General features: G+C 72.8%; 49 protein-coding genes, 3 tRNA genes and 1 riboswitch (1 of these 53 only partly in view). Of the genes, 18 read left to right on the top strand and 34 right to left on the bottom strand.

The genetic code is table 11. The features are described 5' to 3' along the window. A protein-coding gene (locus ABD296_RS22300) for an NADH-quinone oxidoreductase subunit A (protein WP_344270185.1) crosses the window boundary here: on the bottom strand, positions 1-275 show its 5' portion. It extends 67 nt beyond the left edge of the window; 275 of the gene's 342 nt are visible here — the first part of the coding sequence; it begins with the start codon at positions 273-275; its stop codon lies off the left edge, out of view. A 937-nt stretch (positions 276-1,212) separates the two neighbouring features. Between ABD296_RS22300 and ABD296_RS22295 the strand changes: the two genes are divergently transcribed. Continuing rightward, positions 1,213-3,387 carry a WD40/YVTN/BNR-like repeat-containing protein gene (locus tag ABD296_RS22295; RefSeq protein ID WP_344270183.1) on the top strand — a complete coding sequence of 725 codons (2,175 nt, stop codon included), beginning with the start codon at positions 1,213-1,215 and terminating at the stop codon, positions 3,385-3,387. A gap of 24 nt (positions 3,388-3,411) precedes the next feature. On the opposite strand, the gene ABD296_RS22290 is transcribed toward ABD296_RS22295, so the two are convergent. Beyond that, positions 3,412-3,864 (bottom strand): hypothetical protein, encoded by a 453-nt coding sequence (locus ABD296_RS22290; protein ID WP_344270181.1) that lies wholly within the window; start codon positions 3,862-3,864, stop codon positions 3,412-3,414. 293 nt (positions 3,865-4,157) lie between these two features. Here ABD296_RS22290 and ABD296_RS22285 point away from each other — a divergent pair, with 293 nt between their 5' ends. The 5 genes from ABD296_RS22285 (at position 4,158) to ABD296_RS22265 (ending at position 10,155) form a co-directional block, all read left to right on the top strand. Further along, the gene (locus ABD296_RS22285; protein WP_344270246.1) at positions 4,158-4,901 is read left to right on the top strand and encodes an SAM-dependent methyltransferase; all 744 of its coding nucleotides are present in this window, start codon (positions 4,158-4,160) and stop codon (positions 4,899-4,901) included. Between the two features lie 234 nt (positions 4,902-5,135). After that, complete coding sequence (locus ABD296_RS22280; protein WP_344270180.1) at positions 5,136-5,468, top strand: hypothetical protein; 333 nt, start codon at positions 5,136-5,138, stop codon at positions 5,466-5,468. Next, the gene (locus tag ABD296_RS22275) at positions 5,465-6,982 is read left to right on the top strand and encodes a PrsW family glutamic-type intramembrane protease (protein WP_344270178.1); all 1,518 of its coding nucleotides are present in this window, start codon (positions 5,465-5,467) and stop codon (positions 6,980-6,982) included. Before ABD296_RS22280 ends, ABD296_RS22275 begins: the two co-directional genes overlap by 4 nt. Next, a complete protein-coding gene (locus ABD296_RS22270; RefSeq protein ID WP_344270176.1) occupies positions 6,979-7,557 on the top strand; it encodes a hypothetical protein in 579 nt (192 codons plus the stop codon). The genes ABD296_RS22275 and ABD296_RS22270 overlap by 4 nt, the downstream gene beginning before the upstream one ends. A gap of 60 nt (positions 7,558-7,617) precedes the next feature. Further along, entirely contained in the window at positions 7,618-10,155 is a 2,538-nt protein-coding gene (locus ABD296_RS22265; protein WP_344270174.1) for a hypothetical protein, read from the top strand. A 44-nt stretch (positions 10,156-10,199) separates the two neighbouring features. Here the strand turns inward: ABD296_RS22265 and ABD296_RS22260 are convergent. From ABD296_RS22260 to ABD296_RS22230, 7 genes are all read right to left on the bottom strand, one after another. Beyond that, positions 10,200-10,272: transfer RNA gene (locus ABD296_RS22260), tRNA-Glu, on the bottom strand. Between the two features lie 198 nt (positions 10,273-10,470). Beyond that, positions 10,471-10,543 (bottom strand) — tRNA-Glu (locus ABD296_RS22255). Positions 10,544-10,565: 22 nt separating this feature from the next. Further along, positions 10,566-10,637 (bottom strand) — tRNA-Gln (locus ABD296_RS22250). Positions 10,638-10,740: 103 nt separating this feature from the next. Beyond that, positions 10,741-11,373: a DUF2461 domain-containing protein gene (locus tag ABD296_RS22245; protein WP_344270172.1), complete on the bottom strand. Its 633-nt coding sequence runs from the start codon at positions 11,371-11,373 to the stop codon at positions 10,741-10,743. Between the two features lie 55 nt (positions 11,374-11,428). Further along, a complete protein-coding gene (locus ABD296_RS22240; protein ID WP_344270170.1) occupies positions 11,429-12,193 on the bottom strand; it encodes a fumarylacetoacetate hydrolase family protein in 765 nt (254 codons plus the stop codon). Positions 12,194-12,215: 22 nt separating this feature from the next. Next, positions 12,216-13,157: a cellulose binding domain-containing protein gene (locus ABD296_RS22235; RefSeq protein WP_344270168.1), complete on the bottom strand. Its 942-nt coding sequence runs from the start codon at positions 13,155-13,157 to the stop codon at positions 12,216-12,218. A gap of 57 nt (positions 13,158-13,214) precedes the next feature. After that, positions 13,215-13,583 carry a hypothetical protein gene (locus ABD296_RS22230; protein ID WP_344270165.1) on the bottom strand — a complete coding sequence of 123 codons (369 nt, stop codon included), beginning with the start codon at positions 13,581-13,583 and terminating at the stop codon, positions 13,215-13,217. Positions 13,584-13,851: 268 nt separating this feature from the next. Between ABD296_RS22230 and ABD296_RS22225 the strand changes: the two genes are divergently transcribed. Continuing rightward, the gene (locus ABD296_RS22225) at positions 13,852-14,205 is read left to right on the top strand and encodes an antibiotic biosynthesis monooxygenase family protein (RefSeq protein ID WP_344270163.1); all 354 of its coding nucleotides are present in this window, start codon (positions 13,852-13,854) and stop codon (positions 14,203-14,205) included. A gap of 50 nt (positions 14,206-14,255) precedes the next feature. On the opposite strand, the gene ABD296_RS22220 is transcribed toward ABD296_RS22225, so the two are convergent. Together ABD296_RS22220 and cimA are read right to left on the bottom strand one after the other, a co-directional pair. Beyond that, complete coding sequence (locus ABD296_RS22220) at positions 14,256-14,537, bottom strand: GNAT family N-acetyltransferase (RefSeq protein ID WP_344270160.1); 282 nt, start codon at positions 14,535-14,537, stop codon at positions 14,256-14,258. 28 nt (positions 14,538-14,565) lie between these two features. Further along, positions 14,566-16,143 (bottom strand): citramalate synthase, encoded by a 1,578-nt coding sequence (gene cimA / locus ABD296_RS22215; RefSeq protein ID WP_344270158.1) that lies wholly within the window; start codon positions 16,141-16,143, stop codon positions 14,566-14,568. A gap of 418 nt (positions 16,144-16,561) precedes the next feature. On the opposite strand from cimA, the gene ABD296_RS22210 reads away from it, so the two are divergent. Continuing rightward, complete coding sequence (locus tag ABD296_RS22210) at positions 16,562-16,801, top strand: cold-shock protein (protein ID WP_344270156.1); 240 nt, start codon at positions 16,562-16,564, stop codon at positions 16,799-16,801. A 77-nt stretch (positions 16,802-16,878) separates the two neighbouring features. Further along, a complete protein-coding gene (locus ABD296_RS22205; RefSeq protein ID WP_344270153.1) occupies positions 16,879-17,451 on the top strand; it encodes a hypothetical protein in 573 nt (190 codons plus the stop codon). Positions 17,452-17,520: 69 nt separating this feature from the next. Here ABD296_RS22205 and ABD296_RS22200 read toward each other — a convergent pair whose 3' ends face one another. Beyond that, the gene (locus ABD296_RS22200; protein ID WP_344270150.1) at positions 17,521-18,624 is read right to left on the bottom strand and encodes a branched-chain amino acid aminotransferase; all 1,104 of its coding nucleotides are present in this window, start codon (positions 18,622-18,624) and stop codon (positions 17,521-17,523) included. 175 nt (positions 18,625-18,799) lie between these two features. Continuing rightward, positions 18,800-19,855, bottom strand: coding sequence for a 3-isopropylmalate dehydrogenase (locus tag ABD296_RS22195; protein ID WP_344270148.1), 1,056 nt, complete (start codon positions 19,853-19,855; stop codon positions 18,800-18,802). A gap of 130 nt (positions 19,856-19,985) precedes the next feature. Then, positions 19,986-20,177, top strand: a riboswitch (cobalamin riboswitch). Between the two features lie 33 nt (positions 20,178-20,210). Between ABD296_RS22195 and ABD296_RS22190 the strand changes: the two genes are divergently transcribed. Further along, positions 20,211-20,444: a CbtB domain-containing protein gene (locus tag ABD296_RS22190; protein WP_344270146.1), complete on the top strand. Its 234-nt coding sequence runs from the start codon at positions 20,211-20,213 to the stop codon at positions 20,442-20,444. A gap of 9 nt (positions 20,445-20,453) precedes the next feature. Further along, on the top strand, positions 20,454-21,182 hold the full coding sequence (locus tag ABD296_RS22185) for a CbtA family protein (RefSeq protein ID WP_344270143.1): 729 nt from the start codon (positions 20,454-20,456) through the stop codon (positions 21,180-21,182). On the opposite strand, the gene ABD296_RS22180 is transcribed toward ABD296_RS22185, so the two are convergent. The 5 genes from ABD296_RS22180 to ABD296_RS22160 form a co-directional block, all read right to left on the bottom strand. Continuing rightward, entirely contained in the window at positions 21,179-21,889 is a 711-nt protein-coding gene (locus ABD296_RS22180) for a (2Fe-2S)-binding protein (RefSeq protein WP_344270141.1), read from the bottom strand. The two genes, ABD296_RS22185 and ABD296_RS22180, sit on opposite strands and share 4 nt — an antisense overlap. 537 nt (positions 21,890-22,426) lie before the next feature. Continuing rightward, complete coding sequence (serA, locus tag ABD296_RS22175) at positions 22,427-24,013, bottom strand: phosphoglycerate dehydrogenase (protein ID WP_344270139.1); 1,587 nt, start codon at positions 24,011-24,013, stop codon at positions 22,427-22,429. Between the two features lie 189 nt (positions 24,014-24,202). Continuing rightward, positions 24,203-24,838, bottom strand: coding sequence for a thymidylate synthase family protein (locus ABD296_RS22170; protein ID WP_344270137.1), 636 nt, complete (start codon positions 24,836-24,838; stop codon positions 24,203-24,205). 385 nt (positions 24,839-25,223) lie between these two features. Continuing rightward, positions 25,224-26,750 carry a DUF2079 domain-containing protein gene (locus ABD296_RS22165; protein ID WP_344270135.1) on the bottom strand — a complete coding sequence of 509 codons (1,527 nt, stop codon included), beginning with the start codon at positions 26,748-26,750 and terminating at the stop codon, positions 25,224-25,226. 107 nt (positions 26,751-26,857) lie between these two features. Further along, positions 26,858-27,409, bottom strand: coding sequence for a PadR family transcriptional regulator (locus ABD296_RS22160; RefSeq protein ID WP_344270133.1), 552 nt, complete (start codon positions 27,407-27,409; stop codon positions 26,858-26,860). Between the two features lie 138 nt (positions 27,410-27,547). On the opposite strand from ABD296_RS22160, the gene ABD296_RS22155 reads away from it, so the two are divergent. After that, entirely contained in the window at positions 27,548-28,360 is an 813-nt protein-coding gene (locus ABD296_RS22155; protein WP_344270131.1) for a hypothetical protein, read from the top strand. Between the two features lie 79 nt (positions 28,361-28,439). Here the strand turns inward: ABD296_RS22155 and ilvC are convergent, their stop codons facing one another. The 4 genes from ilvC to ABD296_RS22135 all read right to left on the bottom strand — a co-directional run bounded on the left by ilvC (position 28,440) and on the right by ABD296_RS22135 (position 34,892). Further along, on the bottom strand, positions 28,440-29,423 hold the full coding sequence (gene ilvC / locus ABD296_RS22150; RefSeq protein WP_344270129.1) for a ketol-acid reductoisomerase: 984 nt from the start codon (positions 29,421-29,423) through the stop codon (positions 28,440-28,442). Positions 29,424-29,466: 43 nt separating this feature from the next. Then, positions 29,467-29,991 (bottom strand): acetolactate synthase small subunit, encoded by a 525-nt coding sequence (gene ilvN, locus ABD296_RS22145; protein ID WP_344270127.1) that lies wholly within the window; start codon positions 29,989-29,991, stop codon positions 29,467-29,469. A 5-nt stretch (positions 29,992-29,996) separates the two neighbouring features. Next, positions 29,997-31,805 (bottom strand): acetolactate synthase large subunit, encoded by a 1,809-nt coding sequence (locus ABD296_RS22140; RefSeq protein WP_344270125.1) that lies wholly within the window; start codon positions 31,803-31,805, stop codon positions 29,997-29,999. A 195-nt stretch (positions 31,806-32,000) separates the two neighbouring features. Next, entirely contained in the window at positions 32,001-34,892 is a 2,892-nt protein-coding gene (locus ABD296_RS22135; RefSeq protein ID WP_344270123.1) for a putative bifunctional diguanylate cyclase/phosphodiesterase, read from the bottom strand. 476 nt (positions 34,893-35,368) lie between these two features. Here ABD296_RS22135 and ABD296_RS22130 point away from each other — a divergent pair, with 476 nt between their 5' ends. After that, positions 35,369-36,448 (top strand): PQQ-dependent sugar dehydrogenase, encoded by a 1,080-nt coding sequence (locus ABD296_RS22130; RefSeq protein WP_344270121.1) that lies wholly within the window; start codon positions 35,369-35,371, stop codon positions 36,446-36,448. Here ABD296_RS22130 and ABD296_RS22125 read toward each other — a convergent pair. The 4 genes from ABD296_RS22125 to gatC form a co-directional block, all read right to left on the bottom strand. After that, the gene (locus ABD296_RS22125) at positions 36,445-37,206 is read right to left on the bottom strand and encodes a DUF4253 domain-containing protein (protein WP_344270119.1); all 762 of its coding nucleotides are present in this window, start codon (positions 37,204-37,206) and stop codon (positions 36,445-36,447) included. The genes ABD296_RS22130 and ABD296_RS22125 overlap by 4 nt on opposite strands. 157 nt (positions 37,207-37,363) lie before the next feature. Next, complete coding sequence (gene gatB / locus ABD296_RS22120; protein ID WP_344270243.1) at positions 37,364-38,848, bottom strand: Asp-tRNA(Asn)/Glu-tRNA(Gln) amidotransferase subunit GatB; 1,485 nt, start codon at positions 38,846-38,848, stop codon at positions 37,364-37,366. Positions 38,849-38,862: 14 nt separating this feature from the next. Then, complete coding sequence (gene gatA, locus ABD296_RS22115; RefSeq protein WP_344270117.1) at positions 38,863-40,362, bottom strand: Asp-tRNA(Asn)/Glu-tRNA(Gln) amidotransferase subunit GatA; 1,500 nt, start codon at positions 40,360-40,362, stop codon at positions 38,863-38,865. Continuing rightward, positions 40,362-40,661 carry an Asp-tRNA(Asn)/Glu-tRNA(Gln) amidotransferase subunit GatC gene (gene gatC / locus ABD296_RS22110; protein ID WP_173099435.1) on the bottom strand — a complete coding sequence of 100 codons (300 nt, stop codon included), beginning with the start codon at positions 40,659-40,661 and terminating at the stop codon, positions 40,362-40,364. The genes gatA and gatC overlap by 1 nt, the downstream gene beginning before the upstream one ends. 163 nt (positions 40,662-40,824) lie before the next feature. On the opposite strand from gatC, the gene ABD296_RS22105 reads away from it, so the two are divergent. Continuing rightward, on the top strand, positions 40,825-41,076 hold the full coding sequence (locus ABD296_RS22105; RefSeq protein ID WP_344270113.1) for a DUF6458 family protein: 252 nt from the start codon (positions 40,825-40,827) through the stop codon (positions 41,074-41,076). A gap of 6 nt (positions 41,077-41,082) precedes the next feature. On the opposite strand, the gene ABD296_RS22100 is transcribed toward ABD296_RS22105, so the two are convergent. The 5 genes from ABD296_RS22100 to mnmA form a co-directional block, all read right to left on the bottom strand. Beyond that, positions 41,083-43,206 carry a putative bifunctional diguanylate cyclase/phosphodiesterase gene (locus ABD296_RS22100; protein ID WP_344270111.1) on the bottom strand — a complete coding sequence of 708 codons (2,124 nt, stop codon included), beginning with the start codon at positions 43,204-43,206 and terminating at the stop codon, positions 41,083-41,085. 254 nt (positions 43,207-43,460) lie between these two features. Continuing rightward, a complete protein-coding gene (gene ligA, locus ABD296_RS22095) occupies positions 43,461-45,629 on the bottom strand; it encodes an NAD-dependent DNA ligase LigA (RefSeq protein WP_344270109.1) in 2,169 nt (722 codons plus the stop codon). Between the two features lie 74 nt (positions 45,630-45,703). After that, complete coding sequence (locus ABD296_RS22090) at positions 45,704-46,708, bottom strand: methionine synthase (RefSeq protein WP_344270107.1); 1,005 nt, start codon at positions 46,706-46,708, stop codon at positions 45,704-45,706. Positions 46,709-46,733: 25 nt separating this feature from the next. After that, positions 46,734-47,552, bottom strand: coding sequence for an LLM class F420-dependent oxidoreductase (locus ABD296_RS22085; protein WP_344270105.1), 819 nt, complete (start codon positions 47,550-47,552; stop codon positions 46,734-46,736). Positions 47,553-47,673: 121 nt separating this feature from the next. After that, positions 47,674-48,750, bottom strand: coding sequence for a tRNA 2-thiouridine(34) synthase MnmA (gene mnmA / locus ABD296_RS22080; protein ID WP_344270103.1), 1,077 nt, complete (start codon positions 48,748-48,750; stop codon positions 47,674-47,676). Between the two features lie 68 nt (positions 48,751-48,818). Here mnmA and ABD296_RS22075 point away from each other — a divergent pair, with 68 nt between their 5' ends. Then, entirely contained in the window at positions 48,819-49,901 is a 1,083-nt protein-coding gene (locus tag ABD296_RS22075; RefSeq protein WP_344270101.1) for a DUF695 domain-containing protein, read from the top strand. A gap of 7 nt (positions 49,902-49,908) precedes the next feature. Here the strand turns inward: ABD296_RS22075 and ABD296_RS22070 are convergent, their stop codons facing one another. The 3 genes from ABD296_RS22070 to ABD296_RS22060 all read right to left on the bottom strand — a co-directional run bounded on the left by ABD296_RS22070 (position 49,909) and on the right by ABD296_RS22060 (position 53,018). Continuing rightward, positions 49,909-50,811 (bottom strand): DUF1206 domain-containing protein, encoded by a 903-nt coding sequence (locus ABD296_RS22070; protein ID WP_344270099.1) that lies wholly within the window; start codon positions 50,809-50,811, stop codon positions 49,909-49,911. Positions 50,812-50,886: 75 nt separating this feature from the next. Beyond that, a complete protein-coding gene (locus ABD296_RS22065) occupies positions 50,887-51,747 on the bottom strand; it encodes a DUF1206 domain-containing protein (RefSeq protein ID WP_344270097.1) in 861 nt (286 codons plus the stop codon). Positions 51,748-51,842: 95 nt separating this feature from the next. Then, the gene (locus tag ABD296_RS22060; protein WP_344270240.1) at positions 51,843-53,018 is read right to left on the bottom strand and encodes a cysteine desulfurase family protein; all 1,176 of its coding nucleotides are present in this window, start codon (positions 53,016-53,018) and stop codon (positions 51,843-51,845) included. A 163-nt stretch (positions 53,019-53,181) separates the two neighbouring features. Here ABD296_RS22060 and ABD296_RS22055 point away from each other — a divergent pair, with 163 nt between their 5' ends. The 3 genes from ABD296_RS22055 to ABD296_RS22045 all read left to right on the top strand — a co-directional run. After that, a complete protein-coding gene (locus tag ABD296_RS22055) occupies positions 53,182-53,700 on the top strand; it encodes a TetR/AcrR family transcriptional regulator (protein WP_344270095.1) in 519 nt (172 codons plus the stop codon). A gap of 182 nt (positions 53,701-53,882) precedes the next feature. Beyond that, positions 53,883-55,157 carry an MFS transporter gene (locus ABD296_RS22050; RefSeq protein WP_344270093.1) on the top strand — a complete coding sequence of 425 codons (1,275 nt, stop codon included), beginning with the start codon at positions 53,883-53,885 and terminating at the stop codon, positions 55,155-55,157. A 131-nt stretch (positions 55,158-55,288) separates the two neighbouring features. Continuing rightward, on the top strand, positions 55,289-56,238 hold a 950-nt coding region (locus ABD296_RS22045; RefSeq protein WP_344270091.1), incomplete at its 3' end, for a serine/threonine-protein kinase.

Raw genomic sequence — 56,238 nt, 5'->3', positions numbered from 1 at the left:
GCGAACATCTCCACGACGGCCTTGACGCCCACCGACGCCACCACGAGCGCCCACGGATACATGAAGACCATCTCCATGTCGAAGGCGAGGAACACCATCGTCACCGCGTACCAGCGGACGTGGTACCGCGACATCGCGTGCTCTCGCGGACGCCCGCCCGACAGGAACGGCCCGCCCTCCATCTCCGGCGCGACCGCGTACGACACCGCGTAGACGGCCACGACGACCGCCCCCACCAGGCCCAGGACCGACAGGACCACGGCGTACGGCGGCATGGCACCTCCCGGCTCCCGGCGTCCATCACCAGACGGTCTACCTGATCACCGCCTCCGGAAACCTCCCGGGGGTAAATGAGGACGACCGGCGCGGAGCCGCGGGGACATCCCCTTTCGCGCGGCTCCGGAAGGTCCTGCGGCTCGATCCGGCCTGACCTCCGACCTTCCTCCGATGCACCGCAATTCCGTACACTTCAGCTTCTGTGCTGTCGCGAGGGGGGCGAAAATGAGCACGGCCGATCGGCCTGACGACCAGGACTCGCCCGGGGCCCCCGCACCCCCGCCCCCGAACTGGGGCCGCGCCGACCTTTCCAAGCCGCCCCCCGCCGAGGGCGACAGGCTCGTGGCGAGCTGGCGCACGCCGACACCCGCCCCCCGCGACACCGAACCCGCACCGGACGCACCGGCGGCGGACGAGACCCCGGCCGTCCCGCCCGCCGAGCAGGTGAGGACACCCGGGCGTCCCGCGCGCACCCCCACCGGCCCGGCCACTCTCCCCCGCAGCCCCATGGCAGCAGCAGCGCCTCCACCGCCACCGACCGCCCCGGCCCACCCGCAACCACCGGCCCCGGCCGGCGCAGCGGCGCCGCCGCAAGTGGCGCCGCCCGCGCCGCGACCAGCGTCGGCAGTCCAGCCGCAGGGGACCGCCAGCCGTGGGACAGAAAGCAGACCGGCGCCCCTTCAGGCGGCACCGCGCGCACCGCGGCCGGCATCACCCGCACAGCCCCAGGTGAACGCGAGCGCTGGGACGGAAGGCAGACCGGCACCGCCCCCATCACGTCCGGGGGCGTCGGCCGGGGCCGCGGGTGGCGGACGGGGCGAGGGCGTGGAGCGGCCGGTGTTGCCGGTGGCGCCTTGGCCGCGTGGTGCGGGCGGCGAGAGCGCGGCGCCGGCCGCGCCTAACGCCCACGTCGGCTCGGTCGGGCCGGTGGGGCGGGTGCGGGTTCGGGCGGCGGCGGAGCCGCAGGGGGCGGACGGGCCGGTGTTCGACCGGCCGCGGGGCGCGCCCACGCCGCCGGAGGGCGGGGCGACCCGGGTGTTCCGGCCCGGGCTGCGCTCGGGGATCGCGGTCGCGGCGGTGGCGGTGCTGGTGGCCGGGGGCGTGGCGTACCTGGTGCGGGACGGCGGTGGCGGCGGCCGGGACGGCGCGCCGGGGGCGGAGGCCGCCGACAAGGTGTTCGCGGTGCCGGCGGCGCTGTACGACGGGCACCAGCAGACGATCACGGCGGTCGCGGTGCACGGGGACACGGCGGTGACGGTCGGGAGCGAGACCGTGGACACGCCGCGCGGGCAGATCCTCGTGTCGTCCGACGGCGGCGAGGCGTGGAACGTCGCGAAGGTGAAGGACGAGGGCGGGACGAGCGGGGACGTGCCCGAGGTCGTCGCCGCGGGGAGCCGGTCCTGGGCCGCGTTGGGCGGGGGTCCCGGCGGCGTGGCCGTGTGGACCAGCGCGGACGGCCGGACGTGGTCGCATCGGGCCGCCGGCGAGGGCGTGTTCAATCCGGGCGACCACGTGACCGGGCTCGCGGCCACCTCGGCGGGGTTCGCCGCGATCGGGACGAACCAGAGCGCGCCCGTCCTGTGGACGTCCTCGGACGGCGCCACGTGGCAGCGGCAGCAGCCGGCCTTGCAGGGCGTGCCGCAGAGCATCGCGGCGAGCGGGAACACGCTCGTCGTGCGGAGCGACAAGGGCGACCTGTGGCGGTCCGCCGACGGCGGGCGGACGTGGGCGCGCGCGGAGGTTCCGCAGAGCGACGGGTCGTACGGGCCGGTGGTCGCGTTGACGTCCGGGCCCGGCGGGTTCTTCGCCGCGCGGGAGGGGCGCCGTACGGGCGGGTCGTCGAAGAATCCGAAGAAGCGCGGGCTCGCGGTGTTCTTCCGGTCGTCCGACGGGGTCGGCTGGACGCGTTCCAGCACCATCGACCGGCGCACCTACTCCGGCTTGGCCGCGCTGGGCGGGTCGGACGCGGGGCTGGCCGCGCTCACCCCGCTCACCGATGGGCGGGTGGCCGTGCAGAGGAGCACGGACGGCGTGAACTGGCAGTCCGTGGAGAGGCTCGCGACGGACCAGGGACGTAAGGCCGAGTCGACGGCGGCGCTTCCCAAGGGCGTTCTGGTGGCGGGCCACCAGAACACCGGCGCGTACCTGACGGCTCCGGGGGCGCGCCATGGGGACATCGACCTGCTCTCCGTTCCGGGCGCGGTCACGCCGGACCGGACCATCAGGCGGCTGGTGTCCGCCAATGGGACGGCGTTGGCGATCGGTAGCGGTGCCGGTGAGGCGGCCGTCTGGGCGACGCGGGACGGTAAGGCGTGGACGCGCGCCGGCGGCACGGGGCTCACAGGCCCAGGTGTGCAGCGGCTGTCCGCCGCGGCCTACGGGCCGAAGGGCTGGGTCGCGGCAGGACGCAGCGCCACCAAGCCGCTGCTCCTCACCTCCGCTGATGCGAACACGTGGAACCCGGTGACGGCCCCGGCGGATGACGACGGCGAGTTGGGCGGCGCCGCCTACGGGCCGGCGGGCTACGTCGTCGTGGGGTCCACGGACAAATCACCCATCGCATGGCGTTCGGACGACCTCGCCCAGTGGACCGCCGGATCCGGTGATCTGCAGGACGGGAAGATGCACGACGTCGCCTCCGTGACGAAGGGCTATGTCGCGGTCGGCGAGCGCAATGGCGCGCCCGCCGTGTGGACGTCCGACGACGGCGCGAAGTGGACCTCGGTACAGCCGCCGCAGGCGCAGGGACCGTTGACGCATGTCGTGGCGCGGGGCGACACCGTGGTCGCGACGGGCGCGGGCAACGTGGTCGCCATGTCGTCCGACGCGGGACGGACGTGGCGCGCGCAGACCGTCCAGGCGTCCGCGCTGGCGGCGAGCCTGGCGACGCCGCGCGGGTTCGTCCTCGCGGGGACGCCGGCCGGGACGGACGACGTCGCGCTGTGGAGTTCCGCGGACGGCGCGTCGTGGCGGACGACCCGTCCGCGCGGCGCCCGTTTGGAGGGTGACGGGAGCCAGCGGCTGACGGGCCTCGCCGTCCAGGGCGGCGGCCTCATCGCGACCGGTACGGACGGCACCACCCCGACCCTCTGGCGCACCGATCTGCCCTGATCCGGAAGGCCGCGGCGGGGACGGTCAGGGCGCGGCCTGCCGGCGGCGGTCGGCCTCGGCGGCGCTGAGGATCATCTCGTCGACGACCCAGCGTGCCTCGGGCGACAGGTCGACCAGGGCGCGCAGGACCTCGGGGCGGATGATGCCGTGCTCGACGTCGCGGCGCAGCGCCTTGAGGGTGATGTCCTCGTCGATGGGGGCGGTCTCGCTGGGCCGCCCGAAGTACCCGATCGGCACGCCGAAGAAGGTGGCGAGCGCGCGGAGGGTCTTGAGCTGCGGGTTCTCCTGGCGGCCGGTGCGCAGCTTCCACACGGTGGTGGACGAGATGTCCTCGCCGGTGGAGTTGGCGATGGCGGCGGCCGTCTCGACGTTGTTGCGCGGCGGCTGCGCGTCCGCCGGCCACAGGTTGCGGATCAGCCATTCGACCTTGTCCGCCAGCGTCGCGCCCGGCGCGATCTCTTCCGTCTTGTTGCTCATCCGGCCCCTCCCGAACCTCGCGGACGCTGACGCCGACGACTTTAGTTGACCGCAGAAGTCGCCGTCAGCCAAGGACACGGGAAATGTTTCAGCACGTGTCGGATCGATCACGCAACAGAACCGGACCCTCCGGGGCCGCGCCCGGTACCGGCCACCGCGCGCCCCCGTGAACTGGTTCCCAAAGCGGATCGACGGAGGTTGGATGGTTGCGCCGTCCATGATCCCGAACGAGGAAGCCGCCGTGACCGACCAGACTCCCCCGATCGACTCCACCGTCCCCCCAGACCGCCCGCATCTGGAACTACTGGCTGGGCGGGAAGGACCATTTCGAGGTCGACCGGCAGGTCGGCGACGACATCCTGAAGGTCATCCCCGACATGGCGCTGTTCGCCCGCGCCACCCGGCAGTTCCTGCAGCGCGCCGTCCACCACCTCACGGCCGATCTCGGCGTCCGGCAGTTCCTCGACATCGGCACCGGCCTGCCGACCGCCGACAACACCCACCAGGTCGCGCAGCGCGCCGCGCCGTCCGCCCGCGTCGTCTATGTCGACAACGACCCGCTGGTCCTCGCGCACGCCCGCGCGCTGCTGACCGGCTCGCCGGAGGGCAGGACCAGTTACCTGGACGCCGACCTGCGCGACCCGGAGAAGATCCTCGCAGGCGCGGCCGAGACCCTCGATTTCGGCGAGCCGGTCGCGCTGATGCTGATGGGGATCCTCGGCCACATCAGCGACGACGACGAGGCCCGGTCGATCGTCCGGCGGCTGACGGACGCCCTGCCCAGCGGCAGCTACCTCGCCCTGTACGACGCGACCAACGTCGTCGACCCCGCGTCGGCCGCCGCCATCGAGATCTGGAACCGGTCCGCCGAGCCGCCCTACGTCCTGCGCACGCCCGCCCAGCTCGAGAGCTTCTTCGAGGGCATGGAGCTCCTCCCGCCGGGCGTGGTGTCCTGCCCGCTGTGGAACCCCCCGGCCGCCGAGATCGGCGCGGCCACCGAGATCGACGAGTTCTGCGGCGTCGCCCGCAAGCCCTGATCCCGTCCTCCGCGAATCATTCGTCCCAGGCGGAACAGGGCAAGGCGGGCCTCGCCGCGGGGTGACAGGTCGGTGGCCGTATTCCCGACGTATACCGGCCGTGCCTACCATTCGGATCGTTCGCCCCCCGCCCGGTATTCCGACCTTTCCCATTGCGGGACGCGACGCCGGTCGCGTTCCGCAATGGGCGACGCCCCACGATCCTTGATCACATCGCACAGAGCGACAGGGACAATGAATGACGATCGCGTAGCCGACGCCGCCCGAGGCGCACCGCGCCCGCAGCTGCTGCTCCTGATGGCGGGCGCGGTGATCGGCGTGGTGCTGCTGGCCGCGGCCCTGGCCGTCGAGCTGTCCGGCGGGAACGACCCGCGGACGCCCGCGATGCCGACCCCCACGGTGCCGACGATGCCGAACCTCCCCACCACGCTCCCGAACGTTCCGCCGGGGTCGACCGGGATGCCGACCGAGTTCCCGACGCAGATGCCGACGAATTTCCCCACGGAAATGCCGTCCCTCCCGACGAACATGCCCAGCATTCCGCAATTCCCGGGAGGTGCGCCTTGACGACCCCCGTGGCGGCGGACGGCGTCCGGGCCGCCATCCGCGACACGGTCCGCGACGACGTCGCCGCCCGCGCGCGGGCGCTGCTGGTCGCCCGGCTGGCCATCGCGCTGTACCTGGTCGAGCTGCTGCTCAACCTGCTGCGGCCGCACGTGCTCCCGAACGAGCCGGCCCTGTCGATCTTCCAGAAGCTCCCCGGCTCGGAGGGCTCGCTCGGACGGCTGCTCGGCACGCCCCGCGCCGTGTTCTGGACGCTCCTCGCCGGCATCGTCATCGGCGCCGCGCTCCAGGCGTACGTGCTCGTCACGCGCCCGGACGAGCGCCGGGCCAGGGCGCTGACCTGGGCGATCATCGGGGTCCTGCTGCTGCCGTTCGGGCTGATCCCGCTGGCGGTCGTCGGCGCCGCCCCGGGGGCGGCGCTCGCCTGCGTCCCCGGCACCGCGTTCGTGCTGTGGCTGCTGCACCACGCCCAGCGCCTGTCCCGGATCCCGCTCGCGATGCTGCTGGTCGCGTTCGGCTGGGGCGCGCTGATCGTCTTCGGGCTCGGACGCGCGTCCAGCAACCTCGCGTTCGGCACCATCAACGGCTTCGCCCTCAAAGGCCACAAGAGCGACCTCGCCGGTCAGATCCACACCCAGTACCGCATCATCGACGGGCTGCTCGTGCATCTCGGCCTCGTGAACGCGCTGCTCGTCGCGGCCGGCGTCGTCCTGCTCCTGACGCTGTTCCGGCACCGCGTCACCGACGCCGTCACCGGCCTGGTCGTCGGCGCCGCCATCGGCCTCGGCTACAACCTGGTGGAGAGCGTCCTGTTCATCCGCCTGTTCGGCATGCTCAGCGCGTTCAACGGCGCGACGGGCGGCTTCGAGTACTGGATCCGCCAGTCGATCGGCCTGCTCGGCGGGCAGGTCGCCTTCGGCGCGGTGCTCGGCGCCGGGATCGGCCTCGCCGCGCAGGCGCGCGACCGCCGGCAGCGCCGCCGCACCGCGGCGGCCGCCATCGTCGCCGCGGTCGGAGGCGCCATCGCCACCGAGACCCTGGCGGCCTGGCTGTCGCACCTGGCCCACGACCACATCACCGTCGGCGGCCCGCTCGACACCCTGATCATCTCCCCGTTCTTCTGGCTGCTCCCGCAGGCACCGTTCATGCTCGTGGCCGCCCTGATCCTGGTCCACGGGACGCGCGTCAGAGGCGCCGCCGCCCGCGCCGCGGTGTCCGCCGAGACCGCGTCCGGTCCGGCCGTCACCCGCCAGGAGGCGCCGTTCCTCATCGACCCGGCCCTCCGCTTCTGGACCCTCATCGGCACCTGGCGGCTCCACGGATGGAACGGGCTGCGCACCCTGCGGCGTCTGCAGACGGCCCAGCTCGACCTGGCCGCCTGGCGCTGGCAGCACCCGGATTCCACCGGCGAGGAAGGAAACGCCTTGCGGGCCAAAGTGATGCGGCTGAAGACCGGCCCAGCGCCCCGGCCGATGCCCCCGGCGCCCGCGCCCCGGCCCGGGCAGGCGGCGTCATGACGCGCCGCGGCCTCGCGACGCGCGCGATCCGGTTCGTCCTCGGGACGCTCCTCTGCGCCGGCCTCGTCCTGCCGCTGACCGCGCAGAACGCCTCAGCCTGCGACGTCAGCTACGAGTACAAGCCGTCCATCGACCTCAAGCATTTCGGGCACAACCGCACCTGTTCGACGTCCACGTCCCTGGGCGGCGTCACCATCGTCGGCGTCCTGGCCCTGGGCGCTCTCGCCGCCGCCGGTGCGCAGGCCTTCAAGCGCGGCGCCGCTGCGGCCGGTGGTCCCTCCGGCGCGCCCGGCAGCCCCTCCCCGACCCTGATCGCCTACCTCCAGGCGACGAACCTCAACCTGCAAGCGCGAGCGAGCAGCCCACCCGCCGCACCGCCTGGTTATCCGGCGCAGCCGCCATACCCCGGCCCACCGCCGCAGGCGTACCCGCCTGGGCTCGGTGTTCAACAACCCCCGCCCGCGTACGGCCGTCCGCAGCAGCCGCCTTACGCCGTCCCGCCGCAGCCCGGCCCGCCGCCCCGTTCCGCGCCGCCCGGCACCCCCGACGACGCGGGCCCGCACCCGACTTCCTGATCGCTCCCAGGCTCCGCCGAACCCGGCCGCATCCTCCGGCCGACCGCCGAGGAGGCACCGATGCGAAGCCGTCACGCCGGACGGCCGGCCCGCCCCGGCCGCCGTCTCACCGCGCTCTTGCTCGCGGCCCTCGTCGCCCTGGCCACCGCGGCCCCAGGCGCGTCGGCGGCCCGGACCCGCCCTCTCGCACCACTCGAAGCCACCTGGCAGGCGGACCCGGGCGGCCAGCTCGACATGAGCCGCCTCCCCATGCTGTGGGAGACGGAGCGCGGCAAACTGATCATGAGGAAGCTGGCCGAGGACGGCAACCTGGGCCGGCCGGGGCTGACCTATGCGGTCACGCACGTGGTGCTCGACGTGCCGCCGGGAATGACGCGGGACGTCGCGGCGATCTTCGCGTCGATCTGGGGCACGCGAGAGGAAGAGGGCACCAGGGCGCGGGTGCTGACCGCACAGGCGATCAACCGCGAGAACCCGCAGCTGTACCGGGAGCTGCTGGACGAGACCGCGGTGACGTCGAAGAGCGTCGTTCTCCAGACGGTCGGGCGCAACTGGCCGCAGGTGAACAACAACGGCTGGTTCAAACTGCACGCCGAGATCATGGCCCTGAAGGCGCAGGCGAAGGCGAAGTACGTCGTGGCCGCCCGGGCCGCCGGACGCACCCCGGACCAGATCAAGACCGCGTCGAAAGAACTCGATCGCCGCCTGCAGAAGCTCGGCGAGGGCAACGCCTACCGCGACTACCTCGCGAAAGGGTTCACGCTCGACCACGTGGCGGTCGGCCCGTCCCGGCTCTCCAAGGACGACGAGGTCGTCCGGCAGCCCTGCGGCAACAAGTCAGGCGGGACGTGCAGCGCCGTCGCCCCGGACGCCGGCTACGCCGTCCCCACCCAGACGGCGGACGACACCACCGTCGCCCTCGCCTACGCGCTCGCCGCTCCCCACCTGATCGACGACGCGCTAGCCGCGCACGACCAGCAGGACGCACAAATGTGGGCGGGTGCGTTCGCGACCATAGCGACGGGATTCAAGACGGCCTATGACAGAGACCTGAAGAGGTTCCCGGAACTGAAGCCGAGACTCCAGCAGGCCCGGACCCTGATGAACAAGGTCGAGAAGGCCGCGGACCTCCAGCTCCGGGTAGTGGGTCAGCGCGAGCTCGCCACCAAGGTGCACAGCTCGCGGTACGTGCTGCAGAGCCATATCGAGCGGGCCGAGGACCTGGACGCCGAGGCCGCAAAGGTCAAGAAGGACGCCGCCGAGAAGTCCAAGAAGGCCGTGCAGAACGTCGGGCTGGCCTGCACCAAGGCGACGGCGCTGGGCGAGCCCGCCACAGGCGGGAAACGGCTCGCCGCGCTGGTGGCGCTACCGCTGAAGGCACCGTGCGGCGGAGAGGAGGAGAGCGGGCTGGTCAAGGGACTCATGTCCGGCGACCTCGGCGGGGTGGACTTCTCCACGCTGCAGATGCGTTACATGTCGGACGCCGGCGGCCACGTGAAGTACGCGTTCTCCGGGCGGCCGGGCTCCGCCGGGCTCGTCCAGGACGCCGGATCGGGACTCGACGCGGTCGAGAACAGCACCGCCGACCTGCGGACATGGCTGGTCCTCGACCCGAGCGAGTTCTGGGTGAACCTCAATCCGGACGAGCCGAGCCGGATCATCGACCCGGCACTCGGACAGACCAACGCCGGCAAGGCCCTCCTCGAAGCCGACTACCTGATGAAGCGCACCGAAGGGAAACTGCTCGACCCGAAGACCGACCTCGGCGCGAAGTACTGGGACGCGCTGATGGGCGGCTCGACCAAGGCGTGCTACTCGTCCCGCATGTGGATCGTCCCCGGCGACGTCGAAGTGCGCGAGGACGGCTCGTCCCTGTACATCCTCAAGGCCGACCTGGCGGTGAAGGCGAAGGCGCAGCACGTCGCCAACGCCGGCAAGCTGTCCTGCGTTTCGGACCCGGCGAGCGACGCGCGCAACGAGCAGTTGGAGCAGCGGATGATCGTTCCGGAGGTGGTCAAGGCCGTCAACACCGCCCCCGAATACGCGCCCATCCGCCGCGCGTTCCTCGCCCGCGTCATCGCGCAATGGATCCGCAAACGGCACCAGGACGGTCACCGCACGTCCTTCGACGAACTGATCGGCTCCGGGAACATCGGCCCCGCGAAGCTGCAGGACGGCTGGACGCCCCGCCAGGTGTACGACTCGTTCGTCCAGTCCATCCAGAACGGCGACTTCACCTACACGCAGACCATCGACCGGGGCGGCGTGCGGGAGATGCGCCACATGGTGACCGGAGGCGTCGACTTCAGCAAGATCCCCATGAGCGCGGTCGACTCCGCGCGGATGGACCGCGAGCACCCGCGGCTCCCGCAGACGGTCGAGGAGTCCGCGACCCGCCCCGCGTCCGCCGCCGACGGTTCGGTCTGGCTGGGCGAGACCGCCGAATCGCCGGACAACGGGCTGTGGTCCAGGACGTCCGGCACCGTCCGCGCCTTCGTGAACGGCCGCACCGGCATCGCGGCCGTCATCGTGGTCGCGCTCGTCGTGGTGGTCTTCGGCATCCGCACCGGCTCGGCCCGCGGGCGCCGCGCGTCCTGACGCGAAAAAACCGCGGGTCCGAGGACGCGCGGTCTGGTGGAACGTACCCCCGAGCGGATTCGAACCGCCGTTACCGCCTTGAGAGGGCGGCGTCCTAGGCCACTAGACGACGGGGGCCGGACTGTGGTCCGAGGCGGTCTCCCGCTCGGGCCTCGCCCAGCTTACCGGACCCCGCCCCCACCTCGAACCGAATTCCACCCCGCCCCGAAAAACCCGAACGGGCCCCGGTACGCGAAAAGCCCGGTCATCACTGACCGGGCACGTCGCGGAAGCGGGTTGGGGCGAAGTCGGCCGAAGGCCGACGAGCCTGCAATGTACCCCCGAGCGGATTCGAACCGCCGTTACCGCCTTGAGAGGGCGGCGTCCTAGGCCACTAGACGACGGGGGCCTGTCCACGATGGTGGACGCAGCTGGGGTACCAGGACTCGAACCTAGACTAAGTGAACCAGAATCACTCGTGCTGCCGATTACACCATACCCCAGTGCGGTACGGGCTTCCGGGCCGTTTCCGGCTGGTCGCTCGCGCCTCGAAGAGAATACAGGACGGCGGGTCAGCGGCCAAAACGATTGCCGCGACGGGTGGGATCAGCGGGTGAAGTCGGGCGGGCCGATGTGCTCGTCGCCCCACTCGACCAGCGGGCGGAGGCGGCGCCATGCGGCACGGACGCGCGGGACGACCTCCTGCGTCGACATCCAGGCGTCCACGGGCCAGCCTTCGTGGGCGTAGAGGGAGCGGTGGCGCAGCAGGTCCAGGCGGGGATGGTCCTCGGGGGTGCCGCGCGGGCGGGTCTTGAGACGGTCGCCGGCGATCTCCAGCCCGGCGGCCCGCAGGCCGTCCACGATCGCCTGGAGCTCCTTGCCTGAGGAGTCGGCGTCGACGGCGGCCCGGTAGCGGCGGAGCTGCTCCGGTGTCGGCGCGTACATCCCGCCGGCGACCATCAGGCCGTCCGCGTCGATCTGGAGGTAGTAGCTGCCACTGTGGCCGCCCTGGTGCGTCTTGTAGGGCGTCTTGTCCTTACTGAACCGGACGTCGCGGTAGGGGCGGAACAGCTTGACCGCGCCGAACTCCTCCTCGAGTTCGCCGCACAGGTCGGCCATCGGGCCGCGGACGTGGTCGTCATAGACCTGCCGGTTGGCCGTCCAGTAGGACCTGCTGTTGTCGGCGAGAAGGCCCTCGTAGAACTCGAAAGCCTCGCCGGTGAAGCCGGTGAACGCCATGACCTCCCCCTTCGTACGGCGTCCCCAGCTTAGGGACGCCGTACGACAGCGGCGGTCAGTCGCGGGTGACGACGCGGTTGGAGAGGGCGCCGATGCTCTCGATCGTGACCGTCACCTCGTCGCCGACCTGCAGCGGGCCGACGCCGGCCGGGGTGCCGGTGAGGATGACGTCGCCGGGCAGCAGCGTCATGACCTGGCTGACGTACTCGACCAGGCTGGGGACGTCGTGCAGCAGCAGCGACGTGCGCGCCTCCTGGCGGACCTCGCCGTCGACCGTCGTGGAGATCGCCAGGTCGGACGGGTCGGCCTCGGTCTCGATCCACGGGCCGAGCGGGCAGAAGGTGTCGAAGCCCTTCGCCCGCGTCCACTGCCCGTCCTTCTTCTGCAGGTCGCGGGCGGTGACGTCGTTGGCGCAGGTGTAGCCGAGGATCACGTCGGCGGCGCGGGCGGCGGGGACCTCGCGGCACATGCGGCCGATCACCACGGCCAGCTCGCCCTCGTGGTCGACGCGCTCGGAGAGCCGGTCCGGGTAGGCGATCGCCTCGCCGGGCCCGATCACCGCGGTGGACGGCTTGGCGAAGATCACCGGTTCGGCGGGCGGCTCGCCGCCCATCTCGCGCGCGTGGTCGGCGTAGTTCTTGCCGATCGCGATGACCTTGCTGGGCAGGATCGGGGCCAGCAGCCGCACGTCGGCGAGCGGGAAGCGCTGCCCGGTGAAGGTCAGCTCACCGAACGGGTGGGCCGCGACGGCGGCGATGGTGTTCTCCTCCACCACGCCGAAGGACATGCCCTCGTCGGTGGAGAACCTGGCGATACGCATGGCCGAGAGCCTAGTACGCGGCTCAGAAGCCGCACGCGGCGCCGTTCAGCAGGCAGTGCCCCGGCGTCGTCGGGGTGCCGGACGCGCCGTACTGGACGTCCAGCGTGCCGCCGGGCGGGATCGGGTCGGCGCCCTCGGCGCTCTCGATCACCGGATGGGATCCGGCCCGGACGAGCCGGCCCTCCCAGACGTTGCGGACGTCCGCGCCGGGTGCGTCGAAGCTCACCCGCCAGGCGTCCATAGGCCGCCGGGTGCGGTTGGTGATGACGAGCCGGCCCTCGTGGTAGCCCTCGTCGCGCTGGACGACCTGGAAGGTGATGCCGTTCCCCGTCACCACGGTCCCGACCGGCACCTCCGCCGGCGTCGGGCCGTTCCGGGCGGTTCCGCTCGGGGACGGGCGGCCGGACGCCCGGGTCGTCTTCACCGCAGGAGCCTGCGGCGCGGGATCGTCGTCCGACCCGCCGCCGCTGAGCAGCGAGACCGCGCCCAGCGCCACGAGCATGACGAGCACGGCCGCGGCCAGCGCAGTAACGACACCGTAGCGCCGCGGCCGGGCCGCCGTCGTCGCGCGGGGAGACGGCGCCCCGAAGCCCGGGACGACCGGGTTCGTCATCGTGCCTGGCCCCTCGGCGCCGGACCGCGCCGTCCGAGGTTCCTCGTCCGGGGCCGGCTGCCCCGCGACACGGCGGTCGTCCTGATCGACCGTCGGCATCCCCTCGGCCTCGTCCGGCGGGTCGGGAGCCGTGACGTCGGGCGCCGCATCGACGATCGTGGGCTCGGGCGCGGCGGACGGCTCGCCGCCCTCCGGCGGGTCCGGCGCGGTGGCGTCCGGCTCGGTGGCGTCCGGCTCGGCGCGTTCGCCCTCCGGGGCGGGGCGGCGGAACTCGACGGTGGTCGTGTGGTCCGGGGGCACGTAGCCGGGCTCTTCGCCGCTCAACTCCTCGACCTCCCTGGCCGGTCTCATGGAGTCCGACGCCGACCGGGCCGGTCGGGTTCGGCGAATGCCGCCCGAAATGTACGGTCAGCCGGCGGTGGCCGGTTCCAGGCCGCGGCGGGCGGCCCGGCGCTGGTGCCGGTTGAGCATGTCGGTGATCAGCTCGATCGCGTCCGGGGTGCCGATGTCCTGGGCGCCGCTGAGCCAGCGGGTGGCCTCGGCGAGCAGGTCCTCCGCGGACCCGTCGGCGCCGTCGTCGGCCAGCCGGCCGAGCACCGAGCCGAGCCGCAGCGCGGCGGCGGCGTGCCCCGACTCGGCGGCCCGCCGGAACCAGTCGGCGGCCTGCCCGAGGTCGCCCGCGCACTCGTGGACCTCGCCCAGCCCGAAGGCGACGTCGGCCCAGGTTCCGTCCGTGGGACGCCCGAGGTCCTCGGGACTCCAGGGTCGGACAGGCATGCGATCACTCCGGTGGGTCGGCTGCGGACGACGGCGCGCGGGAGAAGCACGCGGGCCGTGCGCGAACCATGGTGGCCTCGCCGCCCGAAATCCGCCACCGGTTTCGGTGGGTTTGATGGAATTTCTACGTGACTACCCGGTCAGTCCAGGAAAGCCCCTCGTTCCATCGAACGAGAAGGGCGGCCCGGAAGCGGCCGGAGCCGGCCGTCGCATCGTGCCGCGGGCGGGGTGGGTACGGTGGGCACGACCAGACGTGAAGGGGGCCGGCGTGTCCGTCGTGAAGATCAATGTCCTGACCGTGGACCCGGAGATGCGCGAGGAGATCGAGAAGCGCTTCGCCGGGCGCGCGGGGCTGGTGGAGTCCGCCGAGGGCTTCGAGGGCTTCGAGCTGCTGCGCCCGGTGGAGGGCCAGGACCGCTACCTGGTGTACACCAAGTGGCGCAGCGAGGAGGACTTCCAGCGCTGGACGCAGAGCCAGGCGTTCCAGCGCGGGCACGCCGAGGCCGCCAAGGACCGCCCGGCCGGCCACGGCCACGGGCACGGGCACGGCGGGCCGGCCGCGGCGGGCTCCGAGCTGTGGGGCTTCGAAGTCGTCGAGAGCGCCGGCCCCAAGCAGGGCTGACCTGGACCGATGCGGTGGGCGCGGGCGCAGGCCCGCGCCCGCCGCATCGCTCAGCCCTTCACCAGGTCCTGGTAGTCGGGGTGCTTCTCGATCCACTTCTTGACGAACGGGCAGAGCGGCACGACCGGGTCGCCCTTGGCCCGGACATCGTCCAGCGCCCCCCTGGCCAGGGAGCTTCCGATGCCCTTGCCCTCGAAGGCGGGGATGACCTCGGTGTGGGTGAACACGACCGCGCCGTCGCGGCGCTCGTACTCGGCGAATCCGGCGAGGTCGCCGTCCACCCGGATCTCGTAGCGGCCCTGCCCGGCGTTGTCGGTGATCTCGGTGCTCATGCCCCGATCATGCCCGACGCCGCGCGGGTTAGCCCGCCTCGTGGCCGGCGTGCAGGAGGCAGTAGGTCACGGCCTCCTCGAGGGCCTGCCAGGACGCGGCGATGACGTTGTCCTCGACGCCGACCGTCCCCCATTCGCGCTCGCCGTCGGCGGACTCGATCAGCACCCGGGTGCGGGCGTCGGTGCCGTGCGCGCCCTCCAGGATGCGGACCTTGTAGTCGACGAGCTCCAGCCGCGCCAGCTCGGGGTAGAGGCGGCCCAGCGCGATGCGCAGCGCGTTGTCGAGGGCGTTGACGGGGCCGTTGCCCTCGCCGGTCGCGATGATCCGCTCGCCCTTGGCGTGCAGCTTGACGGTGGCCTCGCTGACCATGGAGCCGTCCGGGCGGCGCTCCACGATGGACCGCCACGACTCGACCTCGAAGTGCCGCTGCCGGACGCCGGTCAGCTCCTCGCGCAGCAGCAGCTCGAACGAGGCGTCCGCGGCCTCGAAGGTGTAGCCGGTGGACTCCAGCTCCTTGACCTTGTCCACGACGGCCTTGGCCTTGTCGCCGGACAGGTCGTAGCCGAGCTCGCGGCCCTTGAGCTCGACGGACGCGCGGCCGGCCATGCTGGAGACCAGCATCCGCATGTCGTTGCCGACGGTCGCCGGGTCGATGTGCTGGTAGAGGTCCGGGTCGACCTTGACGGCGGAGGCGTGCAGCCCCGCCTTGTGCGCGAACGCCGACAGGCCCACGTAGGGCTGCTGGGAGCCGGGCGCGACGTTGGTGACCTCCGAGACCGCGTGCGCGATCCGGGTCATCTCGGCCAGCTGCCCGTCCGAGACGAGGTCCATGCCCCGCTTGAGCTGCAGGTTCCCGATGACGGTGAACAGGTTGGCGTTGCCGCTGCGCTCGCCGTAGCCGTTCGCGCAGCCCTGCACGTGGGTGGCGCCGGCCTTGACGGCGGCGAGCGAGTTGGCGACCGCGCAGCCGGAGTCGTCGTGGCAGTGGATGCCGACGCGGACGCCGAGCCCGACGACCTCGTCGACGACGTCGGCCAGCTCGTCCGGCAGCATGCCGCCGTTGGTGTCGCAGAGCGCGACGACGTCCGCGCCCGCCTCGGCGGCGGTGCGGACGGCCTCCAGCGCGTAGGCGCGGTTGGCCTTGTAGCCGTCGAAGAAGTGCTCGGCGTCCAGGAAGACTCGTTGGCCCTCCGCACGCAGGTGGGAGACCGTGTCGCGGATCATCGCGAGGTTCTCCTCCAGTGTCGTGCGGAGGGCCAGCTCGACGTGCCTGTCGTGACTCTTGGCGACCAGGGTCACGACGGACGCGCCGGATTCGCGCAGGGCGGCGACCTGGGGGTCATCGGCCGCCTTCACCCCGGCCCGGCGGGTCGCGCCGAACGCGGTGAGCCGCGCGTGCCTCAGGTCCAGCTCTGTCAGAGCCCGCCTGAAGAATTCGGTGTCCTTGGGATTGGCTCCCGGCCAGCCGCCCTCGATGAAGCCGACGCCCAGGTCGTCGAGGTGGCGCGCGACGGCGAGCTTGTCGGTGACGGAGAGGTTCAGCCCCTCCTGCTGCGAGCCGTCGCGGAGCGTGGTGTCGTAGACGTGGAAGTCGTCGCCTTGCATGGTCGGTTCCCCCAGGGATGGGTGATCAGCGCCAGGACACAAAAAAGACCCCTCACGGACGTGAGAGGTCTGCGCGCCGGCGTTGTCCCGTTAGATGCCGGCGCGCCAGCCGATAATGACGAGGCTGTGGCGCATGATGCGACCCAGTCTGCCACACCCTCCCACGTGCATGGACATTTGTCTCGGATGTTGAGACGGGCGCCGCCGCGCCGGGTCCGCAGAACACGCCGGATCCGGGCTTGAACCGACCTGTCACACCCACGCCGCGAACATCGATCTATTTCACGGCATCAGGGTGCATTGAAGGACAGAAAATGCGAGCCCAAGGTTAAGTAAGGTTTTCGTCGCGTAAATGCGCTTGCGCATTGCCCTGCAAATGACCGAGGATCGCGCTGTCCGCCGGATGAGGGGATTTCCGATGAGCGGTGAACCGGTTCGCGGAACGGTCGCGTCCTGGGACGACGAGAACGGCTGGGGGGTGCTGGTCTCGCCGGACCTCCCCGGCGGGGTCTGGGCGCACTTCTCCGTCGTGCGCACCGAGCCGGGCGGCTTCGCCTCCCTGGATCCCGGTGAGAGCGTGCTGTTCACCTGGGAGGAAGCAGAGCAGGACGGCTACGCCTACCGCGCGCTGGACGTGCGGAGGGCCGGCCGGAACTGAGGATCCCGGCGGCGGACCCGCCACGGCCGCCCGCCGGCTCCGGCGGACGGCGACCATTTCCGAAGGGAATGCCTGGAATGCGCATGCAGAGTTTCGGCCGGACGGCCCTGATCACCGGAACGGCCCTGACAATGGCGCTCGGCACCGTGTCGGCCGCGTCCGCCGCGTCCGCCGCCGGCCGTCCGGAGCGCGCCTCCGCGACGCGCGCGGCTCATTACTTCGTGTTCACGAAACGGCAGCAGGGATTCGCGCACCGGGACCGGATCGGCGCGTTCCACGCGCAGGTGAGGCTCACCGGGCGGTACTCCCGGCAGTACCCGATGCCGTGGTCGTTCCAGATCACGAGCAAGAAGCTGCGGGCGATCGCGCGGGGCCGGGCGGTCTGCACCGCCACCGGCCTGAACGGCCACTACCACGACCGGCACGTGATCCCCGTCGGCTACGTCTGGCACTCCACCGTCAAGCCGCACCGCGTCCGCAAGGTCTACGCCCTGTCGGGCACCTGCACCTTCCCGGTGCAGGTCAACGGCAGGCCCGGGCGGGCCTACGTCGGGTTCGCGTTCCACTACGCGATCAACCCGGACTCGCACGGGGTGAGCCCGAAGACCGCGGGCTCCGCGGTCACCACCACCGTGCGCTTCGGCCGCTGACCTGGCCGCACATGACGGCGCCCGATGGCGCGCACCCGGGGACGGGCGCGCCATCGGGCGCTTCCACGATCAGACGATCTGGTGGACCCAGCCGTAGGGGTCCGGGCGGGTGCCGTACTGGATGCCGACGAGCTCCTGCCGCAGCCTCATGGAGATCTCGCCGGGCTCGCCGTCCCCGATCGTCCACTCCCGGTCGTTGCCCTTGACCCGGCCGACCGGGCTGATGATCGCGGCGGTGCCGCAGCCGAACACCTCGGTGATCTCGCCGGACGCGCAGCCGGCCTGCCACTCGTCGATGCTGATCTTGCCCTCCTCGGCGGGAATGCCGAGGTCGGGGGCGAGCTTGAGCATCGAGTCGCGGGTGACGCCGGCCAGCAGCGTGCCGGTGAGCGACGGGGTGAGCAGCCGGGCCTGCGCGCCGGACCCGTAGACGAACATCAGGTTCATCGAGCCGACCTCCTCGACCCAGCGGTGCTCCACCGCGTCGAGCCAGACGACCTGGTCGCAGCCCTGCTCGACGGCCTCGGCCTGGCCGGCGAAGGACGCGGCGTAGTTGCCGCCGAACTTGGCCTCGCCGGTGCCGCCGGGCGCCGCGCGGGTGTAGTCCTGTGACAGCCACACCGACACCGGCTTGATGCCACGCGGGTAGTACAGCCCGGACGGGGAGGCGATGACCATGAACAGGAACTCGTTCGCCGGGCTGTTCACGCCGAGCGCGCGGGTCGTGGCGAACATGAACGGCCGCAGGTAGAGGCTGTGCCCCTCGGAGTCGGGGACCCACTCCTTGTCGGTGCGGACGAGCAGCTCGACGGCGTCGACGAACAGCTGCTCGGGGATCTCCGGCATGGCCATCCGCTTGGCGGAGCGGTTCATCCGGGCCGCGTTCATGTACGGCCTGAAGGTGACGATCGAGCCGTCCGGCTGCTTGTAGGCCTTGAGGCCCTCGAACAGCTCCTGGGCGTAGTGGAACACCTGGCTGGCCGGGTCCATCGGGATCGGCCCGTAGGGCTCGAGCCTGGCGTCGTGCCAGCCGCGGTCCGCCGAGTACCGGATGGTGACCATGTGGTCGGTGAAGTACCGGCCGAAGCCCGGATCGGCCAGGACGCGTTCGCGCTCGGCGGCCGTCGCGGGCCGCTCGGTCAGCGTGATCTCGAAGTCCAGGGTGTCGCTCATCGCCGTTCGTCCTCTCCCGATCGCCGGTGCGGCTCCATTGCCGCTGCGGCGTCCTTAGTCCCTATTGTCGTACTTCGTTCCTCGACCCCACTCCTCGCACGCGGCGCATACGGAAACCGGGCGCGCCGCGAGGCGCGCCCGGAGTGTCCCTGCTCGTAGCCGGAGAGGCGCGCCCTCAGCCCGATACTCGCTTGGCGATCGCGTCGCCGATCTGGGCGGTCGACCGCGTCCCGAGGGCGCCGCGCTCGGCCAGGTCGTCGGAGACGGCCTGCTCGACGCGGCGGGCGGCGCCGTCCGCGCCGATGTGGTCGAGCAGCATCGCGACCGACAGGATCGTGGCGGTCGGGTCGGCCTTGCCCTGCCCGGCGATGTCGGGGGCGCTGCCGTGCACCGGCTCGAACATCGACGGCGCCGTCCGGTCGGGGTTGACGTTCCCGGACGCGGCGAGCCCGATGCCGCCGGCGATCGCGGCGCCGATGTCGGTGATGATGTCGCCGAACAGGTTGTCGGTGACCACGACGTCGAAGCGCTGCGGCTGGCCGACGAAGAACATGGTGGCCGCGTCGACGTGGCAGTAGTCGGTGCCGACCTGCGGGTACTCCGCGCCGACCCGCTTCAGCGTGCGCTGGTAGAGGTCGCCGGCGAAGGTGAGGACGTTGTCCTTGTGGACCAGTGTCAGCTTCTTGCGGGGGCGCGACGCCGCGACCTCGAACGCGTACCGGACGACCCGCTCGACGCCGAAGGCGGTGTTGACGCTCTCCTGCGTGGCGACCTCGTGCGGGGTGCCCTTGCGCAGGACGCCGCCGACGCCGGTGTAGGGGCCCTCGGTGCCCTCGCGGACGACGACCATGTCGATGTCGTCCGGCGTGACGTCCGCCAGCGGGGTCTTCACGCCCGGGAACAGCTTCACCGGGCGGAGGTTGACGTAGTGGTCGAGCTCGAAGCGGGTCCGCAGCAGCAGCCCGCGCTCCAGCGTCCCGCTCGGCACGCTCGGGTCGCCGACGGCGCCCAGCAGGATGACGTCCTGGCCGCGCAGCTCCTCCAGCACCGAGTCGGGCAGCGTCTCCCCGGTCCGGTGCCAGCGGGCGGCGCCCAGGTCGTAGGAGGTCTGCTCGAACGCGAGGTCGCCGGACGGGGCGACGGCCTCGAGGACCTTCAGTCCCTCGGCGACCACCTCGGGGCCGATCCCGTCACCGGGGATGACGGCCAGACGAATGCTGCGGGAAGCCATGGGCGTACTGTACTGCAAACGTCTCACTGCTTGGGCTTTCATCTCATATCCCGGTACGCGGGTCTCGCCGCCGGCGGCCGGGGCGTCACCTTCGTCACTCTTCGCGGGGTTGACGGGCCGGGTGCGAGAGGAGACGCTCTCCTCGACAAGTTCACATCGAGGCGACGGTGCGCAGGAACCTGGTGCGAATCCAGGACGGTCCCGCCACTGTGACCAGGGAGTCTCCCCCGCTCGACGACCACGACCGGCACGCGCCGGCGGGAAGGTCGGAGGGAGACGGCGATCTGGGAGTCAGGACACTGACCCGTCGTCCTCCCGCAACCGGGGCGAGTGCACCCCGTGAGGAGAACCCGACATGGCCGAGTCCGCCGTACCGTCCGCCGCGTCCCCGCAGGCCGAGCCGTCCCCCGCGCCGCTGCGCCTGCCGATCCGCGACATCGTCCCCTGGGCGGTGCTGGCCGTGGCGCTGGCCGCGATCCTGATCTACTTCGTCGGCGCCGAGCAGGGCGCGACGTCGGTCTTCGGCGGCACCTGGGTGCACGAGTTCACCCACGACGGCCGGCACCTGCTCGGCTTCCCCTGCCACTAGGCCGGGCCGATGATGAGAGCACTGCTTGTCCGCGGGATGCTCGCGGGCCTGGCCGCGGCCGCCCTCGCACTGGTCATCGCCTGGCTGTACGGGGAACCGCAGGTCGGGCACGCCATCGCGTTCGAGGAGGCGAAGGCGCACGCCGAGCACGCCGGGCACGAACCCGAGGTCGTCAGCCGCACCGTGCAGCAGACCGCCGGCCTGATCACCGCGATGGCGGTGTACGGGGTGGCGCTCGGCGGGCTGTTCTCGATCGCGTTCGCCTTCGCGTCCGGGCGGCTCGGACGGCTCGGCGCCCGCGCCACCGCCGCCCTGGTCGCCCTCGCCGGGTTCGTGGCGATCGAGCTGGTGCCGTTCCTGAAGTACCCGGCGACGCCCCCGGCGGTCGGCAACCCGACGACCATCGGCGGCCGGACGGCGCTGTACTTCTGCATGATGGCTCTGGGGGTGCTGGCGACGACCGCGGCGGTGATCGTGTGCCGCCGCCTCGTCCCCCGGCTCGGCGCCTGGAACGCGGTCACGGTGACCGCGATCGGCTACGCCGTCCTGCTGGCGGTCGTGTACCGGCTCACGCCGAAGCCCGACGCGATCCCGGAGCACTTCCCCGCGACGGTCCTGTGGAACTTCCGGATCGCCTCCCTGGGCGTCCAGCTCGTCCTGTGGGCCACGATCGGGCTGCTGTTCGGCTACCTGACGGAACGGGCCGGCGCCCGCCGCCGGTCCCTCGCCCCCGCCTAACCGGAGCGACCGGGCGCCCGGCGGAGACCGCAGTCCCCGCACATCTCCCCGCCGGGCGGGACGCGGTAGTACAGGCAGCAGTTGCGGCGGACGAATCCGCGCGGGCCGAACGCCCCCGCTCCCGCGAGCGGGGGCCGGGCCAGCAGTTCGCGGACGAGGGCGCCGCGGAAGGGGTCGCGCGGGCCGACGTTCAGGCCGCCGGCGAGGGCGGAGGCCGCGTTCCCCCACAGCAGGCCGTCCGCGAGGCGGGAGACGGCCCGCATCGTGGCGCGCAGCGGCTCCAGCTGGCCGGTGACGACCGCGTCGTGGACGAGATCGGCGGCCTCGGCCGGGCCGTCGGCGCGCCATCCGCGCGGGTCGGCGAGCCAGAGGGCGATGGGCGCGCCCGGCGCCCATCGCCAGTGCAGGCCGGACAGGTCGGGCACGATCCCGTGGACCGCCGCCGCGACGACCGGCGACCACAGCCGCGACGCGAGGCCCTGGAACAGGATGGACGCCGCGACGCGCCGTTCGCCGGTGCCGAGCCGCTCGGCGTAGCGGTCGGTGAGGTCGGCGAGCCGGACGGGGTCGCGCTCGGGCAGCGGCCGCCACGTCGGATCGGCCTCCTCGGCCGGATCGGTGGTGATCGCGAAGTACGGCCCGAGGCGCCCGGCGGCGCGCAGGGCCCGCGCGACCTCCTCGGTCCCGGCGGGCAGGGGCGGCGGCATGGGCTTCACCCTGCCATGCCGCCGGTGCCGTGCCGACCGGAGGGCCGTGCCGACCAGAGGGGCGTGCCGACCGGAGCGGCTAGCGGGAGGGGTGGCCGCCGTTGTCGCGGCGGTCCAGGGCCGTCTGCAGGGCCCGGGCCGCCTCTTCGGCGGCGTCGTCGGCGGGCGCGTTGGTCCAGGTGGTGTCGTTCATGATCGCTCCGAATCGCTGAGGCTGGTGCCGGAGGGCCGCCGGGACGCGCGGTTCGCGCGTGTCCGGGCGCGGGATCGGGCTCATGGCCGGGCGGAACCTCCGCAGCGGTGCCGGCCTGCCGATATCAGGCCCCGCTGCGGCAGCGAAGGATTACCGCGAAAAGCCGCATGATTACGAACCACGCTACCCGCCGTCCGGGCGGCTGTCCCGACCCGTGGCGTAAAATCTCAACATATGAGACGCGATCAGGTTCGCGACATGCCACGGGCGGGCGCCGGCACGATCGCCGGACGCCCGCCCGCGGCGGTGTCCCGAGCTGCTCTCGGTACCAGGTGCTCCCGGTCCTAGTCGAGGTCCACGCGGCGGCCCATGTCGGCGCCCACCTCGGCGGTGATCGCGTCCACGAGCTGCGCCGGGATCCCCGAGTCGACGGTCAGCGCGATCAGCGCCTTGCCGCCCTTGGCGTCCCGGCCGACCTGCATGCCGGCGATGTTGACCGCGGCGTCGCCGAGCAGCTTGCCCACCGCGCCGACGATGCCCGGGCGGTCGACGTAGGAGAAGAACGCCATGTGCGCGGTCGGCACCAGCTCCATGTTGTAGCCGTTGATCTCGATGATCCGCTCGGCGTGCTTCGGGCCGGTCAGCGTGCCGGACACCGACACCACCGCGCCGTCGGCCATCGTGCCGCGCACCTGCACCACGTTGCGCCAGTCGGGGCTGTCCTCGCTGGTGGTGAGGGTGACCTCGACGCCGCGGTCGCGGGCCAGCAGCGGCGCGTTGACGAACGTCACCGCCTCCTCGGTCACGTCCACGAACACGCCCTTGAGCGCGGCGAGCTCCAGCACCTTGACGTCGTGCTCGGCGATCTCGCCGCGCACCACCACGTCGAGGCGGACGGGGACCCCGCCGGCCAGCGCGGTGAAGATGCGGCCGAGCTTCTCGGCCAGCGGCAGGCCGGGCTTGACGTCCTCGGCGACCGCGCCGCCCTGGACGTTCACCGCGTCCGGCACGAACTCGCCGGACAGCGCCAGCTTCACCGAGCGGGCGACCTGCGTGCCGGCCTTCTCCTGCGCCTCGTGGGTGCTGGCGCCCAGGTGCGGGGTGACCACGACGTTGTCGTGCACGAACAGCGGGCTGTCGGTGCAGGGCTCGCTGCTGAACACGTCGATGCCGGCGCCGGCGACCCGGCCGTCCTTCAGCGCGAGGTCGAGCGCCTCCTCGTCGACGATCCCGCCGCGCGCGGCGTTGACGATCCGCACGCTCGGCTTGACCTGGTGCAGCTCGCGGTCGCCGACGAGGCCGAGGGTCTCGGGGGTCTTCGGCAGGTGCACGGTGATGAAGTCGCTCTCCTGGAGCAGCTCGTCGAGGGTGACGAGCTTGACGCCGAGCTGGGCGGCCCGCGCGGCCTGCACGTACGGGTCGAAGGCGATCACGTTCATGTCGAACGCGGCGAGGCGCTGGGAGACCAGCACGCCGATGCGGCCGAGGCCGAGCACGCCGACGGTCTTGCCCTGCAGCTCGACGCCGGTGTACCTGGAGCGCTTCCACTCGCCCTGCTTGAGGGCGGCGTGGCCCTGCGGAACGTTCCGCGCGGTGGCCAGCAGCAGCGCGATCGCGTGCTCGGCGGCGGTGACGATGTTGGAGGTCGGCGCGTTGACGACCATGACGCCGGCCTTGGTGGCGGCCTCCACGTCGACGTTGTCGAGGCCGACGCCGGCGCGCGCGACCACGCGCAGCCTCTTGGCGTGCTGGAAGACCTCGGAGGTGACCTTGGTGGCGCTGCGGACGATCAGGGCGTCGACGTCCGCGACGGCGGGCAGCAGCTTGGCCTTGTCGCTGCCGTCGACGTGACGGACCTCGAAGTCGGATTCCAGCACGGCGATGCCGGCCGGGGAGAGCTCTTCTGCGACGAGGACGACGGGCTTGCTCAAGGAAACAGTCCTTCGGGAAGTCGGATGTTCGGCTGATGTGCAGGTGAAGTCGCGAGTCACCTCGTCGTGCCCTCGCCCCCAGCGGCGAGTCTATCCCCCGGCGGGCGGCGGGGTTCGCGGCAGGGAAACACCGGCCGGTAACTCCCCTGTGTCCGCCGTGCCGGGCCCGCCCTTACCCTCCGGAGCCGGTCAGGCCGCGTTCGGCTCGGGGACCGCGGCCAGCACGGCGGCGACCCGCTCGGCCTCGGCGACCCGGACGTGCGGGACGTCCACGAAGACCCGCAGCGGCCCCGCGGGCAGGCCCAGCTCCTCGGCCACCTGGAGCTGGACCTCGCGCAGCGGGATGTAGGCCAGGTAGCCCCGGAAGACGTCCTGCGACCGGAACATCCCGGTCATGATCAGCCGGTAGCCGCGGATGCGGAACGACAGCGCGGTCAGGCACGGCACCGCGGCGGCGTCCTCCCCCGGCAGCGTCAGCGAGATCCACGCGCTGGTCGTCCACGGCCGGGCCCGCAGCAGGCCGACGACCCAGCGCAGCTGGTCGACGCCGTCGAGGTCGCGCAGCCGCGGCCCGTACCGGCCGGTCACCGCGTCCCGGGCGCGCTCCTGGGCGCGGCGCGCGATCCGGTCGCGGTCGCCGTGCTTGAGCAGGATCGGATCCTCCCAGCTCAGCGAGCTGATCTCGAACATCAGCGGGGGCCCCTCGATGATGGGCCCCACGTCCTCCATGCCGGCCACTCCGGCCGCCCATACGTGCCGCAGGACGCCGATCCACGCCCTCCCGCACGTCTCCCAGCGCCGGACGTCGTTGTCTCGCGCCTGCACGTCATCTCTCCGCGCCATTGCCGGCCCGATCACCGCCAATGCGGAACGGGTGTTTTCCTGCCCGCGGCATTGCCGCGCCGGTGATGAATTGCGCCGCGCGCCCGGCCGGCCGCCCCGAGAGGATCCTTGACAGCCTCTCACCACTCATGGACTCGCCCCAACGCCGCTCCGGCGGCGGCCACGTGAGTGTTCGCGCAGGTGCTCCCGCGCCGGCCACGGCCGTCGCGACTTTCTTCAAGTATCCGGCAAGGTGGGCCAAAAGGATAGGTTCTTTTACCCCTCAGGCCATCTCCACCCGCATTCTGACCACCCGGGCGCACAAGGGTCATTGGACAATCTGTCCAAACGATCGGCCGCCTTTACCGCCGGGTGCGGCCGGGCTCCCTCACCAGGGGTCCGGGCCGTCCCGGTGCAGCACGACGTAGCCGTCCCGGCTGAACACCTCCCGGTAGCCGGACGCCGTCAGCTCGGCGACCCGCCGCTGCTGCTCGGCCACCGACGTGAAGGGGAACGTCCGCCGCTGCACGTCCGCGACGACCCAGGGCGCGTTGCGCGGCTGCCAGTCCCACAGCAGGACGCGGGTACGGGCGGTCAGGCCGGGGCCGACGCCGTTGGCGGCCTCCACGAGCGCCCCGTCGGGGACCCTCGCCACCGCCGCCGCGGCGGCCGACGCCCGCTCGTTGCGCCGGTACAGCGCCGGGTCGCCGAGCGCGCCGAAGGCGAAGAACGGCACGGCGACGATCGCCGCCGCCAGCAGGCCGGCCGCCGGAACCCAGGGCGGGCTCAGCCCCTCCCTGAGCCGCCCGCGCAAGCGCACGCGCGCGCGCAGCCGGTCGCTGCGGCGCAGCCGTGCGGCACCGTCCACGGCGGCCAGGACGAGAGCCGCGACGATGAACGCGTTGTAGTGGTAGTGAGGCGCCCACCAGTTGGCGAACCGGTCGGCGAGCATCCGCTCGATCAGCGGCGGCAGGACGACCAGCGTCAGCGGCGAGGCCAGCGGGAGCAGCAGCAGGGGCAGGACGAGGAGCCCCATCATGGCGAGCTTGGCCGGCGGGCTGCCGATCTCCGCGGCGGCGTCCCACGGGTGGGTCAGCGCGTGCACGGCGGCGTGCGGGAGGTCGGGGCCCAGCGAGGTGTAGGCCCAGTAGTAGTCGTTGTCGCCGCCGAAGACGGCGATGGCGACCTTGGAGCACACGGCGGTCGCGACCGCGCCGACCGTCAGGTAGGCCAGGCCCGCGCGCCGCTCGCCGCGGCTGGTCAGCAGGAACAACCCGAACCCCGCCAGTAGCAGCCCCATGTCCTCCTTGACCAGCAGCAGGAGGAACGCGGCGAGCGCCGCCCGGCCGCGCCGCCCGGCGTCGTAGCGCTCGATCATCACCGCCGACAGCAGCGGGACGAACGCGACCTCGTGGAAGTCGAAGGCGAGCGCCTCGGCGATCGGCCAGGACAGCGCGTAGGCGCCCGCCGCGCAGTACCCGGCGCCCGCGCCGAGCCGCCGCTCGGTGAACCGCCAGATCGGCACGATCGCCAGCGCGAACAGCACCCCCTGCGCGACCAGCAGCGTCCCCGGGCCGTCGTGGATCCAGTACAGCGGCGCGAGCACCGCCAGGATCGGCGAGAAATGGTCGCCGAGCACGGAGAAGCCGGGCCCGAACCCGTTGTGGACGCCCTTGACGATCGCCACCGGGGCACCGAAGCGGCTGTAGGACCGGACCGCCTGGTCGAAGATCACCAGGTCGTAGGTGCTGGTCCGGAAGGCGTGCAGGCGCAGCAGCGCGAACGCGGAGTTCAGCACGGCGCTCGCGGCGACCAGCGCGGCGAGCGCCCAGGCCCGCCGCCTCCCGTGCGCCGCCCGGTCCGCTGGAGCGCCGTCCGCCGCCCCCGGCGCCGCCACCGCCTCGACCTCCGCCACGGGCCGGACGCTACCAGCCGCAGGCCCCTGCCCAGGCGCGCGGCGCCGCCGCCGCGGCGGGACCCTCACGCGGGCACCGTCACGCGGCGGCCCTCATGGGGCGGCCCTCATGGGGCGGTGGAACCGGTCAGCGACGCCTCGCAGTGGTCCAGCCAGCGGACCTCGGCCTCCGCCTGGAAGATCATCGACTCCAGGACGAGCCGCCATGCGCGGGCGTCGCGCCGGCCGTCCTCCGCCGGGCCGCCGGGCCCGTCGCCGGCCGCGGCCTTCAGCCGGTCGAGGTCGCGCAGCCCGCGCAGGGTTGCGGCGCGCTGCGTCCGGACGACCTGGCGGACGTCCACGCCGGGGGCGGTGACGGCCATCGCCAGCTTGATCGCCAGCTCGTCGCGGGGCCGGTCGGCGCGGGCCAGCGGGGTCGCGAACCAGCGGCGCGCGTCCGCCTCGCCGGCCGGGGTGATCCGGTAGACGAACCGGCCCTCGCCGTCGGCGCCGTCGCGGACCACCAGCTCGTCGCGCTCCAGGCGGGCCAGCGTGGAGTACACCTGCCCGATGTTGAGCGGCCACGACGCCCCCGTGGACGCCTCGAACTCGGCGCGCAGCTGGTAGCCGTAGCGCGGGCCCCGGGCGAGCAGCGCCAGCAGGCCGTGACGGATGGACATGATCACCGAGTATGCATACCCGGTATGCGCAGCGCAATACCGAGTATGCATCCCGGAGGACACGCTACCGGAATTTCACTGTGCGCAGCCACCGCGCGCCTTACCGTGACGATGTCCCCGGCCGATCAGGAGAGAAGCGTGACCTCGGACAGCACGATCAGCGTCCTGCGCGACGTCCTGCGCGTCTACGACCACCGGTACCTCGACCTCGACCGCCGGCAGCGGGACCGCCTCGTCGACGGCACCCGCCGGGTCATCGGCGAGGAGGGCCTGAGCGACGCCGCCCGCGCCGCGCTGCCCGCCGCCGACCGGCTGCGCGCGTTCTGCATCCAGTACGGCCTGCGGGAGGAGCTGGAGCGGCTGATCCGCGACGAGGTGGAGGGCAGCCCGGCGGGCGCCGTCGTGGTCGGCGGCCGGATCTACGCGATGTACCCCTACCTGCGCGGCGTCCCCCGGCAGGACGCCGACATCACCACCGAGGTCGGCGTCGAGCACCGCCTCGACGCGGTGTCCTGGCAGGGCAAGAGGGTCCGCGTTCGCGGCACCGCGCTGCTGGAGCGCGTCGAGACCAACCGGACGGCCGTGGACGTCATCCTGCGCGAGCGGACGACCGGCAAGGAGCACGTCTTCCCCGCCGGCGCGCGCCCCGCCGCGGACACGGGGACCGGCGGCTTCGAGGCGTTCGCCGACCCGTCCGGCGTCGAACCGGGCCGCTGGGACGTGCACGTCGCCGCGACCGCCCACGGCGTGACCCGCGAGGCCCGCTTCGGCTCCCGCCGCGCCGACGGCCTCAAGACCGCGCCGCAGCGGCGTTCCGTAGGCCCGCACCACGTCTCGGTCTACTTCACCAAGGGCGGCCACCTGGCACTGGTGATCCGGGAGGACGCCGGCGCCGCGCCCCTGCGCGCCCGCATCCGCCGCCGCCTCTCCCGCCGCGGCGCACCCCGCTGAAACACCGACGGGGGCGAGCACCGCGCGCCCGCCCCCGTCCAGAACCCTGCCGTCGCTGGAGCTCCGCTCCAGGCGTCGGTCAGTCGTTCAGCCAGCTCATCATCGGGCGGAGTTCCGCGCCGGTCTTCTCGACCGGGTGCTCGGCGAGCTGCTCGCGGTACTTGCCGAACTGGGCCTGGCCGCCCTCGAACTCCTCCACCAGCTCCTTGGCGTACTCGCCGGACTGGATCTCGCCGAGGATCTTCTTCATCGCGGCCTTGGTCTCCGGCGTGATCACGCGCGGGCCGCGGCTGTAGCCGCCGTACTCGGCGTTGTCGGACACCGACCAGTACATCTTGGAGATGCCGCCCTCGTACATCAGGTCGACGATCAGCTTCAGCTCGTGCAGCACCTCGAAGTAGGCCACCTCCGGCTGATAGCCGGCCTCGGTCAGCACCTCGAAACCGGCCTTGACCAGCTCGGACGCGCCGCCGCACAGCACGGCCTGCTCGCCGAACAGGTCGGTCTCGGTCTCCTCGGTGAAGGTGGTCTTGATACCGCCCGCGCGCAGCCCGCCGATGCCCTTGGCGTACGACAGCGCCAGCGGCCAGGCGTTGCCCGTCGGGTCCTTCTCCACCGCGACGATCACCGGGACGCCGCGGCCCGCGACGAACTGGCGGCGGACGAGGTGGCCCGGGCCCTTCGGCGCGACCATCGCCACGTCCACGCCCTCCGGCGGCTGGACGAGGCCGTACCGGATGCTGAACCCGTGGCCGAAGAACAGCGCGTCGCCCTCGACGAGGGCCGGCTTGATGTCCTTCTCGAAGATCTCGCGGTGGTGGTGGTCGGGGGCCAGCAGCATGACGAGGTCGGCCTCCTCGGCCGCCTCCGCCGGGGTGACCACGCGCAGGCCCTCGGCCTCGGCCTTCTCCCGGCTGGCCGACCCCTCGCGGAGCCCGACCCGCACGTCGACGCCGGAGTCGCGCAGCGACAGGGCGTGCGCGTGCCCCTGGCTGCCGTACCCGATGATCGCGACGTGCCGGCCCTGGATCACGCTCAGGTCGGCGGCGTCGTCGTAGAACATCTCAGCCACAGTGCTGTTGCCTTTCTTCGATGTGTTTTCCGGTTCAGGCGCTGCGTTCGATGGCGCGCAGCGAGCGGTCGGTGATGGACCGGGCGCCGCGTCCGATGGCCACCATGCCGGACTGGACCAGCTCCTTGATGCCGAACGGCTCCAGCACCTTGATGAAGGCGTCGAGCTTGTCGCGGTTGCCGGTGGCCTCGATCGTGACCGCGTCGGGCGCCACGTCCACCACCTTGGCACGGAACAGCGTGACGGTCTCCAGGACCTGGGAGCGGGTCTCGGCGTCCGCGCGGACCTTGACCAGGACCAGCTCGCGCTGCACCGACGCCGTCGGCTCCAGCTCGACGATCTTCAGCACGTTGATCAGCTTGTTCAGCTGCTTGGTCACCTGCTCCAGCGGCAGCTCGGCGACGTTGACCACGATCGTCATCCGGGAGATGTCCGGGTGCTCGGTGGTGCCGACCGCGAGGGACTCGATGTTGAAGCCGCGGCGCGAGAACAGGGCCGCGACCCGCGCCAGGATGCCCGGCTTGTTCTCCACCAGGACCGAGAGGGTGTGCGAGGTCATCGCGGTCAGTCTCCGTTCTCCCACTCGGGAGCCATGTCCCGCGCGATCTTGATGTCGTCGTTGGTGGTGCCGGCGGCGACCATCGGCCAGACCATCGCGTCCTTGTGGACCACGAAGTCGATCACGACGGGGGCGTCGTCGATCTCCATCGCCTTGGCGATGACCGCGTCCACGTCCTCGGCCTTCTCGCAGCGCAGGCCCACGCAGCCGTAGGCCTCGGCGAGCTTGACGAAGTCGGGGATGCGCTTGGCCGCGTGCTCGGCGCGGGGCTGCAGGCCGGTGTTGGAGTACCGGCCGTCGTAGAACAGCGTCTGCCACTGCCGGACCATGCCGAGGTTACCGTTGTTGATCACGGCGACCTTGACCGGGATGCCCTCGATCGCGCAGGTGGCCAGCTCCTGGTTGGTCATCTGGAAGCAGCCGTCGCCGTCGATCGCCCAGACCGTGGTGTCCGGCGCGCCGACCTTGGCGCCCATCGCCGCCGGGACCGAGTACCCCATCGTCCCGGCGCCGCCGGAGTTCAGGAACGCGCCCGGCCGCTCGTACTTGATGAACTGCGCCGCCCACATCTGGTGCTGGCCGACGCCCGCGACGTAGTACGCCTCCGGGCCGGCGATCTTCCCGATCCGCTCGATGACGTACTGCGGGGACAGCGTGCCGTCCTCGGGGGCGTCGTAGCCCAGCGGGTAGGTGTCGCGCCAGGCGTTGAGCTGGCGCCACCAGTCCTCGTAGTTCCCCCGGTGGCCGTTCTCGTGCTCGTTCTGCACCGCGACGATCAGGTCGGCGATGACCTCCCGGGCGTCGCCGACGATCGGGACGTCCGCGTGCCGGTTCTTGGAGATCTCCGCCGGGTCGATGTCGGCGTGCACGACCTTGGCGTGCGGGGCGAACCCGTCGAGCTTGCCGGTGACCCGGTCGTCGAACCGGGCGCCGAGCGCGACCAGCAGGTCGGCGCGCTGCAGCGCGCCGACCGCGCCGACGCTGCCGTGCATGCCCGGCATGCCCATGTGCAGCGGGTGGCTGTCGGGCAGCGCGCCCTTGGCCATCAGCGTGGTGACGACGGGCGCGCCGGTCAGCTCGGCGAGGACCTTCAGCTCGGCGGCCGCGCCGGCCTTCAGCACGCCGCCGCCGACGTACAGCACCGGGCGCTCCGCCCCGGCGATCAGCCGGGCCGCCTCGCGGACCTGCTTGGAGTGCGGCCGGGTGACGGGACGGTACCCGGGGAGCTGCATCTGGACGGGCCACTGGAAGTCGACCGTGGCCTGCATGGCGTCCTTGGCGATGTCGACCAGGACCGGGCCGGGGCGGCCGGTGCCGGCGATGTGGAACGCCTCGGCGATGGTGCGGGCGATGTCCTCGGCCTTGGTGACCAGGAAGTTGTGCTTGGTGATCGGCATCGTGATGCCGGCGATGTCGGCCTCCTGGAAGCCGTCCGTCCCGATGAGGGAGGTCGCCACCTGCCCGGTGATCGCCACCATCGGCACCGAGTCCATGTAGGCGTCGGAGATCGCGGTGACCAGGTTGGTGGCGCCGGGGCCGGAGGTGGCCATGCAGACCCCCACCTTGCCGGTGACCATCGCGTAGCCCTGCGCGGCGTGGCCGGCGCCCTGCTCGTGCCGGACGAGGATGTGGCGCAGCTTGTTCGAGTCGAACAGCGGGTCGTAGGCCGGGAGGATCGCGCCCCCCGGGATGCCGAACACGGTGTCGACGCCGACGTTCTCCAGGGCGCGGACCAGCGCCTGGGCTCCCGTCATCTGTTCGGTCGTCATGATCTGAGTGTCCTTGGGAGAGAAGGTCTGGGCTCGCCGGGGCAACAAAAAACCCCCGCCGCCGGAAGCGGTCGAGGGGAGGCGCGCAGGTCGGTGAGCTTGGTCAGCCTGCGCGCCGACCAAGTACTACGAGGATGCCGCTGATGGTGTTCTGCACGGAGCCACTTTCGCCGAGATCCGGCCCACCGTCAAATCCGTGGACAATAAATCTCGCCATATGAGACGGCAAAGCGCGCGAGGTCAGCCCGGCAGCGGCAGCGGGAGATCGCCGGAAAGATCCTGCGCGGCGAGGTTCGTGCGGACCAGCGACTCCACCCGCCCGGCCGCCATCGGCCGCGCCACCAGGAACCCCTGCCCGCGCGGGCAGTCCATCGCGCGCAGCAGTTCCAGCTGCTCGGGCCGCTCGATGCCCTCCGCCACCACGGTCAGCCCGAGGTCGCGGCCCAGCCGGACGATCGTCCGGGTCAGCAGCGACAGCGTCTCGTCCGAGCCGAGGCCCGCCACGAACGACGGGTCGATCTTGATGACGTCCACCGGGAGCTGGCCGAGGTAGGCCAGCGACGCGTACCCGGTGCCGAAGTCGTCGATCGCCAGGCGCACGCCGAGGTCGCGCAGCTCCGACAGCCGCGCCACGTTCTGCCCGCCGTCCTCGACGAGCACCTCCTCGCGCACCTCCAGCGTCAGCGCCTGCGGCGGCAGGCCCGTCTCCTCCAGCGCCGCCGCGACCGACTCCACGAACCGGGGCGCGGCGATCTGCCGGGCGGTGAAGTTCACCGACAGGCCCACGTCCCAGGAGTCGCGGCGCCAGCGCGCCACCTCGCGGCACGCCTCCCGCAGCACCCAGTCGCCGAGCGGGATCATCAGCCCCGACTCCTCCGCCGGGCCGATGAACTCCTCCGGCGGCACCGACTCGCTCCCCCGCCACCAGCGCAGCAGCGCCTCCACCCCGGTCACCCGGGACGTCGCGAGGTCCACCACCGGCTGGAACTCCACGGCGAACTGCTCCTCGGCCAGCGCCCGCTGCAGGTCGCTGCCGAGCTCCAGCCGCCGCACCACGTCGGCGTGCATGTGCGGCGCGAAGACCTCGACGCGCCCGCCGCCGAGCTCCTTCGCCCGCGCCATCGCCAGGTCGCCGTTGCGGATCAGGTCGGCGGCGGTGCGGCGCAGCCGGCGGCCCGCGTCCGCGCCCCGGGCCTTCACCGGGTCCGCCGGCGCCTCCTCGTCCCCGGCGAACGCGATCCCGACGCTCGCCGTCAGCACGATCTGCTTGCTGCCCACCTGGTACGGGTCGACCGACAGCACCCGCAGCAGCCGCCCCGCCAGTTCCACCGCCGCGCGGGTCTCCCGGTCGTCGGACGGCAGCTGCACCAGCACCGCGAACTCGTCGCCGCCCCACCGCGCCACCGTGTCGTCGGCCTGCACGTTGGCGCGCAGCCGCCGCGCCGCCTGCGCCAGCACCTGGTCGCCCGCCGCGTGTCCCGCCGAGTCGTTGACGTCGGTGAACCCGTCCATGTCGACGAACACCACCGCGACCCGGCCGCCCGGCCGCTGCTGCGCCAGCACCTCCCGCGTCCGCTCCTCGAAGTAGGACCGGTTCGGCAGGCCCGTCAGCCCGTCGTGGAACGTCAGGTGCGCGACCTGCCGCTGCAGCGCCGCCTGCTCGCTCAGGTCGCGGGTGGTGACCAGCAGCCGTCCCGGCGCCTCGCCCGTCCCCGCGTACCGGGAGATCGTCGACTCGGTCGGCAGCCACGTGCCGTCCGCCGCGCGCACCCGGCACGACACCCGCAGCGACCCGGTGGCGCCCGGACGGTCCGCGCCGGCGGCGTCCTCCTCGTCGAGGAACTCGGTGAACGCCTCCTGCACGCGCGGCAGGTCCTCCGGGTGGATGATCTCGTGCAGCGGCCGCCCGAGCAGCTCCTCGGGCGTGTAGTGGTAGGTGCGCAGCGCGCCCGCGCTCGCGTACTGGACGGTCGCGTCGAGGTCGCAGATGAGCACCGCGTCGTTGCTGCTCTCCGACAGCGCCCGGAAGTGCTCCTCGCCGGTCTCCACGGCGCGGCGCAGCCGGTCGTTCTCCCGCAGCAGCCCGGCCAGCCGCGCGAGCAGCACCAGCGCCGCCGAGCCCGCCACGATCGACACCACCGGCTCGAGCCCGTTGTCGCCGGTCAGCGAGTGCCCGGCGACGAACAGTGAGGCCGTCGCCGCGACCGCCGCCGGCGCCAGCCCCGGGCCGGTCATCCGGCCGCGCTCCTCCCGCTCCGGCGCCGCGTCCGCCGGGACGCCGTCGGGGATGTCGTCGGACGGGCCGTCCGACGCCGCCTCGGGCGCGGGGCCCGTCCAGGGGACCAGCAGGAGCAGCAGCAGCCCGGCCAGCCGCAGGATGTCGGACGGGTCGTCGGACGGCCCGCGGCCGTCCAGCCGGACGAACGTCGTCACCACGTCGGCGGTCGCGAACGCCGCCAGCGCCCCGAACCCCATCCACGCCAGCCGCCGGTGGCCGCGCGCCGCGCCGAGCGCGAACGGCAGCGCCCCGCACACCAGCACCACGTCGATCAGCGGGTACAGCAGCTCCAGCAGGTACTCCGACGCCGACTCGCCCGACTGGTGGTACAGCGAGCCGAAGATCGCGACCCAGCCGAGCACGAACACCGCGCACGCGCACACGTAGGTGTCGGCCAGGTAGCGCAGCCACATCCCGACGTCGCGCGACAGCCGCACCGGCACGATCAGGCCGATGACCAGCGCCACCACGGCCAGCAGGTAGAACAGGTCCGGAACCGACAGCGACAGCGCGCTGCGCGAGACGTTGTCGGCGACCGCGCTGCCGACCGCGCCCGCGAACCATCCGGCCGCGGCCACCCCGTACCAGCGCCACGACGCCCGCCAGATCCCGCCCGAGGACACCCGCCGGATGATCCCGGCGTCGCCGGCGTCCGCCGCGGCGCCCTTCGGCCGCCCGGCCGACATCAGCAGCGAGACCGCGGCGGCGCCCGCGGCGACCGCCTCGGTCCAGGCGATGAAGGCCGTGCCGCCCCAGCCCAGCAGCGACCCGGTGGCGTACAGCACGCCGACGGTCGCGGCCATGGCGACCGGCACCGCCCGCGGCGGCATCCGCCTGGCGTTCTCGCCGCTCATCGCGCCGTGTCCCTTCCTGCCCCGCGGGGAGCTGACGGTCCCTCGCGGACGCGGCGGCGTGCCAGAGGGGACGTGGGTCCGGAGACCTCACCGGTCGCAGGGATAACGCCCGGAGGGTCGTGGATCGTGCCCCGCGCAGGGTCGGCGCGAGGCGGCGAGCGCATCGGCTGCGCCGGCCGGAGATCAGCGACGTTGCTGCACTGCGGGATCACCGTGATGCTCAATGTACGTTCCGTAGGTCACGGACCGATTGAGACCGGGCGTCCTCATGGCGACGAACCGCCATGTCGGCGATCCGTTTGGGACGGCCGAAACGTGATCGTCACCGAATCGGCGCCTTGCCCGGCATCACGCTGAGTGACCGTGTTCGGGGGGCCGAGCGGCCGGGTGCGCCCGTTGTCCCCCGCCGTCCTCTGTGGGGGACGGCGTGATCCGCACGGCATCGGAGTGTCATCCTGGGTGCGGGAGGCGTTCTCATGCGAAAGCACCTGATCGTCCTTGTCGCGTTGTTCCTCGCGGGCTGTTCCTCGTCTCCGGCGAAGGACACCGGCGGTGCCCGGACCCCGCCGCCGCTGCCGTCCGGCGGCACCGCGGCGCCCGGGACGCCCCGGGTTCTGGCCACCGGGTTGAAGATCCCCTGGGCGATGGCGTTCCTACCCAATGGTGATGCGATTGTCACCGAACGTGACTCGGCGCGGCTGCTGCGCGTCACGCCGTCCGGCGGGGTCACGCCCATCGGCACCGTTCCCGGCGTCTCGCCCGCGGGCGAGGGCGGGCTGCTCGGCGTCGCCGTCTCCCCCGGCTACGCCCGCGACCACCAGGTCTTCGTGTACTACACCGCCTCCCGCGACAACCGCGTCGCCCGCATCGGCTACGACGGCGGGCTCGGCAGACCGCAGCCGATCGTCACCGGCATCCCCAAGGGCGAGATCCACAACGGCGGACGCCTCGCCTTCGGCCCCGACCGGATGCTGTACATCACCACCGGCGAGACCGGCGAGGGCGAACCCGCCCAGGACAAGGGCTCCCTCGCCGGCAAGATCCTGCGCGTCACCCCCGACGGGAAGCCCGCACCCGGCAACCCCTTCGGCACCCGCGTCTGGACCTACGGGCACCGCAACGTCCAGGGCCTCGCCTGGGACCCGAAGGGCCGCCTGTACGCCACCGAGTTCGGCCAGGACCGCTTCGACGAGATCAACCTCATCCAGAAGGGCCGCGACTACGGCTGGCCCGCCGTCGAGGGCTTCGGGAACCGCAAGGGCTTCACCAACCCCCTGCTGACCTGGAAGACGTCCGAGGCGTCCCCGTCCGGGCTCGCCTACGCGAACGGCTCGCTGTGGGCCGCCGCGCTACGCGGCGAGCGCCTCTGGCAGGTCCCGCTGTCCGCCGGCGGCAAGGCCGGCCGTCCCATCGCCCGCCTCACCGGCGACTACGGCCGGCTGCGCGCCGCCGTCCGCGCCCCCGACGGCTCCCTCTGGCTCACCACCAGCAACCGCGACGGCCGCGGCACCCCCGCCGAATCCGACGACCGCATCATCACCGTCCCGCTCCGCTAGTCCCACCAGAACGACCAGCGCGGGCGGTCCACCAGCCCGGCGGCGTACTCGTCCATGTCGCCCACGCCCTGCCAGATGTTGTCGGGGCAGAACGCCTCGTGCTCGGCGGCCACCGCGCGGGCGTGCTCGATCGTCCGCGGCGGCGCGGCCACCGACAGCCCGAGGTCGGCGAAGCCGACCATGACCACCCGCGCCCCGAACCGCTCCTCCCACGACCGCACCACCGCCGATATCTCCGCCGTCCCGGAGTGATTGACCGGCCCGGACCACCTCATCGCCGTCAACGCGTCCGCGCCGCGCGCGGCGGGCACGAGCCCGAGCAGGAACTCGGTGTCCTCCGCGCCCAGCTCGGCGGACACCCGCGCGCACTCGTCCGCCTCCCGCACCCCGTCGCCGGGCGCGGCGAGCCCGGGCCACGGACCGAGCGCGGCCTCCTCGTCCTCGGACTCGGCCCCGTCCCGGTGACCGAGCAGCACCGCCTCGACGTCGAGCGCGTCGATGTCGGCCACCGAATCCTCGTTGTACAACTCTCCGTCGTGCCACGGCCGCGCCGGCTCGCCGTTCAGGGTGTCGAGCAGCAGCGGGTACAGCCCCGTCTTCGCCCGCTCGTCGTACAACCGGCACCACAGCCCGCCCAAACCGGCGTGCGGCTCGTCGGAGACCCACAGGACCACCGCGTCCTCGGGGCCCTCTTCGGGCGCGACCAACCGCCCGGGCGGCAACCCCGCCGGCAGCGCGGGAAACGCACTCTCCACCATGCCCGGCAACCTACCGAGCCCCTACGACACCGCTCAGAACTCTCCACGACGAGTTCCACGCGGCCTACTCGAAGGCGTACCTGATTTCCTGGCGGCCTGTTTCAGCGGGGCGCCGGGATTCCGCCGTCCCGCGGGTTTCCGCGGGACGGCGGGCCGGTCAGGAGGCGGCGAGCTTTTCGAGGATGAGCTCGCGGGCGCGGCCGGCGTCGGCCTGGCCGCGGGTGGCCTTCATCACGGCGCCGACGAGGGCGCCGGCGGCGGCGACCTTGCCGGCGCGGATCTTGTCGGCGACGGCGGCGTTGTCGGCGATGACCTGGTCGATGATCGAGGCCAGCTCGCCCTCGTCGCTGACGACCTTCAGGCCGCGGGCGGCGACGACCTCGTCCGGGCCGCCCTCGCCGGCGAGGACGCCCTCGAACACCTGCCGGGCCAGCTTGTCGTTCAGCTCCCCGGCGGTCACCATCGCCTGGACGCGCGCGACCTGCTCCGGCGTGATCGGCAGCTCGGCCAGCTCCACGCCCTGCTCGGTCGCGCGGCGCGACAGCTCGTTCATCCACCACTTGCGGGCCGCGCCGGCGTCGGTGCCCGCCGCGATCGTGGCCTCGATGAGCTCGACGGCGCCGGCGTTGACGACGTCCCGCAGCTCCAGGTCCGACAGGCCCCACTCGCCCTGGACGCGGCGGCGGCGCGCCGCGGGCAGCTCCGGCAGGGACGCGCGCAGCTCCTCCACCCACTCCCGGGACGGCGCCATCGGCACCAGGTCGGGCTCGGGGAAGTAGCGGTAGTCCTGCGCCTCCTCCTTGCTGCGCCCGCTGGTGCTGCGGCCGGTCTCCTCGCTGAAGTGGCGGGTCTCCTGGATCACCCGCTCACCCGCGTCCAGCACGCCCGCCTGCCGCTCGATCTCCGAGCGGACGGCGCGCTCCACCGAACGCAGCGAGTTGACGTTCTTGGTCTCGGTGCGGGTGCCCCACTCCGACGCGCCGCGCGGCATCAGCGACACGTTCACGTCGCAGCGCATGGAGCCCTCCTCCATGCGGACGTCCGAAACCCCGAGGGACCGCACCAGCTCGCGCAGTTCGGTCGCGTAGGCGCGGGCCACCAGCGGGGCCTTGTCGCCGGTCGCGGGGATCGGCCTGGTGACGATCTCCACCAGCGGGATGCCGGCCCGGTTGTAGTCGACCAGCGAGTGGTCGGCGCCGTGGATGCGGCCCGTGCTGCCGCCGACGTGCAGCGACTTGCCGGTGTCCTCCTCCATGTGGACGCGCTCGATCTCGATCCGGTACGTGTCGCCCTCGACCTCGACCTCCAGGTGGCCGTCGATGCACAGCGGCTCGTCGTACTGGGAGATCTGGAAGTCCTTCGGCATGTCCGGATAGAAGTAGTTCTTCCGGGCGAACCGGCACCACTCGACGATGGTGCAGTTCAGCGCCAGGCCGATCTTGATGATGCCCTCGATCGCGGCGTGGTTCGTCACCGGCAGCGACCCGGGCAGGCCCAGGCAGACCGGGCACACCTGCGTGTTCGGGTCCGCGCCGAACGCCGTCGGGCAGCCGCAGAACATCTTCGACGCGGTGCCGAGCTCGATGTGCGTCTCCAGGCCGAGGACGGGCTCGTACTTCGCGAGCGCCTCGTCGTACGGCATGAGTGTCGGGGTGCTCACTTCGCCTCCGCCAGTTCGGGGGCCTTGGCCAGCAGCGGGCCGCCCCAGCGCTCTTCGAGGGCCCGCTCGACGGCGGCGCCCACCCGGTAGACGCGGTCGTCGCCGAGGACGGGCGCCATGATCTGCAGGCCCACCGGCAGGCCGTCGGCCAGGCCGCACGGCACCGAGATCGCGGCGTTGCCGGTGAGGTTCGCCGGGATCGTGCACAGGTCGGCGAGGTACATCGCCATCGGGTCGTCGGCGCGCTCGCCGATCGGGAACGCGGTGGTCGGCGTGGTCGGCGAGACCAGCACGTCCACCTGCTCGAACGCGGCGTCGAAGTCGCGCGTGACCAGCGTGCGGACCTGCTGCGCCTTGCCGTAGTAGGCGTCGTAGTAGCCGGACGACAGCGCGTAGGTGCCGAGCATGATCCGCCGCTTGACCTCGGGCCCGAAGCCCTCCGCGCGGGTCAGCGCCATGACCTCCTCGGCGCTGCGGGCGCCGTCGTCGCCGACGCGCAGCCCGTACCGCATCGCGTCGAAGCGGGCCAGGTTCGAGGAGGCCTCCGACGGCGCGATCAGGTAGTAGGCGGGCAGCGCGTAGGCGAAGTGCGGGCAGGACACCTCGACGACCTTCGCGCCGAGCGACTCCAGCAGCTCGACGGCCTCGGTGAAGCGGGCCGACACGCCGGGCTCGTAGCCGTCGCCGCCGAACTCCTTGACGACGCCGATCCGCAGGCCGTCCACGTCGCCGCTGCGCGCGGCCTCGACGACGGACGGGACGGGCCGGTCGATCGAGGTCGAGTCCATGACGTCGTGGCCACTGAACGCCTCGTGCAGCAGCGCCGCGTCCAGCACGTTGCGGGCGAACGGGCCCGGCGTGTCCAGCGACGACGCGAACGCGATGATCCCGTACCGGGACGAGCCGCCATAGGTCGGCTTCGTCCCGACGATGCCGGTGACGGCGGCGGGCTGCCGGATCGAGCCGCCGGTGTCGGTGCCGGTGGACAGCGGCGCCTCGTACGCCGCGACCGCCGCCGCCGACCCGCCGGACGACCCGCCCGGGATGCGCGTCAGGTCCCACGGGTTGTGCGTGGTCCCGAACGCGCTGTTCTCCGTGGACGAGCCCATCGCGAACTCGTCCATGTTCGTCTTGCCGAGGATCACCAGGCCGGCCTCGCGCAGCCGCTTGGTCACCGTCGCGTCGTACGGCGGCCGCCAGCCCTCGAGGATCTTCGACCCGGCCGTGGTCGGCATGTCCGTGGTGGTGAACACGTCCTTGTGCGCGATGGGGACGCCGGCCAGCGGGCCGAGCTCCTCCCCCGCCGCGCGCCGCTCGTCCACCTTCCGCGCCTGCGCGAGCGTCGTCTCCGCGTCGACGTGCAGGAACGCGTTGACCTGCCCGTCGACGGCGGCGATCCGGTCCAGGTGCGCCTGCGCGACCTCGACCGCCGACACCTCGCCGGCCGCCAGCAGCTCCCCGAGCTCCGCGGCCCTCCTGCGGAACAGCTCGCCCATCACGCCTCCTCGTCCAGGATCCTCGGTACGCGGAAGCGCTGCTGCTCGCTGGCCGGGGCGCAGGCGAGCGCCTGCTCCGGCGTCAGGCACGGCCGCACCTCGTCGGGCCGGTACACGTTGGTCAGCGGCAGCGCGTGCGAGGTGGGCGGGATGTCCTCCGCGGCGACCTCCTGCACCCGCGCGACCGCGGAAATGATCTGGTCGAGCTGGGCGGCGAGATGGTCGAGCTCGTCGTCGCCGAGCGCCAGCCGGGACAGCCGGGCGAGGTGCGACACCTCGTCACGGGTGATGGCGGACATGATGAACAACCGTTCCTGCGGTGAGATTGGGTTACCCGCCATCCTATTGGCCGCACCCGCGCCGCCCGAACGGTTTACCCCCGCGCCGCCCGCCGCGCCGTTTCAGATCCTCACGCGGGGAACGCTCCCCACGTCCACCCCGGGACGACGAGAGGAGCCCGCCGTGACCATCGGCGGCAGCATCGCCCTGATCATCATCGGCGCGATCCTGGCCTACGCGGTCAACTACCAGTTCAGCGGCGTCGACATCCGGCTGGTCGGCGTGATCCTGATGATCGGCGGCCTGATCGGGCTGGTCGTCGGGATCGTCCGGATCGCCTCCGCGCGCCGCACCGTCGCACGCCGTCCTCCGCCCGCCGTGCGCGAAGAGCACTACTACGAGGACGACCCCTACGAGACCCGCCGCCGCTACTGAGGGCTTCTACGCAGCGGGTTCGGGGGCCCGCTGGACGTTGCGGCGGAGCCAGTCGGTGGCGGTGTCGGCGTCCATCGGGCGGCCGAAGTGCCAGCCCTGGGCGGCGTCGCAGCCCATCTCGCGGAGCATCCGCGCGGTCTGCGGGTCCTCGACGCCCTCGGCGACCGAGCGCAGGCCGAGGGTGCGGACGAGGTCGACGATCGAGCGGACGATCACCGCGTCGTCGGTGGATTCGGTGAGCCGCCCGACGAACGAGGAGTCGATCTTGATCTCCTCGACCGGGAGGCGCTTGAGCCGGACGAGCGAGGAGTAGCCGGTGCCGAAGTCGTCCAGGCTGAGCGGGATGCCGAGCTCGGCGAGCTTCGCGACGGTGTCGGAGGCGTAGGCGGGCTCGTTCATCAGGATCCGCTCGGTGATCTCCAGCTGGAGCGCGGCGGCGGGCAGGCCGCGCGCGAGCAGGCCCTCCTCGATGGTCTCGGTGAGGCCGGTGTCGAGCAGGTCGCGCCCGGAGGCGTTCACCGCGACCTGGACGGCGAGGTCCTCGCGCCACCACGCGGCGGTCTGGGCGAGGGCGGCCTCGACGACGTGGTGGGTGATCGAGCGCATCAGGTAGGTCTGCTCGGCGATCGAGAGGAACGCCCGCGGTTCGAGCAGGCCCTTGTCGGGGTGCCGCCAGCGCAGCAGGGCCTCCATGCCGACGAGCTGGCCGTCCCGCAGCGACACCTTCGGCTGGTAGAACAGCTCCAGCTCGGAGCGGTCGATGGCGCGGCGCAGGTCGCCGAGCATGGTGAGCCGCTCCGGGGAGTTGCGGTCGCGTGCGGGCGAGTAGACCTCGACGCCGGTGCGGCCCTCCTTGGCGTTGTACATCGCCACGTCGGCGCGCTGGAGGAGCAGCTCGAAGTCGGGGGCGTGGTCGGGGAACAGCGCGATCCCGACGCTGGCCTCCAGGTCGAACGACATGCCGTCGAGCCGGACGGGCTCGCCGAGCGCGGCGCGCAGCCGGGCGGCGACCTCGCGGGCGGCGGCCTCGTCGCGCACGGACGGCAGCAGCACCGCGAACTCGTCGCCGCCGAGCCGGGCGACGAGGTCGCCGGGGCGGACGCTGTGGGTGAGCCGGTGCGCGACCAACTGCAGCAGCCGGTCGCCGGTGGGGTGCCCGAGGGTGTCGTTGACCTCCTTGAACCGGTCGAGGTCGAGCAGGAACAGCCCGGCGCGCTGGTCGCGCTCCTCGGTGGCGGCGCGCCGCCGCGACGGCTTGATCGACGCCGCGCCGCGCCGGAGGGCCGCGCTGCGCTTCTCCGCGCCGCGCGCCTCAGCGAGCGCTTCCTCGGTCCGGACGATCAGCAGCTTGCGGTTGGGCAGGCCGGTGAGGCCGTCGTGCAGGGCCTGGTGCTCGCGCCGGACGGCGACGGAGGCGTTCATGTAGACGGCGATGAACGGCAGCAGGATCAGCGGGACGAACAGCGCGGAGCGGTCCATCGCGATGACCATCATCGGGGCCAGGCCGAGCAGCGCCAGGTGCACCAGCACCTGGTAGGCCAGGTCCCAGCGCAGCGCCTTGACCAGGGAGACCCGCTCGTGCAGCGCGACGGCCGAGCCGACGAGGGTGTCGTTGCAGACGAAGTAGACGGCGCCGGCGAGCGCGATGGCGGGCAGGTCGGCGCCGTCGGGGACCCAGGTGCCGGACGGGGTGGCGAGGTCGCCGAAGAGGGCGAGGACGAGCTGGGCGGCGCCGAGGCTGAGGGTGTACTGGGCGGCGTTGAAGGCGATGCGGTGCGGGGTGCGGCCGCGGAAGACCCCGCAGGTGACCACGGCGATCGCCTGGAGCGCGGCGGCGACGGGCAGCCCGGCGTACAGCAGCGCGGCGAAGGCGAACGTGGTGGAGGTGGTGGCGCCGTTGTTCTCGGTGGAGCCGGGGGTGATGATCGGGCGCAGCTCGCCGAAGACGATGAAGCAGCCGAGGATCCAGAAGACCGGACTGCCGGCGAGCGCGTCCAGGTCGGCGGCCGTGAGCCCGGCGAACGCGGCGGCGCAGGCGGTGACGCCGAGCAGGATGACGACGACGAAGTAGATCCACAACGGGGAGCCGCGGCGCGGGGCCGTGTTCCGCGTGTTGTTCGGGTCCTTCATCACATCCTCGGGGGGTTCGGGGGGCCGTCCCCCGGCACCGGACGTGCCGGACCTCGGGGGACTCCTCCCGGGTGGTGCGTCCGGAGATTCAGGTGGGTCGTGATGTCAGGGAGAGTACGGCCTTTGCTCAACTTCGCGAAACCGATTGCGTACGTTCCGTTATGCCCTTTCCGTACCGGCCCCTCACCTGTCGGTAGCTGAAGTGTACCCCTGAGTAACGCGACACTGGTGAGGGGGCGCTTAACCACGCCCGGTCATGCCTCCGCGCGCAAAGTTACATTTTTGGCCGCTTCTGGCCCGTCGGCGAGGAGGACCCGGAACCCCTCCTCCTCCAGGACCGGTACGCCGAGTTTGACGGCTTTGTCGTACTTGGACCCCGGGCTGTCGCCCACCACCACGAAGCCCGTTTTCTTCGACACCGACCCGGACACCTTCCCGCCGAGCCGCTGCACCGCCTCCGTCGCCGAGTCCCGGCTGAACCCCTCCAGCGACCCGGTGATCACCACCGTCACGCCCTCCAGCGGGCGCGGGCCCGCCGCGCCCTCGTCCTCCATCCGGACGCCCGCGGCCCGCCACTTGTCCACGATCTCGCGGTGCCAGTCGACCTCGAACCACCGCTTGATCGACGCCGCGATCGTCGGGCCGACGCCGTCCACCGCCGCCAGCTCCTCCTCCGTGGCGTTCGCGATCGCGTCCATCGACCGCATCTCGCGGGCGAGGTCGCGCGCGGCGGACGGCCCGACGTGCCGGATCGACAGCGCCACCAGCACCCGCCACAGCGGCTGCCCCTTGGCCTTCTCCAGCTCCTGGAAGAGGATCTCGACCGTCTTCTTCGGCTCGCCCTCCTTGTTGGCGAAGAACGACACCACCTTGGGCTCGCCGGTCTTCGGGTCGGTCTTCGTCGTCCCGGTCCGCTGGTCGAGGACGTGGCTGCGGATCGGCAGCAGCTGCTCGACCGTCAGGTGGAACAGGTCGCCCTCGTTCTTCACCGGCGGGTCGCTCGGCTCCAGCGGCTGCGTCAGCGCCGTCGCCGCCACGTACCCGAGCGCCTCGATGTCGAGCGCGTTCCGGCCGGCCACGAAGAACAGCCGCTCGCGCAGCTGCCCCGGGCAGTACTGCGCGTTCGGGCAGCGGATGTCGGCGTCGCCCTCCTTCTCGTACGCCAGCTCCGTCCCGCATTCCGGGCAGTGCGCCGGCATCTCGAACTCGCGCTCCGAGCCGTCCCGCAGCCCGGTCACCGGCGCGACGATCTCCGGGATCACGTCGCCGGCCTTCCGCAGCACGACCGTGTCGCCGATCAGAACGCCCTTGCGCTTGACCTCGCCCGCGTTGTGCAGCGTCGCCCGCTCGACCGTGGACCCGGCGACCTTGATCGGCTCCATCACGCCGTACGGGGTGACCCGCCCGGTCCGCCCGACGCCGACCTTGATGTCGAGGAGCTGGGTGTTGACCTCCTCCGGCGGGTACTTCCACGCGATCGCCCAGCGCGGCGCCCGGCTCGTCGACCCGAGCCGCCGCTGCAGCGAGAACTGGTCGACCTTCACCACCACGCCGTCGATCTCGTACGCCGGGTCGTGCCGGTTCTCGCCGTAGAAGTCGATGTACTCGCGGACGGCGTCCAGCCCGCCGACGACCTTGTACCGGTCGCTGACCGGCAGCCCCCACCCGCGCATGATCTCGTACGCCCCGGACTGGCTCTCCGGCCGCGTGCCGCCCTCCCACGCGCCGAACCCGTGCACGAGCATGCTCAGCGGCCGGTGCGCCGTGACGCGCGGGTCCTTCTGCCGCAGCGAGCCCGCCGCCGCGTTGCGCGGGTTGGCGAACGGCTCCTTGCCAGCCTCCACCTGCACCGCGTTGACCTGGTCGAACCCCTCGACGGGCAGGAAGACCTCGCCGCGCACCTCCAGCACGTCGGGCCAGCCCTCGCCGGCCAGCCGGTCCGGCAGCGCGCCGATCGTGCGGACGTTGTTGGTGACGTCCTCGCCGGTCCGGCCGTCGCCGCGGGTCACCCCCCGCACCAGCCGGCCCTTCTCGTAGGTCACCGCGATGGCCAGGCCGTCGATCTTCAGCTCGCACAGGTAGCCGGCGACCTCGCCGACCTCCTTGACCACCCGCTCGTCCCACGCCAGCAACTCGTCGGCGCTCATCGCGTTGTCGAGGCTCTGCATCCGCTCCAGATGCTCGACGGTCGCGAAGTCCGTCGTGATCGGCGCTCCGACCCGCTGCGTCGGCGACTTCGGCGTGACCAGCTCCGGGTGGTCGGCCTCCAGCGACTGGAGCTCGCGCATCATCCGGTCGTACTCGGCGTCGGTGACCGTCGGCTGGTCGAGCACGTAGTAGCGGTAGTTGGCCTCGTCGATCCGCGCGCTCAGCTCCAGGTGCCGCTGAGCCGCCTCCGTCGGAACGCCCTCGCTGGTGGTCATGGGCCTATTCTCGCCGCTACCACCGACAATATGACGCCCGGCACGCCTGCTTACACAGCACCTTACTCGGCGGCTTACTCGGCGGCTTCGTGCAGCATCCGGGCCGTGTCGCGGCACCGTTTCAGGGCCGCGCGGACGTAGCGCGGCGACGCTCCCGCCATCCCGCACGCCGGTGTGATCACCACCTGCTCCGCGAGGCGCGCGGGCGGGAAGCCGAACCGGCGCCACAGCTCCTTCACCGGTGCCGCGGTCGCCTGGAGGGACGGCAGCGCGGCGTCCGTTCCGGGCACCGCGCCGAGGAACAGGCCGACGCCCGCGTCGATCGTCTCGCCCACCGCGTCGTCGTCGCGGCGCGGCACGAGGCTCAGATCGACCGAGATCGCCTTCGCGCCCGCCGAGCGGAGCAGGCCGTACGGGACGTTCCGGGCGCAGCAGTGCACGACCGGGAACGCGTCCGCCGCGTCGATCACCTGCCGCAGCGCGTCCTCGGCGACGGGCGCCTCGACGGCCCGCAGCCGCGAGAACCCGCTGGCGGTCGGGACCGTCCCGGCGAGCGCGGCGGGCAGGCCCGGCTCGTCCAGCTGCAGGATGATCTGCGCGGCCGGGAGCCGCCGCCGGACGTCCGCGACGTGCGCGGCGACGCCCTCGGCGAGCGACGCGACCAGGTCGCGGACGGCGCCCGGGTCCTTCAGCGCCCGGTCGCCGTGCCGCAGCTCGATCGTCGCCGCGAGGGTCCACGGCCCGCACACCTGGATCTTGAACGGGCCGTCGTGGCCGCCCGCGACCTCCTCCAGGACGTCCAGGTCCCGGGCGAGGTGGTCGAGGGAGCGCAGCGTGTCGCGGCCCGGCCGGTCGGAGAACCGCCAGCCGGAGGGCTCCACCCGCACCGGCATCTCCACCAGCAGCCCGGCCGTCCGGCCGGTCAGGTCGGCGCCCGGCCCGCGCGCGGGCAGCTCCGGCAGATGCGGCAGCTCCGGCAGTTCGCCCAGGACGATCCGCAGCGCCTCGACCGGGTCGTCCCCCGGATAGGACCCGACCCCGGTCGCCGTCCCCGCCTGCCACGGAAAGTCGTTCGTCACGAACCGAACCCTACCGACGAAACGATCAGAGCAGTCCCGCCAGCCGGTCGAGGCGCCGCAGCGTGTCGTCCTCGGGCTCGGTCGGCAGGTTGAACAGGACCTCGTCGACGCCGGCGCCCTCCAGCCCCTCGATCACCTCGGGCTTCGGCGGGACGGCGAACAGCGTCACCGGGACGCGGCGGCCGGCCCGCTCCCGCAGCTCGGCGATCTGCGCCGCCAGCGCGTCGGTGCCCCGCCCGAAGATCGGCATCCAGCCGTCGCCGAACTCGATCACCCGGTCGAACGTCGTCGGCCCCGACCCGCCGACCAGCACGGGCGGGTGCGGGTCCTGCACCGGCTTCGGGTAGGAGAACACCGGGTCGAAGTCGACGAACTCCCCGTGGAACTCCGCCTGCTCCTGCGTCCACAGCTCCTTCACCGCCAGCACCCGCTCGCGCAGCAGCCGCATCCGGGTCTTCGGCTCGGTGCCGTGGTTGCGCATCTCCTCCCGGTTCCAGCCGGCTCCGACGCCCAGCACGGCCCGCCCGCCGGAAACCAGGTCGAGCGAGGCGACCTCGTTGGCCAGCACGATCGGGTCGCGCTGGACGATCAGCGCGATGCCCGTGCCGACCCGCAGCCGCTCGGTCGCCGCCGCGGCGGCGGTCAGCGTCACGAACGGGTCGAGCGTCCGGTAGTAGTGCCGGGGCAGCTCGTCCCCGCCCGGCCACGGCGACTCCCGCTTCACCGGGATGTGCGTGTGCTCGGCCACGAACAGCGACCCGAACCCGCGCTCCTCCAGGCCCCGCCCCAGCGCGGCCGGCCCGATCCCGTCATCCGTCACGAACGTCGAAACACCGAACTTCACAGCACCCTCCAAGCGCAGATCACCGACGACCCTAACCCCACCGCAGGCCGCCGGCTCGCGGCGAGTCGTCATGGCGGCACGAACGGCGCGCGCTCATGACCCGGACCCGCGTCGGCGCGGGTCAGGCGGGAACGCGGGCGGTCTCGGCGATCGTGGTGGACGCGAGGACGCGGTCGCCCGCGTACAGAACGGCGGCCTGGCCGGTCGCGACCCCGCGCGCGGGGGTGGCGAGGCTGATGCGCAGGGCGTCGCCGTCCGGCTCGGCGGTGCAGGCGTACACCTCGCCGTGCGCGCGGAGCTGGACGTGGCAGGCGAACGGCCCGCCCGGCGCCTCGCCCAGCCACACCGGACGCTCGCCGACGATCTCGTGGACGTCCAGCGCCTCCCGCGGGCCCACGGTGACGGTGTTGGTGACCGGCGAGATGTCCAGCACGTAGCGGGGCTGGCCGTCCGCCGCGGGGACGCCGAGCCGCAGGCCCTTGCGCTGCCCGATCGTGTAGGCGTACGCGCCCTCGTGGTCGCCGACGCGCGTCCCGTCGGCGTCGACGATCGGCCCCGGCGCCGAGCCGAGCCGCTCGGCGAGGAACCCGCGGGTGTCGCCGTCGGCGATGAAGCAGATGTCGTGGCTGTCGGGCTTGTCCGCCACCTGGAGGCCCCGCCGCTCCGCCTCCCGCCGGATGTCGGCCTTGGTGGTGTCGCCGAGCGGGAACATCGCGTGCGCGAGCTGCTCGGGCGTGCAGACCGCCAGCACGTACGACTGGTCCTTGCCCTCGTCCACGCCGCGGCGCAGGACGCCGCCGTCCAGCCGCGCGTAGTGCCCGGTGCAGACCGCGTCGAAGCCGAGCGCCATCGCCCGGTCCAGCAGCGCCGCGAACTTGATCTTCTCGTTGCAGCGCAGGCACGGGTTGGGGGTGCGGCCCGCCGCGTACTCGCTGACGAAGTCCTCCACCACGTCCTGGTGGAAGCGCTCGGCGAGGTCCCACACGTAGAACGGGATGCCGATCACGTCGGCGGCGCGGCGCGCGTCCCGGGAGTCCTCCAGGGTGCAGCAGCCGCGCGCCCCCGTCCGGTACGACTGGGGGTTGCTGGACAGGGCCATGTGGACGCCGGTGACGTCGTGCCCCGCCTCGGCGGCGCGGGCCGCGGCCACCGCGGAGTCGACGCCGCCCGACATGGCGGCGAGTACGCGCAAAGTCATAGTGCCTCCGAGGGTACGCGGCGTCACAGGGTCGGCTGTTGTCAATTCCGCGTACGATGAGGCGGGTTATGGGAATCTTCCGCCGCCCTCGCGAGTCCTCCGCCGAGACACCGCCCGCGATCAGCGAGTTCTGGGATTGGTGGGCGCAGGCCCGCCCGACGATCGAGGCGTCGCTGGCCGCCTCCGGAGCCGAGCCGGAGGAGTCCGGCGGGCCGGTGCCCGGGGAGGGGCTGTCGGCGGAGGCGATCGAGGAGCTGTCCCGCCGCGTCCACAAGATCCACGCGGACCTGCAGTGGGAGATCGGCGGCGCCGACCGCACGCCGTCGCTGACCGTCACCGGCGCCGGCGACCCCGAGCTGCGCGGGCTGGCCGAGCGCTGGTTCCGGGCCGCGCCGACCGGTGCCGCGGCCGGCGGCTGGACGTTCCACCCCTCCCGCCAGGCAGACCTGGAGATGCTCTCGCAGGACCTCGTGCTCGGCGACCACGAGTTCGACCTCGAGTACGTCCGGCTCGGCATGCGCGCCGACACCGACCGGGCCCGGGTGCACATCACCGCCTACCACCCCGACTTCCTGTTCGTGTCGGAGGAGCAGCAGGTCGCGGTGGCCCTGCACGTCCTGGACTGGGCGCTCGGCGAGGACGACGTGGCCCGCTGGATCGGCGACGTCGGGATCGCGACCGAGACGCCGATCGACTCGCTGCCGCCCTCGATGCTGTCCGCGGTCGTGGAGCAGGTCGCCGAGCCGTTCGGCGAGCCCGCCTGGCTGACCGGCGAGGGCCGCACCCCCCGCGGGCACCCCGCCCGGCTGGGCGCCCGGTTCCCGCTGCACCGGCAGGACTACCCGCTGTGCGACCTGCACGTGGCGATCACCGTGCCGTACGCCAACAGCAACCCCGACCGGCTGCCCGTCGAGCCGTCGGCGGGGGCGCTGCGCGCGTTCGAGAAGAAGCTCACCAAGCTCGGCGACCGCGCGGTCCTCGCGGTCCGCGAGACCGGCGACGGCCTGCGGGTCTTCCACCTGTACGCCGACCCGGACTCCGGCGTGATCGGCGAGCTCGACCAGCTCGCCGCCGGCTGGAGCGAGGGCAAGGCCAAGGTCGCCTCCACCGCCGACCCCGGCTGGAAGGCCCTCGCGCCCTACCAGCCGTGAGCCGCCTCTAGCGGATCTGGGGCAGCAGCCGGCGGGCGCCGCGGCGGCCGCTCCGGCCTCGCGAGCCGTCCCGGACGGCCTCGACCTTCCGCCAGCGCGCCTCGCAGAAGGAGTAGGCGCCGAAGACCAGCAGCCCGGCGGCGACGACGACCAGCAGCCACGGTCCCGCCGGGGTGCCGGCGAACTGGCGCAGCGTCCCGTCCAGCCCCTTGGCCTTGCCGGGGTCGAAGGTGACGGCCGCGTAGGCGAGGAAGACGCCGACGCCGCCGAAGACGATCCCGCGGGACGCGCGGCCGACCACGCCGAGCGTCTTGACGACGCGGCGGACCTGCGGGCCCATCCGGGCGGTGTTGAGGCGTTCGAGGAACTTGCGCCGGACGGCGCCGACGACGCTCCCGATGCCCCAGGCGAGGAAGCCGATGCCGACCGCCAGAACGAGCCAGCGACCGCCGGGGTGCTCCATCGCCCGGGCCGTGTAGGTCTTGGACTGCTCGTTGCTGGAGTTCCCGCCCTGCCCGAGCACGAAGTTCAGCACGGTGACGAAACCGGCGGTGTAGAACACGCCGCGGCCGAAGGACGCCAGCCGCTTGGTCGCCTTCCGGCCGTCCGCGACGGGCTGCCCGAAGGCCGCTTCGGAGAAGCGCCAGAGGGCGAGCCCGGCGAACCCGGCGGCCAGCAGCCACAGCATCACGGTGCCGCCCGGCTTGCCGGCGACCGTCTGCAGCGCCCCCTGCTTGTCGGCCTCCTCGCCGCCCTCGCCCAAGCCGATCTGGACTGCGAGCCAGCCGATCAGCAGGTACAGGACGCCCCGCGCCACCAGGCCGGACCGGCAGAAGATGTGGAACGCCGAGTGTCCGGCCACTCGGCGTCCGGCGCGCCGGACGCCGCCGTCGGCGACATTCGTGGTCATTCTCCGTGTCCTTCCCGTCGGGAACGGCAGAGCTGTGCCCGGTAGCGGATTGGTCAAACTCCGGCAAAGTGCAGCTCAGGCGTCGGCGGGCCGGTCTTCCTGCTGTTCGACGGCCTCGACCTTGCGCCACCGGACCTCGCAGAAGCAGTAGAGCCCGAAGGTCACGAGGCCCAGGGCGATCACGGCCATGCCCCAGCCGCCGGCCGGCGTGGCGGCGAACTCGTGGAGCGCGCCGTCCAGCCCCTGGGCCCGGTCCGGAGCGTAGGAGATCGCCGCGTACGCCAGGAAGCTCCCGACGGCGCCGCCGATCAGTCCGCGCGCGACGTTGCCGATCGTCCCGAGGGGCTGGACGATCCAGTGCGCCACGGTCCCCATCGCGTCCGTGTCCAGCTCGTCGCGGAAGGCGCGGCGCCCCGCGTTGACGAGCGTGACGATCCCCCAGACGACGAAGCCCACGCCGACGGCGAGGACCGCCCACCGCCCGCCGGGCTCGGCCATGGCGCGGGCCGACAGCGCGCGCGACTGCTGGTCGCCCGACGCGTGGTCCTGCCCGAAGAGGAAGCCGACGGTGCCGGCGCACCCGACGGCGTAGGTGAGCCCGCGGAAGGCGGCCGGCAGCCGCATCCGCTTGCGCCGCCCCTTGGGGAGGGGTCTCCCGTACAGCGCCTCGGCGAACTGCCACAGGGCCAGCCCGGCGAACCCCGCGGCGAGCAGGCAGAGCACCGCCCAGCCGCCCGGTCGGTCCGCGATCGTGCGCAGCGCGCCCTGCCTGTCGGCCTCCTCGCCTCCGTGCCCCATCGCGATCAGCAGGGCCAGCCAGCCGATCAGCAGGTAGAGGACGCCTCGCGCGGCGAGGCCCGCACGGGAGAGGTGGTGGAACCAGGGGTGTCCGGCCGTACGCCGCCCGATCTCACGCGCCGCGTCCTTCGCCGTCATCGCCGCCTTCCTTGAACGGAACCCCCGTCCCCGTTCAAGAACCGGCCAAACCCGCGCGCCGAGCGGTGCAGGAAGGCCGCCTCGGCGGCCCGCCGTCAGGAGAGGCCGGCGCGGCGGGCGCGTTCGACGACGGGGCCGATCGCGTCGGCGAGCGCCTTGACGTCGGCCTCGGCGGAGGTGTGGCCGAGGGTGAAGCGCAGGGAACCGCGGGCGCGTTCGGGGCCGGCGTCCATCGCCGTCAGGACGTGGCTCGGCTGGGACACGCCGGCCGAGCACGCCGACCCGGTGGAGCAGGCGATGCCGCGGGCGTCGAGGAGCATGAGCAGGGCGTCGCCCTCGCAGCCGGGGAAGGAGAAGTGCGCGTTGCCGGGGAGCCGGTCGTCGGGGTCCCCGTTGAGGATCGCGTCGGGGACGGCGGCGCGGACGGCCTCGATGAGCTGGTCGCGCAGGTCGGTGAGGCGGTCGGCCTCGGCGTCGCGGCGGGCGACGGACGCCTGGACGGCGGCGGCGAACCCGGCGATCGCGGGGGTGTCGAGCGTCCCGGACCGGACGTCGCGCTCCTGGCCGCCGCCGTGCAGAAGCGGCACCGGGTCGAGGAAGAGCGGCTCCTTCGGCTTGGCGAGCAGGAGCGCGCCGACGCCGATGGGGCCGCCGAGCTTGTGGCCGGTGATGGTGAGGGCCTGCGCGCCGCTCGCCGCGAACCGGACGGGCAGGTGGCCGGCGGCCTGGACGGCGTCGGTGTGCAGCGGGACGCCGTGATCGCGGGCGACGGCGGCCAGTTCCGGCACCGGCTGGACGGTGCCGACCTCGTTGTTGGCCCACATCACGGTGGTGAGCGCCACGTCGTCGCCGGTGCCGAGGGCCTCGCGGAGCGCGTCGGGGCGGACGCGGCCGAGGCCGTCGACCGGGATCCATTCGACGGTGGCGCCCTCGTGGTCGCCGAGCCAGGTGACGGCGTCGAGGACGGCGTGGTGCTCGACGGCGCCGGCGAGCACCCGGACGCGGGACGGGTCGGCGGCGCGCCGGGCCCAGTAGAGGCCCTTGACGGCGAGGTTGTCGGCCTCCGTGCCGCCGGAGGTGAAGACGACCTCGCTCGGCCGGGCGTCGAACGCCTCGGCGATGATCTCGCGGGACTCCTCGACGACGCGGCGGGCCCGCCGGCCGGCCGCGTGCAACGAGGAGGGGTTGCCGAGCTCGCGCAGCTCGGCGGTCATCGCCTCGATGGCCTCGGGCAGCATCGGGGTCGTCGCCGCATGGTCGAGGTAGGTCACCACGCGCCCAACAGTATCCGCGCGGCCCCTGTTCCTCGCCGCCGACCGGGCGGCGGCGAGGAACAGGGCGGGGAGGGGCGGGTGCGGGCGCGGTGAGCTGGGAATGGCCGGGAGGCGGCCGTGGTTGGCGTGTGTACCGTCCGGCCGGTACAGTGGAGTGGTCATGAAACGAGAAGCCCTCCTGGACGCCGCGGAGTCCGTGCTGTTCGAGCACGGCACGCAGGCGCTGACGCTCGCCGCGGTCGCCGACCGCGCCGGGGTCAGCAAGGGCGGGCTGCTCTACCACTTCCCCACCAAGGAAGCCCTGGTCAAGGCGATGGTGGCGCGGGTCATCGAGGAGTTCGACGGCCTGATCGCCTCCTACGACGACGGCACGCCGGGCTCCTACACCCGGGCCTACGTCGAGGCCACGTTCCAGATCCTCGGCGGAGAGGCCCGCGCGTACCGACGATGGTCGGCCATCACGGCCGCGGCGGCGGATCCGGAGCAGGCCGAGCCGCTGAACGAGGCGATGCGGCGCTGGCACGGCCGCGATCCCGCCGACGACCCGGACCCGGGCGCCGCGCAGGTCGTCCGGCTGGCGGCCGAGGGCCTGTGGGAAGTGGTGAGCCACGCGCCCGAGCTGTACGACGGGGAGCAGCTCGAGGCACTGAAACGGCGGCTGCTGGCGCTGCTGTCGTAGCGCGCCGGCGACACCGGCCGCCCACCCGGCACCATCCGAGACGCCCTGCACCATCCGAGACGCTCCCGGCCCCTTCCCGGTCTGGAGCGTTCCATGACGTCCGGGTCCCCGTCACAGACGAACCACCGCGCACCTGCGTGCGCACGCGCCGCATGCGCGACGAGCCGAGAAAGAGGTGAACCATGCTGTTCCGCGCCCGTTCGGGGACGTTCCTGACCTTCGCTCTGGCGGGCCTGCTCACCGGAGTGTGGGTGGCCCGGATGCCGGCGCTGGCCGGAAAGTTCGGGACGAACGAGGGCGAGATCGGCATCGTCGTCCTCGTCTGGGGACTCGGCGCGATCGTCGCGATGCAGGTCCTGCGCGGCGTCATGGCGCGGGCCGGCAGCCGCAACGTGCTGCGGGTCGCGCTGCCGCTGACCGCGCTGTCCTACGCCGGCGTCGCGCTCGCCCCCACCTACGGGATGCTGCTCGGCACCGTCGCGCTGTTCGGCATGACCTTCGGGATCACCGACATCGCGATGAACGCCCAGGGCAGCGTGGTGGAGCAGGCGTACCGCCGGTCGATCATGAGCGGGATGCACGCCGGCTGGTGCGTCGGCGCGATGAGCGGCGGACTGTACGGCGTCGCGACCGCGGCGGCCGGGCTCGGGTTCACCACCACCGTGCTGATCGCCGCGCTCGCCGCGGTGCCGCTCGGCCTGCTGCTCGGCCGCACCTACCTGCCCGACACCTACCCGATCGACATCGGCGCCGTCCCCGAGGCGCCCGCCGCGTCCGGGACGGGGCGGGCCGCCCGCCGGCTGCCGCCCGCCGTCTACCTGATCGGCGTGCTGGCGTTCATCGCGTTCATGACCGAGGGGTCGATCGCGGACTGGAGCGGGCTGCTGCTGCACGACGAGCTGCACGCCACGCAGGCGCTCGCGGCGCTCGGCTACCCGATGTTCGAGCTGGCGATGCTGTTCGGCCGGCTGGTGGGCGACCGGGTCCGGATGCGGCTCGGCACCCGCCGGCTGCTGACCGGCGCCGGGATCGGGACCGCGCTCGGCATGACGGCCGTGGTGCTGGCGCCGTCCGCGCCCGTCGCGATCGCCGGGTTCTTCGTGACCGGGCTGGTGGTCTGCACGGTCGTCCCGACGACGATCTCGCTGGCGGGCACCGCCGCGCCGGGGCGCCCGGCCGCCGCGGTCGCGCAGGTCGGCGCGATGGGCTACGGCGGGCTGCTGCTCGGCCCGGTCGTGGTCGGCTTCCTGTCGGACGCGACGTCGCTGCGGGTCGGCGTCGGCGTGGTGGTCGTGCTGGCGCTGCTGATCGCCGCCGGGGCCCGGTTCGTCCCGCTGCGGACGTCCTCCGACATCTCGGCGCACTCCCCGGAGGCGCCGGTCGCCGCCGCGGAGATGCCGGGCGGCCCGTCCCACGACGACCCGAACGGCACGCGTCCCGAGCCCATCGCGGCCTGACCCGGGCCCGCCGCAGCTCCGCCGCCGCCCCCATCAGGGCGGCGGCGGAGCGCGGTCCCGCCGCCGCACCCCTGACGTGCGGCGGTCCGTCCGGTGTATAACGCCCTTTGGATCTACGAACGGGGCGGTGCATGGGCGGCTGGCGAGTGCCGGGCTACAGCGAGTTGCGGGTGCTCGGGGAGGGCGCGCAGGGCCGTGTGGTGCTGGCCAGGCACGACGGCACCGGCCGTCCCGCCGCGATCAAGTACCTCGCCGGGCCGCTCGCCGGCGACGCGGAGTTCCGGGAGCGGTTCCGCGGTGAGGCGGACCTGCTGCGGCGGCTGCACAACCCGTTCGTCGCCCGCCTGTACGGGCTGGTCGAGACGCCCGACGGCGCCGCGATCGTCATGGAGGCGGTGGACGGGGCGCCGCTGAAGGCCGTCCTGGCGGAACGCGGCCCGCTGGAACCCGAGGCCGCGCTGACCGTGCTGAAGGGCTCGCTGCTGGGCTTGGCCGCCGCGCACGACCTGGGCATCGTCCACCGCGACTACAAGCCCGCCAACGTGATCGTGCGCGCCGACGGACTCAGCAAGCTCATCGACTTCGGGATCGCGGCCGAGGCCGGGGAGGCCGGCCGGTCGGGCACGCCGGTCTACATGGCGCCCGAGCAGTGGCGCGGCGAACCCGCCTCCCCCGCCACCGACGTGTACGCCGCCACATGCGTGTTCTACGAATGCGTGACCGGACGGCGTCCCTACACCGCGGAAGACCAGGCCGGGCTAATGGGCCGGCACCTGACCGCGCCCATCCCGGTCCAGGACGTCCCCGAGCCGCTGCGGCCGCTGATGGAACGCGGCCTGGCGAAGAGCGCCTGGGACCGCCCGCTGGGCGCCGCCGCCTTCGTGACCGAGCTGGAGTCCGCCGCGTCCGGCGCCTATGGCGCCGACTGGGAGACCATGGGCGTCCGCACCCTGGCCGGTGCTGCGGCGGCGCTATCCATACTGTTCCCGCTCACGGCGCTCGGCCTCGGTTCGAGCGGCATCGGAGCCGGCGCGGCGGCAGGCGGCGCGGGCGCGGGCGGCGCGGGGGCGGGCGGTGCTCT

The organism is Actinomadura napierensis (assembly GCF_039529375.1).
Lineage (GTDB): Bacteria > Actinomycetota > Actinomycetes > Streptosporangiales > Streptosporangiaceae > Spirillospora > Spirillospora napierensis.
Note: the sequence above shows the minus strand (reverse complement) of the source record. Positions and strands in the feature narration are given on the sequence as shown.

Bases quoted from the DNA above. Each gene is read 5' to 3' on its own strand.
- cimA (WP_344270158.1), bottom strand. From the start codon at position 16,143: ATGCAAGGCGACGACTTCCACGTCTACGACACCACGCTCCGCGACGGC.
- ABD296_RS22125 (WP_344270119.1), bottom strand. From the start codon at position 37,206: ATGGTGGAGAGTGCGTTTCCCGCGCTGCCGGCGGGGTTGCCGCCCGGG.
- gatA (WP_344270117.1), bottom strand. From the start codon at position 40,362: ATGGGCGAGCTGTTCCGCAGGAGGGCCGCGGAGCTCGGGGAGCTGCTG.
- ABD296_RS22130 (WP_344270121.1), top strand. From the start codon at position 35,369: ATGCGAAAGCACCTGATCGTCCTTGTCGCGTTGTTCCTCGCGGGCTGT.
- ABD296_RS22235 (WP_344270168.1), bottom strand. From the start codon at position 13,157: ATGAGACCGGCCAGGGAGGTCGAGGAGTTGAGCGGCGAAGAGCCCGGC.
- ABD296_RS22245 (WP_344270172.1), bottom strand. From the start codon at position 11,373: ATGGCGTTCACCGGCTTCACCGGCGAGGCTTTCGAGTTCTACGAGGGC.
- ABD296_RS22290 (WP_344270181.1), bottom strand. From the start codon at position 3,864: ATGAGCAACAAGACGGAAGAGATCGCGCCGGGCGCGACGCTGGCGGAC.
- ABD296_RS22050 (WP_344270093.1), top strand. From the start codon at position 53,883: ATGCTGTTCCGCGCCCGTTCGGGGACGTTCCTGACCTTCGCTCTGGCG.
- ABD296_RS22265 (WP_344270174.1), top strand. From the start codon at position 7,618: ATGCGAAGCCGTCACGCCGGACGGCCGGCCCGCCCCGGCCGCCGTCTC.
- ABD296_RS22240 (WP_344270170.1), bottom strand. From the start codon at position 12,193: ATGCGTATCGCCAGGTTCTCCACCGACGAGGGCATGTCCTTCGGCGTG.
- gatB (WP_344270243.1), bottom strand. From the start codon at position 38,848: ATGCCGTACGACGAGGCGCTCGCGAAGTACGAGCCCGTCCTCGGCCTG.
- ABD296_RS22100 (WP_344270111.1), bottom strand. From the start codon at position 43,206: ATGAAGGACCCGAACAACACGCGGAACACGGCCCCGCGCCGCGGCTCC.
- ABD296_RS22280 (WP_344270180.1), top strand. From the start codon at position 5,136: ATGAATGACGATCGCGTAGCCGACGCCGCCCGAGGCGCACCGCGCCCG.
- ABD296_RS22230 (WP_344270165.1), bottom strand. From the start codon at position 13,583: ATGCCTGTCCGACCCTGGAGTCCCGAGGACCTCGGGCGTCCCACGGAC.
- ABD296_RS22160 (WP_344270133.1), bottom strand. From the start codon at position 27,409: ATGTCCATCCGTCACGGCCTGCTGGCGCTGCTCGCCCGGGGCCCGCGC.
- ABD296_RS22190 (WP_344270146.1), top strand. From the start codon at position 20,211: ATGGCCGAGTCCGCCGTACCGTCCGCCGCGTCCCCGCAGGCCGAGCCG.
- ABD296_RS22070 (WP_344270099.1), bottom strand. From the start codon at position 50,811: ATGACCACGAATGTCGCCGACGGCGGCGTCCGGCGCGCCGGACGCCGA.
- ilvN (WP_344270127.1), bottom strand. From the start codon at position 29,991: ATGACCTCGCACACCCTCTCGGTCCTGGTGGAGAACAAGCCGGGCATC.
- ABD296_RS22195 (WP_344270148.1), bottom strand. From the start codon at position 19,855: ATGGCTTCCCGCAGCATTCGTCTGGCCGTCATCCCCGGTGACGGGATC.
- ABD296_RS22135 (WP_344270123.1), bottom strand. From the start codon at position 34,892: ATGAGCGGCGAGAACGCCAGGCGGATGCCGCCGCGGGCGGTGCCGGTC.
- gatC (WP_173099435.1), bottom strand. From the start codon at position 40,661: ATGTCCGCCATCACCCGTGACGAGGTGTCGCACCTCGCCCGGCTGTCC.
- ABD296_RS22065 (WP_344270097.1), bottom strand. From the start codon at position 51,747: ATGACGGCGAAGGACGCGGCGCGTGAGATCGGGCGGCGTACGGCCGGA.
- ABD296_RS22200 (WP_344270150.1), bottom strand. From the start codon at position 18,624: ATGAGCGACACCCTGGACTTCGAGATCACGCTGACCGAGCGGCCCGCG.
- ABD296_RS22205 (WP_344270153.1), top strand. From the start codon at position 16,879: ATGCGCATGCAGAGTTTCGGCCGGACGGCCCTGATCACCGGAACGGCC.
- ilvC (WP_344270129.1), bottom strand. From the start codon at position 29,423: ATGTTCTACGACGACGCCGCCGACCTGAGCGTGATCCAGGGCCGGCAC.
- ABD296_RS22220 (WP_344270160.1), bottom strand. From the start codon at position 14,537: ATGAGCACCGAGATCACCGACAACGCCGGGCAGGGCCGCTACGAGATC.
- ABD296_RS22075 (WP_344270101.1), top strand. From the start codon at position 48,819: ATGGGAATCTTCCGCCGCCCTCGCGAGTCCTCCGCCGAGACACCGCCC.
- ABD296_RS22210 (WP_344270156.1), top strand. From the start codon at position 16,562: ATGAGCGGTGAACCGGTTCGCGGAACGGTCGCGTCCTGGGACGACGAG.
- ABD296_RS22270 (WP_344270176.1), top strand. From the start codon at position 6,979: ATGACGCGCCGCGGCCTCGCGACGCGCGCGATCCGGTTCGTCCTCGGG.
- ABD296_RS22055 (WP_344270095.1), top strand. From the start codon at position 53,182: ATGAAACGAGAAGCCCTCCTGGACGCCGCGGAGTCCGTGCTGTTCGAG.
- ABD296_RS22185 (WP_344270143.1), top strand. From the start codon at position 20,454: ATGATGAGAGCACTGCTTGTCCGCGGGATGCTCGCGGGCCTGGCCGCG.
- ABD296_RS22180 (WP_344270141.1), bottom strand. From the start codon at position 21,889: ATGCCGCCGCCCCTGCCCGCCGGGACCGAGGAGGTCGCGCGGGCCCTG.
- ligA (WP_344270109.1), bottom strand. From the start codon at position 45,629: ATGACCACCAGCGAGGGCGTTCCGACGGAGGCGGCTCAGCGGCACCTG.
- mnmA (WP_344270103.1), bottom strand. From the start codon at position 48,750: ATGACTTTGCGCGTACTCGCCGCCATGTCGGGCGGCGTCGACTCCGCG.